At 70.5% G+C, this 55980-nt stretch carries 56 protein-coding genes (2 of these 56 cut by a window edge); 35 read left to right on the plus strand and 21 right to left on the minus strand.

Annotation, left to right across the window (positions count from 1 at the left end; genetic code table 11):
* Positions 1–395, minus strand: partial view of an alpha/beta hydrolase-fold protein gene (locus tag ADK57_RS14070; RefSeq protein ID WP_053749764.1) — the beginning only. 1003 nt of this gene lie to the left of the window's left edge; 395 of the gene's 1398 nt are visible here — the first part of the coding sequence; it begins with the start codon at positions 393–395; the stop codon falls past the left edge of the window.
* A 374-nt stretch (positions 396–769) separates the two neighbouring features.
* Between ADK57_RS14070 and ADK57_RS14075 the strand changes: the two genes are divergently transcribed.
* The 15 genes from ADK57_RS14075 (at position 770) to ADK57_RS14145 (ending at position 16327) form a co-directional block, all read left to right on the plus strand.
* Positions 770–1570: an ABC transporter ATP-binding protein gene (locus tag ADK57_RS14075; protein WP_053749765.1), complete on the plus strand. Its 801-nt coding sequence runs from the start codon at positions 770–772 to the stop codon at positions 1568–1570.
* 26 nt (positions 1571–1596) lie between these two features.
* Positions 1597–2217: an SRPBCC domain-containing protein gene (locus tag ADK57_RS14080; protein ID WP_063785948.1), complete on the plus strand. Its 621-nt coding sequence runs from the start codon at positions 1597–1599 to the stop codon at positions 2215–2217.
* Positions 2195–3064, plus strand: a complete 870-nt coding sequence (locus ADK57_RS14085) for an HpcH/HpaI aldolase family protein (RefSeq protein ID WP_053749766.1) — start codon at positions 2195–2197, stop codon at positions 3062–3064. The genes ADK57_RS14080 and ADK57_RS14085 overlap by 23 nt, the downstream gene beginning before the upstream one ends.
* Positions 3065–3119: 55 nt before the next feature.
* A complete protein-coding gene (locus tag ADK57_RS14090) occupies positions 3120–4184 on the plus strand; it encodes an amidohydrolase family protein (RefSeq protein ID WP_053749767.1) in 1065 nt (354 codons plus the stop codon).
* Positions 4181–5842 (plus strand): thiamine pyrophosphate-binding protein, encoded by a 1662-nt coding sequence (locus ADK57_RS14095; RefSeq protein WP_053749768.1) that lies wholly within the window; start codon positions 4181–4183, stop codon positions 5840–5842. Before ADK57_RS14090 ends, ADK57_RS14095 begins: the two co-directional genes overlap by 4 nt.
* Positions 5842–6747 carry an ABC transporter substrate-binding protein gene (locus ADK57_RS14100; RefSeq protein ID WP_053749769.1) on the plus strand — a complete coding sequence of 302 codons (906 nt, stop codon included), beginning with the start codon at positions 5842–5844 and terminating at the stop codon, positions 6745–6747. Before ADK57_RS14095 ends, ADK57_RS14100 begins: the two co-directional genes overlap by 1 nt.
* Positions 6748–6778: 31 nt before the next feature.
* Entirely contained in the window at positions 6779–7972 is a 1194-nt protein-coding gene (locus ADK57_RS14105) for a DUF3500 domain-containing protein (protein ID WP_053749770.1), read from the plus strand.
* A complete protein-coding gene (locus ADK57_RS14110; RefSeq protein ID WP_053749771.1) occupies positions 7969–8829 on the plus strand; it encodes a hypothetical protein in 861 nt (286 codons plus the stop codon). The genes ADK57_RS14105 and ADK57_RS14110 overlap by 4 nt, the downstream gene beginning before the upstream one ends.
* Before the next feature lie 53 nt (positions 8830–8882).
* Positions 8883–9866: an ABC transporter substrate-binding protein gene (locus ADK57_RS14115; RefSeq protein WP_053749772.1), complete on the plus strand. Its 984-nt coding sequence runs from the start codon at positions 8883–8885 to the stop codon at positions 9864–9866.
* Positions 9867–9880: 14 nt separating this feature from the next.
* Positions 9881–10741 (plus strand): amidohydrolase family protein, encoded by an 861-nt coding sequence (locus ADK57_RS14120; RefSeq protein ID WP_053749773.1) that lies wholly within the window; start codon positions 9881–9883, stop codon positions 10739–10741.
* Between the two features lie 62 nt (positions 10742–10803).
* A complete protein-coding gene (locus ADK57_RS14125) occupies positions 10804–11505 on the plus strand; it encodes a GntR family transcriptional regulator (protein ID WP_234390171.1) in 702 nt (233 codons plus the stop codon).
* Positions 11506–11531: 26 nt separating this feature from the next.
* The gene (locus tag ADK57_RS14130; protein ID WP_053749774.1) at positions 11532–13130 is read left to right on the plus strand and encodes a carboxylesterase/lipase family protein; all 1599 of its coding nucleotides are present in this window, start codon (positions 11532–11534) and stop codon (positions 13128–13130) included.
* A 14-nt stretch (positions 13131–13144) separates the two neighbouring features.
* Complete coding sequence (locus ADK57_RS14135; RefSeq protein ID WP_053749775.1) at positions 13145–14173, plus strand: ABC transporter substrate-binding protein; 1029 nt, start codon at positions 13145–13147, stop codon at positions 14171–14173.
* Positions 14174–14205: 32 nt separating this feature from the next.
* Positions 14206–15072 carry an ABC transporter permease gene (locus ADK57_RS14140; RefSeq protein WP_053749776.1) on the plus strand — a complete coding sequence of 289 codons (867 nt, stop codon included), beginning with the start codon at positions 14206–14208 and terminating at the stop codon, positions 15070–15072.
* 49 nt (positions 15073–15121) lie between these two features.
* Positions 15122–16327 carry a lactonase family protein gene (locus ADK57_RS14145; protein ID WP_078973110.1) on the plus strand — a complete coding sequence of 402 codons (1206 nt, stop codon included), beginning with the start codon at positions 15122–15124 and terminating at the stop codon, positions 16325–16327.
* On the opposite strand, the gene ADK57_RS14150 is transcribed toward ADK57_RS14145, so the two are convergent.
* Together ADK57_RS14150 and ADK57_RS14155 are read right to left on the minus strand one after the other, a co-directional pair.
* A complete protein-coding gene (locus ADK57_RS14150; RefSeq protein ID WP_053749777.1) occupies positions 16308–17711 on the minus strand; it encodes an alpha/beta hydrolase-fold protein in 1404 nt (467 codons plus the stop codon). The two genes, ADK57_RS14145 and ADK57_RS14150, sit on opposite strands and share 20 nt — an antisense overlap.
* An 81-nt stretch (positions 17712–17792) precedes the next feature.
* On the minus strand, positions 17793–19127 hold the full coding sequence (locus tag ADK57_RS14155) for a hypothetical protein (protein ID WP_107091543.1): 1335 nt from the start codon (positions 19125–19127) through the stop codon (positions 17793–17795).
* Positions 19128–19429: 302 nt separating this feature from the next.
* Here ADK57_RS14155 and ADK57_RS14160 point away from each other — a divergent pair, with 302 nt between their 5' ends.
* Together ADK57_RS14160 and ADK57_RS14165 are read left to right on the plus strand one after the other, a co-directional pair.
* On the plus strand, positions 19430–20671 hold the full coding sequence (locus ADK57_RS14160; RefSeq protein WP_053749778.1) for a cytochrome P450: 1242 nt from the start codon (positions 19430–19432) through the stop codon (positions 20669–20671).
* Between the two features lie 14 nt (positions 20672–20685).
* Complete coding sequence (locus ADK57_RS14165; RefSeq protein WP_053749779.1) at positions 20686–21729, plus strand: zinc-dependent alcohol dehydrogenase; 1044 nt, start codon at positions 20686–20688, stop codon at positions 21727–21729.
* A gap of 598 nt (positions 21730–22327) precedes the next feature.
* Here ADK57_RS14165 and ADK57_RS14175 read toward each other — a convergent pair.
* From ADK57_RS14175 to ADK57_RS14185, 3 genes are all read right to left on the minus strand, one after another.
* Entirely contained in the window at positions 22328–22627 is a 300-nt protein-coding gene (locus ADK57_RS14175; protein WP_053749781.1) for a hypothetical protein, read from the minus strand.
* 116 nt (positions 22628–22743) lie between these two features.
* A complete protein-coding gene (locus tag ADK57_RS14180; RefSeq protein ID WP_053749782.1) occupies positions 22744–24117 on the minus strand; it encodes a cryptochrome/photolyase family protein in 1374 nt (457 codons plus the stop codon).
* Positions 24118–24190: 73 nt separating this feature from the next.
* Positions 24191–25756 (minus strand): SDR family oxidoreductase, encoded by a 1566-nt coding sequence (locus ADK57_RS14185; protein ID WP_053749783.1) that lies wholly within the window; start codon positions 25754–25756, stop codon positions 24191–24193.
* Between the two features lie 120 nt (positions 25757–25876).
* Between ADK57_RS14185 and ADK57_RS14190 the strand changes: the two genes are divergently transcribed.
* Positions 25877–26128 (plus strand): hypothetical protein, encoded by a 252-nt coding sequence (locus ADK57_RS14190; protein WP_053749784.1) that lies wholly within the window; start codon positions 25877–25879, stop codon positions 26126–26128.
* Positions 26129–26155: 27 nt separating this feature from the next.
* On the opposite strand, the gene ADK57_RS14195 is transcribed toward ADK57_RS14190, so the two are convergent.
* Positions 26156–27073: a LysR family transcriptional regulator gene (locus ADK57_RS14195; RefSeq protein ID WP_053749785.1), complete on the minus strand. Its 918-nt coding sequence runs from the start codon at positions 27071–27073 to the stop codon at positions 26156–26158.
* A 368-nt stretch (positions 27074–27441) separates the two neighbouring features.
* Here ADK57_RS14195 and sfnG point away from each other — a divergent pair, with 368 nt between their 5' ends.
* Genes sfnG through ADK57_RS14220 form a run of 5 tightly spaced genes read left to right on the plus strand, consistent with a single transcriptional unit; the run spans position 27442 to position 32806 of the window.
* Complete coding sequence (sfnG, locus tag ADK57_RS14200; RefSeq protein ID WP_053749786.1) at positions 27442–28569, plus strand: dimethylsulfone monooxygenase SfnG; 1128 nt, start codon at positions 27442–27444, stop codon at positions 28567–28569.
* 45 nt (positions 28570–28614) lie between these two features.
* A complete protein-coding gene (locus tag ADK57_RS14205) occupies positions 28615–29832 on the plus strand; it encodes an acyl-CoA dehydrogenase family protein (protein ID WP_053749787.1) in 1218 nt (405 codons plus the stop codon).
* Between the two features lie 59 nt (positions 29833–29891).
* Positions 29892–30446: an NADPH-dependent FMN reductase gene (gene ssuE / locus ADK57_RS14210; RefSeq protein WP_053749788.1), complete on the plus strand. Its 555-nt coding sequence runs from the start codon at positions 29892–29894 to the stop codon at positions 30444–30446.
* 4 nt (positions 30447–30450) lie between these two features.
* On the plus strand, positions 30451–31635 hold the full coding sequence (locus tag ADK57_RS14215) for an SfnB family sulfur acquisition oxidoreductase (RefSeq protein WP_053749789.1): 1185 nt from the start codon (positions 30451–30453) through the stop codon (positions 31633–31635).
* 25 nt (positions 31636–31660) lie between these two features.
* Positions 31661–32806, plus strand: a complete 1146-nt coding sequence (locus tag ADK57_RS14220) for an LLM class flavin-dependent oxidoreductase (RefSeq protein ID WP_053749790.1) — start codon at positions 31661–31663, stop codon at positions 32804–32806.
* Positions 32807–32899: 93 nt separating this feature from the next.
* Here the strand turns inward: ADK57_RS14220 and ADK57_RS14225 are convergent, their stop codons facing one another.
* Positions 32900–33946, minus strand: a complete 1047-nt coding sequence (locus ADK57_RS14225) for an acyl-CoA dehydrogenase family protein (protein WP_053749791.1) — start codon at positions 33944–33946, stop codon at positions 32900–32902.
* 120 nt (positions 33947–34066) lie between these two features.
* Between ADK57_RS14225 and ADK57_RS14230 the strand changes: the two genes are divergently transcribed.
* Positions 34067–34420, plus strand: a complete 354-nt coding sequence (locus tag ADK57_RS14230; RefSeq protein ID WP_053749792.1) for a YciI family protein — start codon at positions 34067–34069, stop codon at positions 34418–34420.
* Positions 34420–35610, plus strand: a complete 1191-nt coding sequence (locus ADK57_RS14235) for an RNA polymerase sigma factor (RefSeq protein ID WP_053749793.1) — start codon at positions 34420–34422, stop codon at positions 35608–35610. Before ADK57_RS14230 ends, ADK57_RS14235 begins: the two co-directional genes overlap by 1 nt.
* 226 nt (positions 35611–35836) lie before the next feature.
* Here the strand turns inward: ADK57_RS14235 and urtE are convergent, their stop codons facing one another.
* The 6 genes from urtE to ADK57_RS14265 all read right to left on the minus strand — a co-directional run bounded on the left by urtE (position 35837) and on the right by ADK57_RS14265 (position 42065).
* Positions 35837–36529 (minus strand): urea ABC transporter ATP-binding subunit UrtE, encoded by a 693-nt coding sequence (urtE, locus tag ADK57_RS14240; protein WP_053749794.1) that lies wholly within the window; start codon positions 36527–36529, stop codon positions 35837–35839.
* A complete protein-coding gene (gene urtD, locus ADK57_RS14245) occupies positions 36529–37326 on the minus strand; it encodes an urea ABC transporter ATP-binding protein UrtD (protein ID WP_053749795.1) in 798 nt (265 codons plus the stop codon). Before urtD ends, urtE begins: the two co-directional genes overlap by 1 nt.
* Positions 37323–38417, minus strand: coding sequence for an urea ABC transporter permease subunit UrtC (gene urtC / locus ADK57_RS14250; protein ID WP_053749796.1), 1095 nt, complete (start codon positions 38415–38417; stop codon positions 37323–37325). The genes urtD and urtC overlap by 4 nt, the downstream gene beginning before the upstream one ends.
* Complete coding sequence (gene urtB, locus ADK57_RS14255) at positions 38414–39310, minus strand: urea ABC transporter permease subunit UrtB (RefSeq protein ID WP_053749797.1); 897 nt, start codon at positions 39308–39310, stop codon at positions 38414–38416. Before urtB ends, urtC begins: the two co-directional genes overlap by 4 nt.
* Before the next feature lie 70 nt (positions 39311–39380).
* Positions 39381–40637, minus strand: coding sequence for an urea ABC transporter substrate-binding protein (gene urtA / locus ADK57_RS14260; RefSeq protein ID WP_234390173.1), 1257 nt, complete (start codon positions 40635–40637; stop codon positions 39381–39383).
* 315 nt (positions 40638–40952) lie between these two features.
* On the minus strand, positions 40953–42065 hold the full coding sequence (locus ADK57_RS14265; protein ID WP_053749799.1) for a substrate-binding domain-containing protein: 1113 nt from the start codon (positions 42063–42065) through the stop codon (positions 40953–40955).
* Positions 42066–42223: 158 nt separating this feature from the next.
* On the opposite strand from ADK57_RS14265, the gene ADK57_RS14270 reads away from it, so the two are divergent.
* Positions 42224–42670 carry a MarR family winged helix-turn-helix transcriptional regulator gene (locus ADK57_RS14270; RefSeq protein WP_053749800.1) on the plus strand — a complete coding sequence of 149 codons (447 nt, stop codon included), beginning with the start codon at positions 42224–42226 and terminating at the stop codon, positions 42668–42670.
* Between the two features lie 71 nt (positions 42671–42741).
* Positions 42742–44109, plus strand: a complete 1368-nt coding sequence (locus ADK57_RS14275; protein WP_078973112.1) for an aldehyde dehydrogenase family protein — start codon at positions 42742–42744, stop codon at positions 44107–44109.
* Here the strand turns inward: ADK57_RS14275 and ADK57_RS14280 are convergent.
* On the minus strand, positions 44102–44944 hold the full coding sequence (locus ADK57_RS14280) for a class I SAM-dependent methyltransferase (protein WP_053749802.1): 843 nt from the start codon (positions 44942–44944) through the stop codon (positions 44102–44104). The genes ADK57_RS14275 and ADK57_RS14280 overlap by 8 nt on opposite strands.
* A gap of 227 nt (positions 44945–45171) precedes the next feature.
* Here ADK57_RS14280 and ADK57_RS14285 point away from each other — a divergent pair, with 227 nt between their 5' ends.
* Positions 45172–46059 (plus strand): glycoside hydrolase family 19 protein, encoded by an 888-nt coding sequence (locus tag ADK57_RS14285; protein ID WP_053749803.1) that lies wholly within the window; start codon positions 45172–45174, stop codon positions 46057–46059.
* A gap of 64 nt (positions 46060–46123) precedes the next feature.
* The gene (locus ADK57_RS14290) at positions 46124–47029 is read left to right on the plus strand and encodes an aldo/keto reductase (protein WP_053749917.1); all 906 of its coding nucleotides are present in this window, start codon (positions 46124–46126) and stop codon (positions 47027–47029) included.
* Positions 47030–47041: 12 nt separating this feature from the next.
* Here the strand turns inward: ADK57_RS14290 and ADK57_RS14295 are convergent, their stop codons facing one another.
* Positions 47042–47500, minus strand: a complete 459-nt coding sequence (locus tag ADK57_RS14295) for a pyridoxamine 5'-phosphate oxidase family protein (RefSeq protein ID WP_053749804.1) — start codon at positions 47498–47500, stop codon at positions 47042–47044.
* A 78-nt stretch (positions 47501–47578) separates the two neighbouring features.
* Here ADK57_RS14295 and ADK57_RS14300 point away from each other — a divergent pair, with 78 nt between their 5' ends.
* A complete protein-coding gene (locus ADK57_RS14300) occupies positions 47579–48229 on the plus strand; it encodes a maltokinase N-terminal cap-like domain-containing protein (protein ID WP_053749805.1) in 651 nt (216 codons plus the stop codon).
* A 7-nt stretch (positions 48230–48236) separates the two neighbouring features.
* On the opposite strand, the gene ADK57_RS14305 is transcribed toward ADK57_RS14300, so the two are convergent.
* Complete coding sequence (locus tag ADK57_RS14305; protein WP_053749806.1) at positions 48237–48944, minus strand: dienelactone hydrolase family protein; 708 nt, start codon at positions 48942–48944, stop codon at positions 48237–48239.
* Between the two features lie 168 nt (positions 48945–49112).
* On the opposite strand from ADK57_RS14305, the gene ADK57_RS14310 reads away from it, so the two are divergent.
* Together ADK57_RS14310 and ADK57_RS14315 are read left to right on the plus strand one after the other, a co-directional pair.
* The gene (locus ADK57_RS14310; RefSeq protein WP_053749807.1) at positions 49113–49550 is read left to right on the plus strand and encodes a VOC family protein; all 438 of its coding nucleotides are present in this window, start codon (positions 49113–49115) and stop codon (positions 49548–49550) included.
* 22 nt (positions 49551–49572) lie between these two features.
* Positions 49573–50643: an adenosine deaminase gene (locus tag ADK57_RS14315; protein ID WP_053749808.1), complete on the plus strand. Its 1071-nt coding sequence runs from the start codon at positions 49573–49575 to the stop codon at positions 50641–50643.
* Here the strand turns inward: ADK57_RS14315 and ADK57_RS14320 are convergent.
* Together ADK57_RS14320 and ADK57_RS14325 are read right to left on the minus strand one after the other, a co-directional pair.
* Positions 50625–51140 (minus strand): mycothiol transferase, encoded by a 516-nt coding sequence (locus ADK57_RS14320; protein WP_053749918.1) that lies wholly within the window; start codon positions 51138–51140, stop codon positions 50625–50627. The genes ADK57_RS14315 and ADK57_RS14320 overlap by 19 nt on opposite strands.
* Before the next feature lie 28 nt (positions 51141–51168).
* The gene (locus tag ADK57_RS14325) at positions 51169–52053 is read right to left on the minus strand and encodes a LysR substrate-binding domain-containing protein (RefSeq protein WP_053749809.1); all 885 of its coding nucleotides are present in this window, start codon (positions 52051–52053) and stop codon (positions 51169–51171) included.
* A 127-nt stretch (positions 52054–52180) separates the two neighbouring features.
* On the opposite strand from ADK57_RS14325, the gene mgrA reads away from it, so the two are divergent.
* The gene (gene mgrA, locus ADK57_RS14330) at positions 52181–53173 is read left to right on the plus strand and encodes an L-glyceraldehyde 3-phosphate reductase (protein WP_053749810.1); all 993 of its coding nucleotides are present in this window, start codon (positions 52181–52183) and stop codon (positions 53171–53173) included.
* Here mgrA and ADK57_RS14335 read toward each other — a convergent pair.
* Complete coding sequence (locus tag ADK57_RS14335; RefSeq protein WP_053749811.1) at positions 53163–53450, minus strand: DUF1905 domain-containing protein; 288 nt, start codon at positions 53448–53450, stop codon at positions 53163–53165. The two genes, mgrA and ADK57_RS14335, sit on opposite strands and share 11 nt — an antisense overlap.
* A gap of 75 nt (positions 53451–53525) precedes the next feature.
* Positions 53526–53909, minus strand: a complete 384-nt coding sequence (locus ADK57_RS14340; protein ID WP_053749812.1) for a nuclear transport factor 2 family protein — start codon at positions 53907–53909, stop codon at positions 53526–53528.
* Positions 53910–54240: 331 nt separating this feature from the next.
* Between ADK57_RS14340 and ADK57_RS14345 the strand changes: the two genes are divergently transcribed.
* Both ADK57_RS14345 and ADK57_RS14350 read left to right on the plus strand, forming a co-directional pair.
* A complete protein-coding gene (locus ADK57_RS14345) occupies positions 54241–54651 on the plus strand; it encodes a hypothetical protein (protein ID WP_053749813.1) in 411 nt (136 codons plus the stop codon).
* A gap of 46 nt (positions 54652–54697) precedes the next feature.
* On the plus strand, positions 54698–55980 hold the 5' portion of the coding sequence (locus ADK57_RS14350; RefSeq protein WP_053749814.1) for an FHA domain-containing protein. It continues 1057 nt past the right edge of the window; 1283 of the gene's 2340 nt are visible here — the first part of the coding sequence; its start codon is at positions 54698–54700; the stop codon falls past the right edge of the window.

Genomic DNA, 55980 nt, shown 5'->3' on the forward strand with positions numbered 1-55980 from the left:
TCCTTGGTCATGGCGGCGACCGGCCAGTTGGCCGCGGAGGAGTTGGGGGAGCCGATGGGTATGTCGCCCGGTTCCCACTGCGCGGGCAGCAGCCCGGGTGTCTCGATGGTGGTGTCCTTGTCGCCGGTCAGGGCGGAGAGCTCGTACGGGTTGGCGAAGTACCACTCACCTTTGATCTTGACGCTGGTGGCGTCGGGGTCCTTGTAGCGGAAAGTGACCTGGTACCCGGTGGGGCCGGTGCCGGTGTGGACGACTCGCGGGGCGAGGCCGTGCCCGGTGTCGGATCTCTTGCCGGCTTGTGCGGAGCTGCCGCCCGCTGTGAGGACGAACGCGGCGGCCAGGACCGCGAGGGTGCGGAGTGCCGCTGCTGCGCGGCGCGTGACGAAGGAGGGCATGGCGGGGGGACCCCCGGAGGTAGGGAGGGAGTGGGGAGGCCGGGCTCGCTCGGAAGGCGAGGTCGCCCTCGGCGGCGATCGGGGACAACAGCCCGGGCCGGGGACGTGTGCCACGAGAGCCGTGTGCCGTCTGGGCGTGCTGGTGTCTACGAGAACGTAGCTGCCCGGCAATATTGTGAGCAATATGCGTGACGAGATTTCCTACAGTCCCAGACCCGCAAACATTGTCCAACAATCCTGCGTGGCACGGCTCTTGCCTTCCTGAGAATCACATCTTCTTCCTGCGGACATCTTGCGAGCGTCCGTCAGCGGCGTTACGTTCCCTGCGGTTGTTGTCGGACAATCTATGTGCCGACCCGTCGAGGAGACGATGGATGTCGACCAAGCAGCGCGCCCACCAGACAGAAGCCCTCCGCTTCGACAACGTCACCCTGGAGTTCCCGGGCAGCCACCGACCGGCGATCGAGGACGTGTCGTTCCAGATCGACCGCGGCAAGTTCGTCGCCGTGATCGGACCAAGTGGCTGTGGAAAGAGCACCCTTCTCAACCTGGCCGCCGGCCTCCTCGCCCCGACAGCCGGCCAGGTCTTCTTCGGCGGCGAACGCGTCACCGGCGTCAACTCCGAAGCGGCCTACGTGACTCAGCAGACCAACCTGCTTCCCTGGCTGAGCGTCAGGGCCAACATCGGGCTGGCACTGAAGTTCCGGAAGGTCCCGAGACCGGAGCGGGAGGAACGCATCGCCCGCTGGATCCGGCTCGTGGGCCTCACCGGCTTCGAGGACCACTACCCCCGCGAACTGTCAGGCGGCATGCGCAAACGCTGTGCCATCGCGCGGGCGCTGATCTACGACCCCTCCATCGTGCTGATGGACGAACCCTTCGGCCCGCTGGACGCCATCACCCGGCTCAAGCTCCAGCAGGAACTCCTCAATCTGTGGGAGGAGCACAACGGCACGCTCGTCTTCGTCACCCACGACCTCAACGAGGCGATCTACCTGGCCGACGAGGTCGTCGTGATGTCCGAGGGGCCGGGCACCATCCGTCGTGTTCTCCCCGTCCCCTTCGGACGTCCCCGCACCATCGGCTCCCTCATCGAGTCCCCCGAGTTCGCCGAGCTCTACAACGACCTCTGGAGCCTGTTCACGTCTGACCGCCAACAGCCTGACGCCGCCTAGCAGTTCGAAAAGCGAGGTGCACACCGTTGATAACGATCGCGGAAGAGATCGCGGTCCCGAGCGCGCCGAAACGTGTCTGGGAGGTCGTCTCGGATCCCTCCGCCGTGGTGTCCTGCATCGGCGGCGCGGAGTTGGGCCGGTTCCATGACGACGGCTCCTTCGACGCGGCCCTGGTCGTCAGATTCGGCGGCATCCGGGTCAGGTTCGGCGCCCGCATCACCCTGGAGCTGGACGAGGCCGAGCGTGAGGGTCGTATCACCGGACGGGGCCGGGACGGTCAGGGTGCCACCCGATTCACCGGTACCACCGTGTTCCGGGTGACCGACGAGCCGGCCACCGGCGGCTCGAGGGTGACCATGAGCGGCGAGGTGAGACTCTCCGGAAAGCTCGCCTCGCTCATCGAGTCGGGTGCCGGTGCCGTGGTGGCGAGGATGACCCAGGAGTTCTCGGCGGCACTGGTCGAGCGCTGTGTGGGGCCGCCAACTGACCTGACGGACAACAAGAATGACGGTACGTCAGTCCGCCTGAGCCTGTGGCGGCGGCTTCGTGTCCGGTGGAACCGGCTGCTGCGCCGCCGCGGGCAAAGCGCCCCACCGTCCCCCGTGCAGAGCGAGGAGGCTGCCCGTGGCAGCGCAGCGGCCCAATAGGCTCAACAAGGTCATCGCCGGTCTCGCGGCCGGCCGGCACGTCTTCGCGTCCTTCGCCCCCGCCGAACCCGCCGCCGCGATCGAGTCCTCCACCACCGGCTACGACGCCCTCGTCTTCGAGATGGAACACAAGCCGTGGGACGCCACCGCCCTTCGCGACAGCCTCCAGTACCTGCTGAACCGGCGTCAGATCTTCACCTCCGACGACCTGGCCCCCGCCCTCACCCCGCTCGTCCGCATCCCCGCCAACGGTGGTGAGAAGGCGCAGTGGCACGCAAAACAGGTCCTCGACCTCGGCGCGTTCGGTGTCGTGTGGCCGCACATCTCCACGGTGGCGGAGGCGCGCAACGCCGTGGCCGCGTGCCGTTATCCCTCACTGCCCGGCGAACCCCGCCACGACCCCGCCGGCCTGCGCGGCGACAGCCCGGCCGCCGCGGCCCGCTACTGGGGGCTGACGAACCAGGAGTACTACGCCAGGAGCGATGCCTGGCCGCTCGACCCCGACGGAGAGATCCTCGTCGCCCTCATGATCGAGGACCAGCTCGGCGTCGAGAACCTGCCCCGCATCCTCGACGAGGTCCCGGGCGTCGGCCTGGTGATTGTCGGCGAGGGTGACATGAGCCAGGAGCTGGGGATTCCCCGCCAGTACGACCATCCCCGCATGGCCGAGAGCAAGCGCCGTGTCCTCGACGCCTGCCAGGCGCGCGGCGTCGCCGTGGGCCACCCCCACGTCACCGCCGACAACGTCAAGCAGGTGCTCGACGACGGCTACCGCTTCCTGATGTCCGCACCCGTGCGCAGCTACCCGGGCCTGGACCTGGGGCGTTCCCTGACCGGCCGCACCTGAGCCCCGCCGTCCCCCACCATCCCGGCCGCACCTCTCGCGAACCCCGGAGACACCCATGCTCATCGACTGCCACGGCCACTTCACGACGGCCCCTCCCGCGCTCGGCAGATGGCGGGAACGGCAGATAAAGGCATTCCACGACGAAGGGGCGTCGGGCGCGCGCGTCTCACCCGACGAACTCCGCATCGACGACGACGAGATCAGGACCGCGATCGAGCGTGGCCAGCTGAAGCTCCAGGACGAGCGAGGCGTGGACGTGGCGCTGTTCTCCCCGGGCGCCGGCAAGATGGCCCACCACTACGGCGACGAGGTGACCAGCCTGCACTGGTCCCAGGTCAGCAACGACCTGATCGCCCGCGTCTGCGGCCTCTTCCCCGGCCGGTTCGTCGGCGTCTGCCAGCTGCCCCAGTCGCCAGGCGACGCCCTCGCGTCCTCCGTCCGCAACAGCGCCGCCGAACTGGAGCGCTGCGTCACCGAGTCGGGCTTCGTCGGCTGTCTGCTCAACCCCGACCCCTCCGACGGCTACTGGCAGGCCCCACCCCTCACGGACAAGGTCTACTACCCGCTCTACGAGAAGATGGCCGAGCTGGACGTCCCGGCGATGCTGCACGTGGCGATGTCGCGGAACCCGGCACTGCAGGGCACCTGCGCCCACTACCTGGCCGGCGACACCGCCGTGTTCATGCAGATGTGTCTGTCCGACCTGTTCAAGGACTTCCCGACCCTCAAGTTCACCATCCCGCACGGCGGCGGCGCCGTCCCCTACCACTGGGGCCGCTACCGGGGAGTCATGCAGGACCAGGGCCGCCCACCACTCGAAGAACTCGTCCTGGGCAACGTCTACTTCGACACCTGCGTGTACCACAAGCGCGGCATGGAACTGCTGGTGGACGTCATCCCCGCCGAGAACATCCTGTTCGCCTCCGAGATGATCGGCGCCGTTCGCGGCATCGACCCGGAGACCGGCCACCGCTTCGACGACACCAAGCACCTCCTCGACTCCATCGACGCCCTCAGCGACCAGGACCGGCGCCTCATCGAGGGCGGCAACGCGCTGCGCGTGTTCCCGCGCCTGAAGGACATCAAGGGCATCGACCACGAGAAGGCAGGCGGCAAGTGAAGGTCTACGAAGCGCTCGCCGAGGCGTTCGTCCAGGAAGGCACCGAGGACGTCTTCGGCATGATGGGCGATGCCAACATGCACTGGATGAACGCCCTCGCGCAGCGCGGTGTGCGGCTGTACGAAGTGCGCCACGAGGGCTCAGGTCTCGGCATGGCCGACGGCTGGGCGCGCGCCGCGGCCCGGCCCGGCGTCCTGACCACCACCAGCGGGCCGGGCGTCACCCAGCTCGCCACCTCCATGGTCGTCGCGGCCCGCGCCCGCACCCCGCTGGTCGCCTTCTGCGGCGAGACCGCCTGGGGCGACAAGGCCGCCGCCCAGTACCTGGACCAGGGCCGCTTCGCCGCCGCGATCGAGTGCGGGTTCGTCCACCTCTCCCGCGCGGACCATGCGGAGGAGGCGGTCCAGCGGGCCTTCCACCTCGCCCGCACCGAATCCCGCCCGGTGATGCTCAGCGCCCCCATCGACATCCAGCAGCACGATTACCTCGACGGCGCGGACGCGGACCCCTACACCCCCTCCACCGAACTCATCGACCACCAGCGGCCGTTGCCCGACCCGGCGCGCATCGCCCGCGCCGCCGACATCGTGCAGGCGAGCAAACGCGTCGTGATCATCGCGGGGCGCGGGGCACGTCAGGCCGGAGCCGGCGAGCACATCCTCCGCCTCCAGGAACGCACCGGCGCCCTGCTCGCGACCACCCTCCAGGCGAAGAACTGGCTGTGCGACCGCACCGAGCACCACGTCGGCATCTCCGGCCTGTTCGGCAACCGCACCGCCATGGACCTGCTCCAGCAGGCCGACTGCGTGATCGCGGTCGGCGCCAGCCTCAACCACTACACCACCGAGCACGGCTACCTCTTCCCCGAGGCGAAGTACGTGCAGATCGACACCGCCGAGCACCTGGTCATGGGCAACGGCGCCGCCGCCGACTGCTACCTCCGCGCCGACGCGGTCACCGCCCTCACCGCACTGGAGGAGGAGCTGGGCCGGCGGTCCGTCCGGACGGAGGGTTTCCACACCGTCGAAGTACGCCGCCGCCTGGCCGTCCCACCCGTCGCACCCGGCGAGTACGTCAGCGAGCCCGACCGGATCGACCCGCGCGAGGCGATCCGCGTCATCGACGCCGAAATCCCCGGTGAGATCGGACTGGTCCTCGGCAGCGGCCACCAGACCGACTTCGGCACCATGCTCTTCCAGCGCTCCCGCGAGATCGTCTCCAACTACGGCATGTTCGGCGCCATCGGGCAGGCGCCGCTGCTGACCATGGGGAAGATCGTCGCGGACGGCGGGCGGCCGTCGTTCGTGGTCGAGGGCGACGCCAGCTTCCTGATGCACCTGTCCGAGTTCGAGACGGCCTGCCGCTACGGTCTGCCGCTCCTCGTCGTGGTCATGAACGACGAAGGCCTCGGCGCCGAGTACCACAAGTCGGCGGTCAAGGGCCTGGATCCGGAACTCGCCGTGATCCCGACGCCCGAACTGGGCCGGGTCGCCGTGGCACTCGGCGGCTCGGGCGCCACCGTCCGCACCGCCGACGAACTCCGCGCGGCCCTCGCCGCGTACGTCCGCGACCCCGGCCCGACCGTCGTCGACGTCCGTATCACCCGCAGTGTGCTGAGCGTCCCCTACCGCCGCCTCTGGCACGGCGAGGACGTGTGATGACGCGGACGACGAGGCTCTCGGTCCTGCTCGGCGACTACCCGCACACCCGCCCGCTCAAGGACGGCACGATCCCGGTCGACAAGGTCGACTGCCACTTCCCCTCGGCCGCCCCGCTGTACTCGGCCTTTCCCCGGATGGTCCGCGACCTGGAGTTCGACGTCTGCGAGATGCCCGTCGCCACCTATTTCCAGGCCCGCGAGGCGGGCGTACCGGTGACGCTCCTCCCGGTGGTCATGATCGGCGCCACCCACCACGGCTCGCTCACCCGGTTGCCGGACGGCCCCGTCCTCGACCCGGGGCGCCTGGCCGGGCAGCGGATCGGTGTGCGCTCGTACAGCCAGACCACCGGCATGTGGGTGCGAGGGATCCTGCGCGAGGACTACGGCGTCGACGCCTCGGACATCACCTGGATCACCACCGAGGACCCGCATGTCGCGGCGTACCGGGACCCCCCGAACGTCGAGCGGTCGTACGGGTGGAGCGTCGCGGAACTGCTGCGCGAAGGAGTCGTGGCGGCAGCCGTGCTCGGCCCGCGCGCGATCGGCGCCCAGGGCACACTTCTGGTCCCGGTCATCGAGGACGCCGAGGCCGCGGCCCGGGCCTGGACCGAACGGCACGGCACCGTGCCCGCGAACCACCTGCTCGTGGTGCGCGACGACGTACTCAAATCCCAGCCGGACGCGGTCACCGCCCTGTACCGGGCCCTCGCCCGGGGCATCGCCGACACGGCGGGGGAGCGGGACCTGACCACCCCGGCCGGCCGCGCCGTCGCCGCCGGCTGGAGCGACGCCCTGGCCCGGTGCCTGGAGACCGCCGCTCGCTACGCCCGCGAGCAGGAGGTCGTACGTACGCCTGTCGACCTCGCCCGCATCGAGAAGGACGCGGCATCCCTGACCGCCTGAACGACGGAGGACAAGAAAGGAGGAGGCAGAGATGGGACTGCGGAAACGCGGTGCGGCGCCCACGCGCATGCCGTCCGAGTGGACCCCGGAGCTCCTCGCCAAGGTCGAATGGCGCCGCCGGGCGGCCGACGAGCCGTTTCGCGGAGTGGCCGCGTCCGGCGGAGTGCGCCCCGGGTTGTTCCCGCTGACCGGCACCGGCGTCGACACCACCGGCATCCGCCGCGCCGCCGAGGACTACCTGGCCGCACTCTCCACGAAGGAGCTGGCCGAGGGCTGCTTCCCGGTGGACGACGTGTCCTGGCGCCACTGGGCCAACGGGGCCCGCTACTTCCTGCGCCACGGCCTGTGCCTGGAAGACCTCGACGACACCAAGCGACAGCGCGCCCTGGACGTCGTCCGCGCGAGCCTCAGCGAGGCCGGGTACCGGCAGGTCGTCGACCTGATGCACCTCAACCTGACGATCGGCGAACTGCGCGGCGAGACCGAGCTGCTCAACGAATGGCTGTACTGGTTCAGCTTCTACGGCGACCCCGACGGAGACCGCCCCTTCGGCTGGCAGCTCGACGGACACCACGTGAACGTCAACTGCGTACTCGTCGGAGACCACATGGTCCTCACGCCCACCTTCCTCGGTGCCGAACCCGTGGTCGCCGAGTCGGGCAAGTACACCGGAACGGCCGCCTTCCGCCACGAAGAGGCCGTCGGGCAGAAGCTGTTCGCCCATCTGACCTCACGTCAGCGAGCGCGGGCGGTGATCGCCGACGAGCTGCCGCCCGACCTGTTCGTCGGCGCCTTCCGGGACAACTACGAACTGAACTACGAGGGCCTGCCGTTCACCGCGCTGACCGCCGAACAGCGCATCACGGCAAGGCAGTTGATTGCGCTTTACGCGGGACGGGCGAACCCGGGGCACGCCCGGGTCCGGATGGACGAGGTCTTCGCCCACGAGGTCGACACGTACTTCGCGTGGATCGGTGATCCCTCCCCGGACGGCGTCTTCTACTACCGCGTCCACAGCCCGGTGCTCCTCATCGAGTTCGAGCACCAGGCCGGGGTGATGTTCGACAACGACGAGCCCACCCGACGGCACATCCACACCGTGGTCCGCACCCCCAACGGCAACGACTACGGCGTCGACCTGCTGCGACAGCACCACGAGCGCTTCCACTCCGGAAACTCCAGGAACTCCAGCAACTCCAGTAACTTCGGGAGGAGTCAGTCATGAAGGTGGTCCTGGGCCGCGACGACCTCGCGACCGCGGCCGAGGCGGCCGTCAAGGAGACGGGCGAGCCGTTCGAACGGCTCGGCGTCCGGCCGGTCCACAAGGCCTCACGCGGCTTCGTCAACGAGCAGGCCGTGGACGTGTGCGAACTCGCGATCGTCACCCTCCTCCAGGCCGTCGCCCACGACCGGCCCGTCGTGCTGCTGCCCATCACCACCCTCGGCCGCCACCAGCACCAGACGCTGGTCACGCTGGGCCGGCTGACCGTGGGCGACGTCGAGGGCCGGAGCGTCGGCGTGCGCTCGTGGAGCCAGACCACCGGGGTGTGGGTGCGCGGCTTCCTCACCGAGCAGTACGGCGTAGACCTGCGTAAGGTCGACTGGCGGACCTACGAGGACGCGCACGTCGACGGCGTCGAGGACCCGGCGTGGGTCACCCGGGCATCCGAGGGTGCGCGCCTCCCGGCCGAATTCCTCGACGGACGGCTCGACTTCGGGATCATGGGCAACGAACTGCCGGCCGACGACCGTATCCGCACCGCCATCGTGGACGCGCGGAAGGTCGCCGCCGCGTGGTCCGCACGCCAGGGCTTCCACCCCGTCAACCACGTCATCGGCGTCAACGAGCTGTCCGCCCGCGGGCACTCCGCCGCGATCCTCGCCGCCTACGACGCGATGCGTGCCGCAGCCGGACCGGCCGACGTCGACCCGACAGGCTTCGCGGCACTGCGCGGCCCGGTCACCCGGGCGGCCGCCTATGCGCTGGAGCAGGAAGTCCTGCCCCGCCCGGTCGACTTCGACGACCTGGTCGAACGGTCCTGCGCGGCCCTCGGCGTCCCCCCGGCCCGCCTCGGCGGCTGAGCGAACGGCACGCCCGTTACTCGAAACCGCCGTAACCCACTGAAAGGCAGGAGATGGAGAAACTCTCGCTGGTCGTCGGCGACTACCCGCACGCGCGGGCACTGTGCGACCCCGCCGCCGCCGTGGCCGGTCACCTCGTCGAGGAGGTGGCGGTCAGGCCGGTCATCGGCGCCTACCGCCGGATGATCCGCGACCTCGAATTCGACGTGTGCGAACTGGCGCCGGTGTCCTACCTGATGGCCCGCCAGGCCGGCGTTCCCCTCACCGCGATACCCGTCTTCCTCAACCGCCGCTTCCACCACGGTGACATCCAGTGCGGAGCCGGCTCCGGCATCCGCGTCCCGGCCGACCTGGAGGGCCGCCGGGTGGGCGTCCGTGCCTACTCCGTGAGCACCGGCGTATGGGTGCGGGGCATCCTCGCCGACGAGTACGGCGTGGAACTCGACAAGATCACCTGGGTGGTGGACGACGACGACCACGTCGAGGGCCGCGTCCCGGCCAACGTCGAGCGCGTCACCGACGGCCGCTCCCTCGGCGAGCTGCTGCGTGCCGGGGAGATCGACGCCGCGTTCACCGGCAACGCCGGCACCGGCCGGGCGGGCGCGCCCCGCACCGGCTGGACGGCGACGGCCGAACCCGCGGCGGGCCACGGAGACAGCCCCTACCCGCTGTTCCCCGAGGCGGACGTCCTCGCCTCCGACTGGTATCTGCGCACCGGCATCTACCCGCTCCACTCCCTCATCGCTCTGCGCACCGACCTCGTCGCCCGCGACCCCGGTCTGCCGACCGCGCTGTACGCCGCTTTCGCCGAGGCCAAACGGCGGCGGCTGGCCGCCGACCCGGACTGGACGGCACTGCCACGGTTCGCCCGGCAGGCCGAGCAGACCGGCGCCGACCCCGTCCCCTACGGCCTCGCCGCGAACGAGCGCAGCCTCACCGCCCTGGTCCGCCACTCCCGTGAACAGGGCCTGCTCGACGCGGACTTCCCCGGTGAACCGGGCGCGCTGTTCGCCGACGGCGACTACCCGGACGCCTGACAGGAGCGGAAGCCATGGACATCATCGACACCCACTGCCACATCATCTCCGAGGACCGGGACACGTACCCGTGGTCGCCGATCGGCGGCAAGGCGTCGGCCTGGGCGACCTCCCGCCCGGCCACCGCCGAGGGCATGACCGCCCGCATGGACGAGGCGGGCATCCGGCAGGCCGTCCTCGTCCAGGCCACCACGGCCTACGGCTACGACAACGCGTACGTCCTCGACAGCCGGGCCGGCCGCCCGGACCGCTTCCTCGCGGTCGGCACCTTCGATCCGCTCGAACCGGAGGCCGCGTCACGTCTCGCCTCCGCCGTCGGAGACAACGGCCTCGCCGGGGTGCGACTGTTCACCAGCGGCAGCACCGTGCCCACCCAGGGCGAGTGGTTCGCGGCGCCCGAGACGGACGAGTTCTGGCGTGCCGCCGGAGAGGCGGACATCACCGTCTGCCTCCAGATGCGGCTCGGCCCGGCGACCCGGCAGCTGGTGGACGTACTGGAACGGTTCCCCACCGTGCGGGTGCTCCTCGACCACATCGGCTACCCCGACATCGCCTCCTCCCCGGCCCGCGCCGGCAAGGAGGTGGCCGAGCTGGCCCGGCACCCGGGCCTGTACCTCAAGCTCACCCACCGCAACCTCGAACCCCTGCATGCCGTGGGCGAGGAGGCCGTCGAGTTCCTCGTCCCCGTGGTCGAGTCCTTCGGAGCCGACCGCATCGCCTGGGGCTCGAACTGCCCGGCCGCCGAGCAGCCGCTGCCGGAACTCGTCGGCCTGGCCCGCACGGTCCTGGAACCGTTGCCCGCCGCGGCGCGCGAGGAGATCTTCGCGAAAACCGCCCGGCGCCTGTATCCCGCGCTCGGCGCATCCGGGGCCTGACGTGCAGTGGGCTAGGGTTCCCGCCGCGGTTCTCATCCTCACGGGACACAGAGGCGGTCAAGGTGGCGCAGAGCTACAGCAGCAGCGACGACGGCATGGCCGGGGCGAAGACGTCGGGCACCCGGTACAGCCAGGCCTACGAGGGGCTTCGGTCCCTGCTGTTGTCGGGGAGCGTCGCCCCCGGCACACGCCTGACCGAAGCGGACCTGACCAGGATGTTCAACGTGTCACGCAGCACCATGCGCTCCGTGCTGGTGCGTCTGACCCAGGAGGGATACGTCACCAGCGAGGTCAATCGCGGGGTGCGGACTCGGAGCTTCTCCGTGGAGGAGGCGGCGGACATCCTGGAGGCCCGCGAGACGCTGGAGTCGGCCCTCGCCGGGAAGGCCGCGGAACGGGCCACCGAGGAGGAGATCGCCGACCTGCGCCGCACGCTCCAGGAGATGGAGGAGGCGCAGTCCCGAGGCGACCAGGACGCCTACTCGCGGGGCAACCGGCGCTTCCACCAGCAGATCAAGCAGGCCTCGCACCAGCAGACCCTGGCCCGTGCGTACGACACGCTGCTCTACCCGCTGGTGATGCGCCAGTACCGCAACCTCTCCGCGCCGCACCCGAGGACCGGCTCCCTGGAGGAGCACCAGGCGATCTTCCTCGCCATCCTCACCCGCAACCCCGATTCGGCCGTCGCCGCGATGCGCCACCACGTCGGCTCCGCCCGCCGGGCGCTGCTGCTGGACAAGCCCCCGGGGCCGTCGGTCACCTGACGGCCCGCCGGGGCGGGAAGGACCCCATGCGTCAGGCCGTGGACACCGAGTCGGGACCCGTCGAGGGCATACCTGGCCGAGACCGCTCCCTCACCGTCTTCCGCGGTGTCCCGTACGCCGCCCCGCCGGTCGGCGACCTGCGCTGGCGCCCGCCCCGCCCGCCGCTGCGCTGGGAGGGGGTACGCCGGGCCGACCGGTTCGGCCCCATGTGCCCGCAGGCCCCGACCGACGCGGCCGCGACCGGCGTCGACGTCCCGATGAGCGAGGACTGCCTCAACCTGAACATCTGGACGGGCGCGGCCGCTTCTGACGAGCGCCGGCCGGTCCTCGTCTGGATCTACGGCGGCGGATTCCGCGAGGGCACCGGAGCACACCCTCGCTACGACGGCGAGAACCTTGCCCGCAAGGGACTCGTCGTCGTCACCTTCAACTACCGCCTCGGTGCCTTCGGATTCCTCGCCACGCCGGAGCTGAGCCGCGAGTCGGGGACCGATGCGAGCACGGCCTCCGGCAACTACGGGCTGCTCGACTGCGTCGCCGCCCTGCGCTGGGTGCGAGACAACATCGAGAACTTCGGCGGCGACCCCGGCCGGGTGACCATCGCCGGGCAGTCGGCGGGCGCCGGCGCGGTCAACTTCCTCGCCATGTCCCCTCTCGCGAAAGGACTGTTCAACCGGGCCGTCGCCCAGAGCCACGCCCGGTACGCACGCGACCCCGAACTCCGTTATCTGGCGACCTCCTACCGTCTTCCGGCCGCGGCCGAGAGCGCCGGCGACCGGTACGCGCGGGAGCACGGCGCGCGCACCACCGAGGAACTCCGGGCGCTGCCCTGGCGGAAACTGGTCGACGGCCACCATCCCCTCGACGAGGCCGTCCAGACCGGCAGCACGGCCGGACCGCCGCTGTTCCGGCCCGTCGTGGACGGCTGGGTGATCCCCGCCGGCTACGACGAGACCTACGCCAAGGGCCTGCAGAACGACGTCGACTACCTCACCGGGAACAACCTGGACGAGAGCGGCGCCGTCCCCGGGACCATGTTCGCCGCACTGCGCTCCGGGCGACGGGCGGCCCGGCCGGGAGCCCCGCCGGTGCACGTGACCCTCGACGAGCATGTCGCCGCCGCCCGACAGAAGTTCGGGGCGATGGCCGAGGAGTTCCTACGGCTCTACCCGGCCGCCACGGACGACGAGGCCGCGTGGGCGAGCAGCCAGGCCGTGCGCGACAACTCCCGCATCTCGACGTGTCTGTGGGGCACCGACTGGACCCGGCACACCACCCGCCCCCTCCGCACGTACTTCTGGACCCATCGCGCTCCGGCACAAGGGCCCGGCCCGCGCCGTGCCTCCCACGGCTCCGAGATCGACTACGTCTTCGGCAACCCCGCTCCGGGTACCGCAGCGTGGAGCGACGAGGACCACGAGATCGCCCGGACCGTCTCCTCGTACTGGACCAACTTCGCCGCCACCGGCGACCCCAACGGCTCCGGCCTGCCCCACTGGCCCGTCTTCTCGCCGGACGCGTCCACCGTCATGGAGATCGGCGCGCACTTCCGTCCCGTCCCCGTCGCGGACGAGGCCCGCACCGACTTCTGGACCCGCTTCTTCCGCACCCAACAGGCTTGGTGAACAAGGGAGTTCCCATGCGACACCACACCGGCGCCCGGACTCTCGCGCTGACCTCCGCCGCGCTCCTCGGCGCCGCCCTGCTGACCGGCTGCGCCGACAACTCGACCTCGGTCGGCGCGGACGGCAAGACCACCGTCTCGGTGGGCGTGAGCGGCAACATCTTCGACCTGTCCATCCGTGTGGCCGAGGAGAACGGCTACTTCGACCAGCACAACATCAAGGTCAAGTACGTGACCCTGACGGCCGCGACGGGCACCTCGGCCCTGGAGTCGGGCTCCGTGCAGTTCCTCAACGACAGCCCGACGAACTTCCTCGCCGCCCTCTCCAAGGGCCTTCCGGAACTCGCGATCGGCACCAACGGCGGCGGCAACCCGCTCGGCCTGGTCGTCAGCGACGCGTTCGCCAAGCAGCACCAGCTGACCGCCGGCACCCCGGCCGACCAGGTCGCCAAGGCCCTGGCCGACTCGACGGCCGGCGCCAGCTCCGCCAACACCAAGGCCGAGGCGGGCCTCTACCTCAAGGCCCACGGCGTCGACCCGGCCAAGCTGAAGTGGGTGTCGCTGCCCAGCCCGGCCGCCGACAAGGCCTCCCTCGTCAAGGGCGAGATCGACTGGTTCATCACCTCCGAGCCGATACCCCTGCAGGTCCAGCACGACGGCGACGGCGTCGTGGTCGCCGATCCGCTGAAGGTCCCCCAGTGGGCCTACGAGGACGCCGGATACGGCCAGTTCGTGGTGGTGAAGAAGAGCTACGCGACCGCGAACCCCGAGGTGACGAAGGGGTTCGCCACCGCCGTTCAGCAGGCGACCGCCTACATCGACACCCACCTCAAGGACGACACGGTGCTGAAGGTGGCGCAGAAGACGCTGCCCGGTGTGCCCGACGACGTATTGACGAGCAGCGTGGCCCAGGTCGACTGGCCGAAGAGCGGGGAGCTGACCGAGGCCGGCCTGAACAGGACGGTGGCGTTCGTGAAGAGCATCGGAGCCGTTCCGGACGCGAAGGTCTCGTCCGACGACTGGACCAACAAGTACCTGCCGTGACACGGCCGGCCCCCGACCGGAAGGAACACACCATGGCGACCGCCACGGGCAACGCCGTGACCGAGCCCGCCCCCGACACCGCGCCCCGGCCCAAGGGGCCGAAGAACGACCGCTGGCGGTCCGCCGCCACCGTGGTGCTGCTGCGACTCGCCGTGATCGTGGTCGCCCTCGTCCTGTGGCAGGTGCTGAGCGGGCCCGTCGTCCCCGAGTACGCGGTCAGCAAGCCCACCGACGTGGCCGACGCCCTGACCCGGATGCTCGGCTCCGCGTCGGGGTGGACGGACATCAAGGTGACCGCCGTGGAGGTGCTGGCCGGCTTCGGTCTGGGCGTCGCCGCCGGGACCGTGATGGGCCTGCTACTGGGCTCCTTCCCGCTCGCGGGCCGGGTCCTGGAACCCCTGGTCGCGGCCCTCAACGGCATACCGAAGATCGCCCTCGCCCCGCTCTTTCTGCTGTTCTTCGGCATCGGCCCCTGGTCGAAGATCACCATCGCCATGACCGGCGTCGCCTTCGTCGTCTTCTACAACGTCTACCTGGGCCTCCGGCTGCGGGAACGCGAACTCGTCGAGGTCGTCCAGGTGATGGGCGGGCGCAGGCACCACGTCCTCGGCTACGTGACGATCCCGACGCTCGCCGCCCCGTTCTTCGCCGCGCTCAAGACGGGCGGCCCGCTGGCCATCCTCGGCGTCATCGGCGGCGAGTTCATCGCCTCCTCCGAGGGCGTGGGCCACCAGCTGTTCACCTCGGCCCAGAACCTCGACGCGGCGAGCGAGTTCGCCGGTCTGATCATCCTCGTCGCCATGACACTTGTCCTCAACGGCGTGCTCACCGCCCTCGACACCTACGCCCTGAAGCGCCTCGGCCTCGCGGCCCGCCGTCCCACACCCCGCCGGGGCTGAGCCGCGGACACCCTCCGGCTCCGGTCAACGAGAAAGGACTCGTCCCTCGATGAACGACCACCCGCATGTCCGTGGGGCCCGGCCCCACGGGCCGTCCCGCAGAACCGTGCTCGGCGCCCTCACGGCGTCCGTACCGCTGCTCGCCGCCGCTCCGGCCCAGGCGGCACCCACCCGGACCGGGGACTTGCTGTACATCGGCACCTGGGGACGGGGCCAGGTGCACGCGGTCCGCTTCGACCCCGTCCACGGGACCATGACGTCCCTCGGATCCGTCGCGCAGGTCAGCTCGAACTGGGTGGCCGCACACCCGACCCGCCCGGTCCTGTACGTCGCCGGCAGCGAACAGGGCGGATACATCCGCGTGTTCCGCGTCGCCGACGACTCCGGAGCCCTGCAGCAGATCGGCGAGATCGAGACGGAGAGCGTGCCGGCCGGCAGCGGCGGACTGTCGTACATCGGCGTGGACCGCCGCTCGGACACTCTGCTGGTCGCCGACTTCGCCGCCGGTACGGCGGCCACCGTGCCGATCGGCGGAGACGGGGGACTGGGCGCCGTGGCCTCCCGCGTGCAGGAGACCGGCTCCGGTCCCCACCCACGGCAGCAGGGCCCGCACCCGCACCACGTGGTCATCGACCCGAGCCGGAGGTTCGCGCTGGTCGCGGACTTCGGCGCCGACCGGGTCTTCGTCCACCGCTACGACCCGGCCACGCGCGCCCTGTCCGCGGCCGGTACACCCGACGGCCCCGGCTCCTACGCGACGGCGCCGGGGTCGGGGCCCCGGCGCCTCGCTTTCCACCCGAACGGCCGCACCGTCTACTTGCTCAACGAGCTGACCGCGGACATCCAGACCCTGGAATGGGACGCCCGGCAGGGCCTGCTGGCACACCGTCAGAGTCTGACGACCAACGCCCCTGACCACACCGGGACCACGAGCGCCGCCGAACTGGCCATAAGCCGCGACGGCCGCTTCGTCTACGTCTCCAACCGTGGTGAGAACACCCTGGTCGTCTTCTCGGCGGACCGAAGGACCGGCCTGCTCGCTGAGGTGCAGCGCATCCCGTGCGCGGGGGTCACGCCGTGGAGCTTCACTCTCCATCCCGGCGGAAGGTGGCTCTTCGTCGCGAACGAGGTGAGCAGCATGGTGAACCTCTTCCGCGTCGACCCGGGGTCCGGACAACTGACGGACACCGGTACGTCCGTACCCGTGCCGAACCCCGACTGCGTCGCCGTCCGCGTCACAGTGACTGGCTCATGATCCAGTCCCGGATGCCCGGAATGGTGTAGGCGATGCGCCAAGTGGCCAAGTGTCCGCTCACGTTGGAGCCCGCCGGTACGACCGTGCCTGCCTGGAAGGAGGCGTAGTTCACCGGTGCCTTCTGGGCCTTGAGGTGGCGTACGTCGGCTGCGAACTGCGCCGCGGTGGACTGCCCGTCCCAGACCGCGGTGGCGACCTTCGTGCCCGCGTCCTCGATGACCTGCATGATGGCGTTCTCGCCGGGGTACGCCTTGTCGTCGTCCTGGGCGACGACGACCCACAGCTTCTTGTCCGCCAGCGGCGCGGTCTGCTCCTGGGGCCACTGGCCCGCGACGACGAAGGAGGCGGCGAACAGGTCGGGGTGCTTGATGTTCATGCCCAGCGTCATCATCGCGCCCATCGACTGCCCGGTCGCGTACAGCCGCTTGGGGTCGATGGGGTACTTCTTCGTCAGCGACCGCACGAGGTTGACGGTGGCGTCGAACAGGGTCGAGGGCTCGTAGTCGTCGTCGATCACGACGGAGCCGTATTCCGGGGCCAGGACGAAGGACTCGTGCCGGGCCTGGTCCTCCGGGCTCGCCCAGCACACGGCGCCGAGCCCCTGCACCAGCGGACCCTGCGTGGCGACGTTGACCACGGTCGAGTCGTGCATGAACAGCACCAGCGGGTAGCTGTTGCCGGGGTCGTGGTTCTTCGGGACGAAGAGGTTGTACTTCAGGCTCTGGCCGGTCGCCGGGTCGTCGAAGGTGAACTGCTGGAAGTCGTCGACGATGGGATTCACCACGGAACCGGTGGCCAGCGTGGTGTCGATCGCCGGGTAGCGGGCGCCGCGGGTGGTGGTGACCGTGCCCTTCTGGGTCAGCGTCGCCTTCGCCGCCTGGATGGTCCCGCCCGGGGTGGTGTCGCCGACCTGCGGCCCGCCCCCACCGGGAGCGCCGCCGGAGCCACCGGAACTGCTCGGACTGGGACTGGCCGTGGCCGCGGGGGCGCTGGGCGTCCCCGTCGGGGAGCCGCCGGAACCGATCCCCCACAGGGCCGCCGCCGTGTCGTCGGGCGAGAGCTCGACGATGACGTAGCGGCCGTCCCTGCCCCGCTCGGCGAGAGCGGCCGTCCGGTTCGCGTAGACCTTGGTGACCGTCCGGTCGGTGACCGCGAACGTCGACGTCGACAGCGTCGAGGTGTCGATGTCCTGGTCGTACTCGACCGCTACCGCAATGAGCTTCTGACCCTCGCCGAACACCTTCGTGATCGCGGTGGCGCTCTGGACGTGACCGGCATTGGAAGCCGTGACGTCAGGGTCGGCGGTCGCGGCGTAGGCCACGCTGCCCACGGCGGCGAGTGAACCGGCCGTCGCGGCTCCGGCGATGAACGTGCGCCTTTTCATGGAACGGACTCCTCAGAATGGGGGAATGGGGGAAATGAGGGAATGGGGGAGCGGGGGTGAGTTGACAGAATTGGCCCCGGCTCAGCCGCGCAGCGCGTCGAGCATGTCGCCGATCTTCGCCGCGACCGTCTCGGCCGCGCCCTGGGCGTAGGAGGAGTCCATCGCCTCGTACGTGATCCGGGCGTAACCGCGGGCCTCGGCCATGTTCTTCGAGCCGCCCTCCAGCATCGACAGGACGGCGGTGTGCGGGAACGGCGAGTGCTTCTTGATGCTCAGCGCGGTGTCGGTGGACAGCTCCGGCTCCACACCGGCGAACACGCCGTCACCGACCTGGAGGACCCAGATCGGCACGTCCGCGGTGCCGGTGGGAGTGAAGTCGTACGTCTTCGTCGGCCCTGTCGGATGCCCCCCGGCCGTCGTGCCGACCGTGACGGTGTCGGTCACCAGACGCAGGGGTGAACTCGCGCCGGCGCCCGCGGTCTTGATGGTCTCGCTGACCCTGACCACCTCGGTGCCCAGCCGCTCGCCCTGCACCGTGAGCAGCAGCCAGCCCGCGTCCTGGGCGTCGACCTGGGACCACTTCTTGTCCTTGTCGATGGTGTATCGCTTCGAGCGGAACGCCGGTGCCTGGTCCCCGCAGGAGCCGACCAGGAAGAACCCGACGGTGTCACCGCCGTACTGCTTCTCGACGTGCTGGACCGCCGCGCCGGCGAGGTCGGCCGTGATCGGCAGGTCGCCGCTCGCCATGACGGACTCCATCATGACCGAGGACTGGACGCTGTAGTTCATGAGGACGGCGATCGGGTTGCCGTCCTCATCGTCGAAGCGGGTGACGCCCACGCTCTTGTCGGAGGTGCCGGCCTCCCCGGTGCCCAGCCACCACCCGTCGGCGGTGAGGACGTCCCGGTTGACGTTGACGTCGCACCTGCCGGTGCCGTAGCCGACGCGCGCCGCTTTGAGGCCCTTGACGGCGACGGCGACGGCGGTCGAGGCGGCCTGCTTGATCTGCTCGACGTACTGGGCCGTTCCCGTGCCGGTGCTGGTCGAATTCACGTGCGGGGCGGAGAACGTGTGCGTCACGGTCACCACGATGTCGGCCGTCGCCACGCCGGCGGCCTTCGTGATGACCGCCCTGATCGCGCTGATCGCCTCCGCGCTGATCGACGTCAGGTCCAGCACGGTGAGGGCGACGCGGCGCGACCCGCTTTCCAGCAGAAGGATCCGCACGTAGAGGTCGTCGTGGACGGTGGTGAAGTTGTCGAGCGGCAGGAGGGACGACGGAATGCCGATCGCCGCCCGCCCGGCGCCCACCTTCAGCCCGGTTCCGCCCGACGCCCGGGCCTCGGCAGCGGTCGACAGGGATGCGGCCGTCACCGCCGTTGCCACGGAGCTGCTCAGAAATGACCGCCGATGCATCTAATTCTCCTTCGAATTCTTTATCGACTCCATCGTGGGGATCGTTGCATCGCGATATTCGGAGGGTCAATGAGCAGGGTGAGGAACATAAGATTGCATGCGGCGAATGAACGCGCGTGACCAGGAATTATCTGAATAGCCTGTGCAAATCTCGCCTTTTTCTTGGGGAGTTCACAGGTGGGTATCTGGCCGGACGCTGGACGCGGCTGGAAGTGGACCAAGCGGTACGATGGCACTCGTCATTGATTGTACCGGTCGGTCGAAGTAGGCTGCTGCGTGAAGCAACACGAGGAGAGGTGACCATGACCGAGACAGTGTCCGGTACCGGCACGCCCCAGGAATTCCCTGAGTTCCCGTCGCCCCGTGCGAGCGAGTGCCCCTTCGCCCCGCCGCCGGGTCTGCTCGAACTGCACGAGACGGGGAGGGCCGTCGTCCGCGCCAGGACGTGGGACGGCAGCACACCGTGGGTCGCCACGTCCCACGAGGGCCTGCGCCAGATCCTCTCGGACCCCCGGGTGAGCGCGAACATCGGCGCACCCGGCTACCCGTACACGACCGAGTCCATGAAGGCGCATGCCGCCGACATCCAGCCGTCCATCAACAACACCGACGGAGCCGAGCACGCCCGGTGGCGCCGGATGCTGACCGGCTCCTTCACCCGTCACCGGATGGAGAAACTCCGGCCGGCCATCCAGCAGATCACCGACGACCTCATCGACAAGCTGCTGGAGGGGCCCCGTCCGACCGACCTGAACGAGGCTCTGTCGCTCCCGCTTCCGTCGCTGATGATCTGTGAACTGCTCGGCGTGCCCTACGAGGACCACGAGTTCTTCCAGGAACACGCGGGTGTCACCAACTCGCGGTTCAAGACCCCGGAGGAGGCCGAGGCGACCAGGCAGGCGCTGCGCAGCTACATCTCCGGGCTCATCGAGGCCAAGATGGACGACCCTGCCGAGGACGTCCTCTCGGACCTGGGGGAACGCGTCAAGGCGGGCGACCTCACCCTGGAGGAGGCCGCCCCGCTCGGCCACATCCTGCTCGTCGCCGGCCACGACACCAGCGCCAACATGATCACGCTCGGCACCGCGCTGTTGCTGCAGAACCCCGATCAGCTCGACGCTCTGCGCGAGCACCACGACGACCCCAAGTTCGTCGCGAACGCCGTCGAGGAACTGCTGCGCTATCTGACGATCCCGCACCTGCTGGCGCGCCGGGCGATCGTCGAGGACATCGAGATCGACGGCGAGATCCTCCGGGCCGGCGAGGGTGTCATCGCGTCCCTGCCCGCGGCGAACTGGGACCCCAAGACGTACCCCGAGCCCGGGAAACTCGACCTCACGCGCCCCGCCGCGAACCACCTGGCCTTCAGCTGGGGGCCGCACCAGTGCATCGGGCAGCAGCTCGCCCGGATCGAGCTGCACGTCGTGTTCAGCACGCTGTTCCGCCGTATCCCGACTCTTCGACTCGCCGTCGACGTCTCGGAGTTGAAGTTCAAGGAGGACTCACAGGCATACGGCATCTACGACCTTCCGGTCACCTGGTGAGGAGAGCGAACCCGATGGCCACGATGAAGTCTGTCCAGACCGGTGCGAAGAACGAGATCGCGGTGGTGGAGATCGAGCGACCCGTGCCCGGGCCGCAGGACGTGCTCGTACGGATCCGCGCCTGCGGCATCTGCGGCACGGACACGTTCTTCGTCCAGGTGGGTGGCACCCCCTACACCCCGGACGGCGAAGTGGTCCCCCTGCCGCTCGGTCACGAGCCGGCCGGCGAGGTCGTCGAGGTGGGCGCCGAGGTCACCGACCTGAAGGTCGGCGACCGCGTGGTCGTCAACCCGCAGGGCGTGCCCTCCGGGATCATCGGCTGCGGTGGCGAACACGGAGCCATGAGCGAGTACCTGCTCATCGAGAACGCCGAGATCGGCACGAGCGTCGCCGTCTTCCCGGACGACGTTCCCTTCGATGTCGCCGCCCTCAACGAGCCGATGGCGGTCGCCCGGCACTGCGTCAACCGTTCCGAGGCGGGGCCGGCCGACAAGGTCGTGGTGTTCGGTGCCGGCCCCATCGGCCTGGGCACCACGATCTGGCTGAAGCTGCGCGGAGTGGAGCACGTGGTGGTCGTCGACATCATCCCCGAGCGCCTGGAGACCGCGCTGGCGGTAGGCGCCGACGCGGTCGTCAACTCGGCGAAGGAGGACGTGACGGAGCGCCTGGCCGAACTGCACGGCCAGGCCGCCAACGCGCTCGGGCAGCCCCGTGCCGGCACCGACATCTACATCGACGCCGCCGGCGCCCCGGCCGTGTTCCAGGCCGCCGTGGACTCGGCGAAGTGGAAGGCCAAGATGGTCATGGTCGCCGTACAGAAGAAGTCCGACGCCATCGACCTGGGAGGCATGCTCCGCAGCGAACTGACCCTCATAGCGTCCCAGGGCTACCCCACCGAGATCTTCGAGGTCACCCCCGAACTCGCCGAGCACCAGGAACGGTTCGCCCGGCTGATCAGCCACCGCGTGCCGTTCTCCGAGGTCGACCGGGCCTTCGAGCTCGCGTTGACCCCCGGGGCCGCCGAGAAGGTCGTCGTGACCTTCGACGATCAGACCTAGGGCCGGTCCGGCTCACAGTGTCCGCAGCAGATCTGTGACTCCCTCGGCGACTCTTTCGGCGGCACCCCTGGCGTGCCGGGGCGTACCGGGAGTTCATGGCCTCGTAGGTGATGCGGTCGTAACTCCCGGCGTCCGCCAGGTACTTGGCGGCGCCGTTGGTCATGGTGACGACGCAGGTGGCGGGGAACGGGGAAGCGGTCTTGATGTCCAGGCCGGTTCGGGCGTTCAACTCCACCTGCGTGCAGGCGAGGACGGTGTCGCCGATGCGGGCCACCGCGATCGGGGCTTCTGCCTCGCCGTCCGGGGTGAAGTCGTAGTCCGTCGTCGGGCGGAGGGCGTGCCGGCCCGCGGGGGGTACCTGGGCAGGGACCTTCACTCGGTCGTGGAGTATCCGCAGCGGTGCCGTGGGGGCGGCGGTGCGGATCTGTTCGGTGACCCGCACGGCCCCGGCGGCGAGCCGTTCGCCGAGCAGTTCCACCAGCGCGACCCGTCGTTATGGACATCGGTGCGGAGTAGCTCGCCCTCCCCGGTGACCGTGGTGCCCTGGTCGGCGCGGCCGGCGCAGTGAGTTCCTCTGCCGCTCGGCCTCGGGCGTGCGCTAGGGCGGCAGGACGTGCGGGGCGGAGAACGTGTGGCCCGCCACGATCAGGCAGTGGTCCGGCTCCACCGCACACGTCCGCCGGAGGATGTACCGGGTCCGGGCGATCTGGTCCTCGAAGAGGGACGTCTGCTCGATCACGGTGACCGCGAGCCGAGTGGTCCCGTCGTCCAGGACGAGGACCCGTACGCGCAGGGGGTCGTGGAGCGAGGTGAACCCGTCGACCGGGAAGAGGGAGTCCGGCAGTTCGACGACCGCCCTGCCCGCGCCGGCGGTGAGAGCCGAGCCAGGCCCGGTCATGAGCTTGCGAGACGTCCGTCATCCCGACCACGCCCCCGAGTCATCCGGCGGGCGCTCGCCGGCGGGTGTGCAGGGCGCCGCGAGGCAAGGCCCTGGACTGCAGGTGTGCCGCCTCCTCAGTCGCGTCCACGGGCCCGCTTGAAGCGGTCCAGCCCGTCGGCCAGGTCGATGATCGGGTCCGGGTAGTCGATGGCCGCCCGGTCCAGGCTTCCGAGCTTCCAGGGCTCGTGCACCGATGGGCCGTCGAGGCCCGCGAGTTCGGGCACCCAGCGTCGTACGTATGCCCCGTCGGGGTCGTGGCGCCTTGCCTGGGCGGTCGGGTTGAGGACCCGGTTCGGGCGGGTGTCCGTGCCGGTCCCGGCCACCCACTGCCAGTTGAGCTGGTTGTTGGCGACGTCGCCGTCGACCAGCAGGTCGAGGAAGTGCCGGGCGCCGACCCGCCAGTCGACGTAGAGCGTCTTCGCGAGGAAGGAAGCGGTCAGCAGGCGTGCGCGGTTGTGCATCCAGCCCTCGTGGCGCAGCTGGCGCATCGCCGCGTCGATCACCGGATAGCCGGTGCGGCCTTCCTTCCAGGCCGCCACGTCCTCGCGGGCCGCGCGTTCGGACCGCCAACGGTCGTGTCTGGTGCGGTAGTCGGCGGTGGCGGCGCCCGGCCGCGCCGCGAGTACCTGCCGGTGGAAGTCGCGCCAGGCCAGTTGCCGTACGAAGGCCTCCGCGCCGGGGCCGCCCGTCCGGCGCGCCCGGTGGACCAGCTCGACGGGGGAGAGGGTGCCGAAGTGCAGGTGCGGCGACAGGCGCGAGGTGGCGTCACCGGCGAGATCGTCGTGCCGGTCCTCGTACGCGGCGACACCACCACGCAGCCATGCCGACAGGCGTTTCCTGCCTTCCCGCTCACCACCCCGGGCCAGTCCTTGCGACACTCCGGCGAGGCCGCCGCGGGCGGGGAGCTCCTCGGAGCCGATGCCGTCCGGCACCCGTACGGCACGCGGTGCGGCGAGAGTGTCGCGCAGGTGCTGACCGGACCACCGGCGGAAGTACGGGGTGAAGACGGCGAAGTGGTCGGAGGACGCCGGGGTGACCGCACCCGGCGCGACGGCGGTGTTCACCGTGTCGTGGACGTGCAGCCGGCGCCCCTCCGCCTCCAGGGCGAGACGCAGGCGTTCCTCGCGGCGGCGCGCGTAACCGCTGACGTCGGCCGCCAGGTGCACCTCTTCGGCGTCCCCCTCGGCGGCCACCTTGCACACCTGGTCGACCACGTCACCGCAACGCACGACGAGCCGGCCGCCCCGCTCGCGCAGACCGGCGTCCAGCTCCCGCAGGCAGTCGGCCAGGAAGGCCAGCCGGTTGGCGGCGGCGAAGCCGGCGCGGTCCACGGCCCGGTCGCGCACGAACAGCGGCACCACCTGGCGGCCCCCGTCGCCGGCCGCCCGAAGCGGCGGGTGGTCGTGCAGCCGCAGGTCGGAGGTGAACAGGACGACTGAGACGTTCATGACGGGTGCTCCGGGGACGGGGGGAGGTGACGGTGATCTGCTTCCATGGCGGCCGACTTGGCGGATGCGGGCGTCAGCGAGCGGGCGCCCGGTCCCTCGTGGGGGTGAGCGGTGCCCGGGCCGCGGCCTTTGCGATGTTGCGGGCCATGCCGCCGAACACCAGGGCGTGGAAGGGCGAGACGCTCCACCAATAGGCGTGGCCCAGCAGCCCGTGGGGATGGAAGAGAGCGCGCTGGCGGTAGCGCGTGCGGCTCCCGTGCCCGGTCTCGCCGCCCCCCTCGCGGGCTGCCTCGTCCTCCGTCTCGACATACATCTCCAGCCAGGCCAGACCGGGCAGCCGCATCTCCGCCCGCAGCCGCAGGAGCCGCCCCGGCTCGATCTCCTCGACACGCCAGAAGTCCAGCGAGTCGCCCGCTCGCAGCCGGGCCGCGTCCCTGCGCCCGCGGCGCAGACCGACCCCGCCGACCAGCCGGTCCAGCCAGCCCCGCACCGCCCAGGCGAGGGGGAACGAGTACCAGCCGTTGTCCCCGCCGATCCCCTCGATCACCCGCCACAGTGCTTCGGGGGAGGCGTCCACCGGCAGCTCCCGGTGGTCCGTGTACAGGCTGCCCCCGGCCCAGTCGGGGTCGGTGGGCAGTGGGTCGCTGGGGGCGCCGGGAACGGAGGCGGACGACCAGCGGGTGTCGACCCGGGCGTCCCGGACGCGCTGCAGCGCCAGCCGGACGGCCTCGTCGAAGCCGACGGGATGCCCGGGCGGATCGGGGACGTACCGCGCGATGTCGTGTTCGTGGCACACCACCTCGTGACGCAGCGACTCGGTGAGCGGCCGTGCGATCGCCGCCGGAACGGGGGTCACCAGCCCGACCCAGTGGCTGGAGAGACCGGGGGTGAGCACGGGGACGGGGACGATGACGCGGCGCGGAAGCCCGGCCACGGCGGCGTACCTGCGCATCATGTCCCGGTAGGTCAGGATGTCCGGCCCGCCGATGTCGAAGGCCCGGTTCACGTCGTCCGGCATCCGGGCACTGCCGACGAGCGCGCGCAGCACGTCCCGCACGGCCACGGGCTGGATCCGGGTGCGCACCCAGCTCGGGGTGACCATCACCGGCAGGCGCTCGGTGAGGTAGCGCAGCATCTCGAAGGAGGCCGAGCCGGAGCCGATGACCACCGCGGCCCGCAGCACGGTCGTCGGCACGCCCGAGCCGAGCAGGACGCGGCCCACCTCGGCGCGGGAACGCAGATGCGGCGACAGCTCCTTCTCGGGCACGCCCGCGGGAGTGAGACCACCGAGGTAGACGATGCGCCGGACCCCGGTGGCGCGGGCCTGCTCACCGAAGATCCGGGCCGCCTCGCGGTCGGTCTCCTCGAAACGGCTGCCGGTGCCCAGGGCGTGCACCAGGTAGTAGGCGACGTCGATGTCCCGCAGGGCCCCGGCGACGGACTCGACGTCGGTGACGTCCCCGCGCACCACCTCCACGTCGCCCGCCCACGGATGATCGCGCAGCTTTCCGGGGGAGCGGGCCAGACAGCGCACCCGATGCCCCTCGGCGAGCAGTTCCGGAACAAGCCGGCCGCCGATGTACCCCGTGGCGCCGGTCACCAGGCAGCGCAGTCCCGGTCCGGAGTCGTCCTCGCTCATCACGCCTCGCTCCCTCGGTGTAGGTGTCCCCGTTATCCCTTCCACAGAACGGACCGGAGCGGACGCGGTGATTTGCATGGATTTCGAAGGGTGTGTCCAGTGGGTTGCGCAGAGCGACACATGCCCGGGCCGATCGCGGGCAAGCGCATCGTACGGAAGTGGTCGTTCTCGGAGTCGAAAGTCGAGCTGGAGGTGGCTGCCGCTATGGGCGCGAAGGTGTTGGAGCGGTTTCCTGCGGGAGCTCCGCGCGGATCGTGGCCGGCGGAGGAGTACGCGGCGGCGCGCCGCGCCGAGGGGAAACCGGCGAGGGTGGTCATGGACCTGAAGTCGGACGCATTCCTCGTGGTGGTCCCGGCGCACGACGAGGACTAGGGCCATCCCTTCACCGGAACGGCGGGCTCAGCGGTCGCTCAGTGTCCCGCCCAGCTCCCGGGCCCTGCGTACGAACACCTCGTACAGGTCCTGCGCCGCCCGCGGCACCGACTCGGCCTTGCGGCGTTGCAGCATCAGCAGCACCCGGGTCGCATCGCCCTCGATCGGCCGGTAGGTGATCGTGCCGAGCCGCTCCAGCGGATCTCCGGCCACGCTGAAGTCCGGCAGGACCGTCGCGCCGAGCCCTTCGGCGACCATCAGCTTGCCCATCTCGGCGCCGTCGGTGGAGTACGAGAAGGACGGGGCGCGGCCGTCCAGGAGCCGGTGGACATAGCGGTGCATGACGTATCCGGAGCGCATCGCGATCAGGGGCTCGGCGAGCAGCTCGTCCACCGTCACCGCGGGCCGCGACGCGAGCGGGCTGTCGGGGCGCACGCACACCACGGGCCGGCCGCACAGCAATCGGGTGGACTCGAAGCCGGCGGGCACGTCGTCGCCGTCCAGGTGGTTCACCAGACCCAGGTCGAACCCGCCCTCGGACAGGGCGCGGTGGATCTCCGTCTGCTGTGCGCCGACCACCTCGACCTGAGTGACCGGATGCGCCGCACGGAATTCCCGCACCGTCGGGACGAGCAGCGGCACGGTCGCCGCGTTCACCGTGCCGACGCGCACCATCCGGCTGATGCGGTGCTGTTCACCGGCCGCCTCTCGCAGCCGGTCCACCGCCTCCAGCACATGGACGATGTACGGCAGCAGCTCCCGGCCCTCCGCGCTCATCGTCGCCCCGGACCGTTTGCGCTCCAGGAGGTCGACTCCCAGCTCCCGCTCCAGATTTCTCACGGTCTCGCTCAACGCGGGCTGCGACAGGCGTAGTTCCTCCGCCGCGCGGCGCAGGGAACCGAGCCGTGTCACCGCCGCTATGTATTCCAGCTGTTCGGTCCGCATGCCGGAAGAATGCGGGTGATTTCGCGGGGCGTTCAAGGGTTTCCCTGTCACACGTTCGTGAAATTCAATGGTCCGCGATACGAGACCGGTCGGGTTTTCCTTGACGGCCGTCGCGGCCGACTGCAACCATCGACGGCATGAAGATGCGACTGGACCTCACGCGGCGACGCCACGTCGACCTCGCGCGCGTCTCCAGCGCCTCCTGTTGCTGCGCGGCCTGATCCCTCCGATCCGCCGCCGTCTCCCTTCCACGCCGCACCCGTCGCCGGACAGCCGTGTGCCGCGTTTTCCCTTCACCGCCTGAATTCGGCGATCACGCACACCTTTCGGATTCGGCGTGAGAACAAATTCCGCAACAGGAGTTCCGCATGCCCGCAGCGCCCCTGAAATTCGCCTACTGGGTCCCCAACGTCAGCGGTGGCCTCGTCACCAGCAAGATCGAGCAGCGCACCGACTGGGGATACGACTACAACCGCGAACTCGCCGTCCTCGCCGAGAACAACGGTTTCGACTACGCCCTCAGCCAGGTCCGCTACATGGCCAGCTACGGCGCCGAGTACCAGCACGAGTCGACCAGCTTCAGCCTCGCCCTGCTGCTCGCCACCGAGCGCCTGAAGGTCATCGCCGCCGTCCACCCAGGCCTGTGGCACCCCGGCGTCCTCGCCAAGCTCGGCGCCACCGCCGACCATCTGTCGAAGGGCCGCTTCGCCGTCAACGTCGTCTCCGGCTGGTTCAAGGGAGAGTTCACCGCCCTCGGCGAGCCCTGGCTGGAGCACGACGAACGCTACCGCCGCTCCGAGGAGTTCATCCAGGCCCTGCGCCGGATCTGGACCGAGGACCACACCGAACTCGCCGGTGACTTCTACCGGTTGCGCGACTTCTCCCTCAAGCCCAAGCCGCTCAACACCGCCGAGCGCCCGCACCCGGAGATCTTCCAGGGCGGCAACTCCACCGCCGCCCGCGCCATGGCCGGCCGGGTCTCCGACTGGTACTTCTCCAACGGCAAGGACTTCGACGGGGTCGTCGAGCAGATCGAGGACGTACGCAAGTCCGCCGCCGAAGTCGGCCGCAGGGCACCGAAGTTCGGCCTCAACGGGTTCCTCATCGCCCGTGACACCGAGGCCGAGGCCCGCGAGACCCTCCGGGAGATCGTCGCGCAGGCCGACACCGAGGCCGTCGAGGGCTTCGGCGCGGCCGTCAAGCAGGCGGGCCAGTCCACCGCCGACCACAAGGGCATGTGGCAGGACTCCGGCTTCGAGGACCTGGTCCAGTACAACGACGGCTTCCGTACCGGCCTCATCGGTACCCCGGAGCAGATCGCCGAGCGCATCGTCGCCTACAAGAAGCTCGGCGTCGACCTCTTCCTCCTCGGCTTCCTGCACTACCACGAGGAGGTCGAGTACTTCGGCCGCCGGGTGCTGCCTCTCGTCCGCGAGCTGGAGGCGCAACTCCCGGACGACGAGCCCGAGTCCGTCCACGCCCACGCCCACGCCTGACCCCCCACAGCTTCCGCACCGCACTGCGAAAGAGGTCACCCCAGCATGAGCACCGTCACGTCCACCGACTGGCAGCAGGTCCCCGCCCCGCAGACCGCCGAGGGCTGGACCGCCCGCGCCGCCGAGGTCGCCGCCGTCCTCGCCACCGACGCCGCCGCACGCGACCGCGCCGGTGCCACCCCGTACGCCGAGGTCCAGCTCCTCAAGGACTCCGGCCTGGTCACCCTGCTCGGGCCCACGGAGCACGGCGGCGCGGGACAGGACTGGCCGACGGCCTACCGGGTGGTCCGCGAGGTGGCCAAGGCCGACGGCTCCATCGGCCAACTCCTCGGCTACCACTACCTGTGGAACTGGGCCGCCCGTCTGGTCGGCACCCGGGAACAGTGGGAGCACGTGGAGGCCGAGGCCGCCAGGAACCGCTGGTTCTTCGGCGGGGCCGTCAACCCCCGCGACAAGGACGTGGTCGTCACCGAGGACGGCGACGACCTGGTCTTCACCGGCCGCAAGTCCTTCTCCACCGGCAGCAGGGTCTCCGACGTCACCGTCCTCGAAGGCGTCCTGGAGGGCACCGACAGCCACGTCTTCGCGATCGTGCCCTCCGACTCCGAGGGCCTGACCTTCCACGACGACTGGGACAACATCGGCCAGCGCCTCACCGAGAGCGGCAGCGTCACGCTCGACGGCGTACGCACACCCTGGTCCTCGGCGGCCGGTTACGTCGACAAGGTGTTCCAGCCGCGCACCTACAACACCCTCAACGTGCCCACCATCCAGCTGGTCTTCGTCAACTTCTACCTCGGCATCGCCGGCGGCGCGCTGGAGACGGCCGCCACCTACACCCGCGAGAAGGCACGCTCCTGGCTGCACGGCGGCCACGAGCGCGCGGTCGACGAGCCGTACGTCATCGACATCTACGGCGACCTCACCGCGAAGCTCTGGGCGGTCGAGGCCCTCGCCGACGCCGTCGCGGCCGAGGGGCAGAAGCTGCACGACGACCCCGACGCGGTCACCGAGCAGACCCGCGGCGACTTCGAGGTACGGGTGGCCGCCGTGAAGGCCCGCGCCACCGACGTCTCCCTGGAGATCGCGAGCCGCGTCTTCGAGGTGACCGGCGCCCGCTCCACGGCCGGCGCCGAGGGCCTCGACCGGTTCTGGCGCAACGTCCGCACGCACACCCTCCACGACCCGGTCGCCTACAAGCGGCGCGAGGTCGGCCGCTGGGTCCTCGAAGGCGAACTGCCCGAACCCACCTGGTACTCCTGACCGCTCCCCAGGGGCGCCTCCCGTCACCGGAGGCGCCCCTCCTCCCCGAAAGAGGACCCATGGCCACCGTCCTGTCCGTCTCCGGCTCTCCCTCCGTCTCCTCCCGCACCGCGAAGCTGCTGCGCCACCTCGACGGCCGCCTCGCCGCCCAGGGCCACGAGGTGATCCCTCTCGACGTCCGCACGATCCCGGCCGAGGCCCTGCTCGGTGCCGACTTCCGGCACCCCGCGATCCTCGAAGCGACCGAGCTGTTCGAGCGAGCCGACGGCGTCGTCATCGGCACCCCGGTCTACAAGGCGGCCTACTCCGGTGTCCTCAAGGCACTCCTCGACCTGCTCCCGCAGTACGCACTGGCCGGCAAGACCGTCCTGCCGCTGGCCACGGGCGGTTCGACCGCCCACGTGCTGGCCATCGACTACGCCCTGCGCCCGGTGCTCAGCTCCATGGGGGCGGGCCACATCGTGCAGGGCTGGTTCACCCTCGACAAGGACATCACCGCTCACGAGGACGGCTCCCTGACCGTCGCCCCCACCGCGAGCGAGGCCCTCACCCAGGTGCTCGACCAGTTCTCCACGGCGCTGGGCCGTACACCCCTGCTGGCCGCGGCGGGCTGACCCCATGACCGCGAAAGTCATCGCCGACGACGTCGAGGCTCTGACCGTGGCCCGCTCCCTCGCCGACGAGTTCCGCGCCGGCGCCTCGCAGCGGGACGCCGAACGCCGTCTGCCGCGCCAGGAGTTGGACCGGATCACGGCCTCCGGACTGCTGGCGGTCACCGTGCCGGCCGAGCACGGGGGAGCGGACGTACGCCAGGAGACCCTCGCCGAGATCTTCCGGCTGCTCGCCTCGGCCGACGCGAGCCTCGCCCAGATCCCACAGAGCCACTTCGTGTATGTCAATGTGATCCACCGTCAGGGGACACCGGAGCAACAGGAGTTCTTCTTCGGCGAGGTCCTCGCCGGGCGCCGCTTCGGCAACGCCCAGTCGGAGGCGGGCACGAAACACGTCCAGGACATCCGCACCCGCCTGGCACCCCGCCCCGACGGCTCGTACACGCTGACCGGCGTCAAGCACTACTCCACCGGCGCCCTCTTCGCCGACTGGATCCCGGTGCTCGCCCGTGCCGAGGACGACAACCTGCACGTGGCGTATGTGCCCAGGGGCGCCCCGGGGCTCACGGTGATCGACGACTGGGACGGCATGGGCCAGCGTACGACCGCCAGCGGCACCGTAAGACTGGAGGAGGTGCCGGTACCCGCCGACCGCGTGCTGCCGCACCACCTCACCTTTCGGGGACCCCAACTCCACGGGGCGGTCGCCCAGTTGCTGCACGCCGCCATCGACGCGGGCATCGCCGGGGGAGCGCTGGCCGCGGCCGCCGAGTTCGTCCGCACCAAGAGCCGTCCCTGGTTCGAGAGCGGAGCCGAGACGGCCGCCGAGGACCCGCTGCTGATCCAGCGGTTCGGTGAACTCGCCATCCAGGTACGGGCGTCCGAGGCGCTCCTGCGCGACGCGGCCCGTGCCGTGGACGGAGCCCGCGCCGACCTCACGGACGACTCGGCGGCCGAGGCGTCCATCGCGGTCGCCGCGGCCAAGGCGCACGCCGCGCAGACCGCCGTGGAGGTCGGGAGTGCCCTGTTCGAGGTGTCCGGCACCCGTTCCGCGCTCGACTCCCTCAATCTGCACCGGCACTGGCGCGACGCCCGCACCCACACCCTGCACGACCCCGCCCGCTGGAAGGTCCAGCACATCGGCAGGTACGTGCTGAACGGCACGCGGCCACCGCGCCACGGCCTGCTTTAGAAGATCTTCCAGAACGGAGACCCCCGTGTCCCTCACCTTCCACTGGTTCCTCCCCACCAACGGCGACAGCCGCCATGTCGTCGGCGGCGGCCACGGCACACCGGCCACCGCCTCCGGACGGGACCGGCCTCCGACGGTCGCCTACCTGAGCCAGATCGCCCGTGCCGCCGAGGACCTGGGCTTCGAGGGTGCCCTCACCCCCACCGGAGCCTGGTGCGAGGACGCGTGGCTGACCACCGCGATGGTCGCCCAGCAGAGCGAACGCCTGAAGTTCCTGGTCGCCTTCCGGCCCGGCTTCGTCTCGCCGACGCTCGCCGCGCAGATGGCCTCCACGTTTCAGCGGCAGACCGGCGGACGGCTCCTGCTGAACGTCGTCACCGGCGGTGAGAGCCACGAGCAGCGGGCCTACGGCGACTTCCTCGACAAGGACGCGCGGTATCGCCGTACCGGTGAATTCCTCGAAATCGTCCGGGGATTGTGGGAGGGCAAGACCGTCGATCTGCACGGCGAGCACCTCCAGGTCGAGGACGCGAAGCTGGCACGTGTGCCGGACCCGGTTCCCGAGGTGTACTTCGGAGGGTCCTCGCCGACCGCCGGTGAGGTCGCCGCCAAGTACGTCGACGTGTACCTCACCTGGGGCGAGCCGCCGGCCCAGGTCGCCGAGAAGATCGCCTGGATCAGGGGCCTCGCGGCGAATCAGGGGCGCACCCTGCGGTTCGGCATCCGGCTGCACGTCATCACCCGCGACACCTCCGAACAGGCCTGGGCCGAGGCGCATCGCCTGCTGGCTGGCTTCGACGCGGAGACCGTGAAATCCGTACAGGCCGGGCTCGCCCGCAGCGAGTCCGAGGGGCAGCAGCGGATGCTCGCGCTGCACGGCGGCGGCAACCGGGACGGGCTGGAGATCCATCCCAACCTGTGGGCCGGGATCGGGCTGGTGCGCGGGGGAGCCGGGACCGCGCTGGTCGGCAGCCACGAGGAGGTGGCCGAGCGGATCAAGGAGTACCACGCCCTGGGGATAGAGGAGTTCGTGCTGTCCGGGTATCCGCATCTGGAGGAGGCGTACTGGTTCGGGGAGGGCGTGCTGCCGCGGTTGGCCGCGGAGGGGCTGTGGCGTCATCCGAACGGTGACCAGGCTGTGCCGTCGGCACAGGTGCCGTTCGCCAACTGATGGGGGGTGCTTTCCATCGTCCGGCGAGTGCGGGTTGGTTGTGGCTGGTCGCGCCCACACGGCGGAGCCGCATAGGTCACAGCCCCGCGCCCCTCAAGCGGCGTTACCCGCCAGCGCGTTCAAGTGATCCCTGCGTGACTCCGCCGTCTGGCCCTGGACCAGGAGGAACAGGGCCTCCCTGGCCAGGCGTTGGGCCTTGCTGGTGAGGGCCATCGATCTGCCGCCGCCGGCCACCACCGCCGCGGTGGTGGCCGCGCACATCAGTTCGTAGGCCCGGGTACGCAGGGTGAGTCGCTCCGCGTGGTGCTCCTTGGGGGCGGGGTGGTCGGCCAGCGCGTAGGCCCGCTCGCGAACCTCGGCGAGCCGGGAACGGAGAGGGACGGACGTGGACGCGTCCAGCAGGGCGAGTGCCGCCTCCGCGACGCCGAAGACCGCGGGGGAGGCGTTCACCGTTTTCGTACGGTCCGTCGCCGCCCATTGCCCGTACGGCTGCCGCAGCGCCACCGCCTCCTCGGGGACCCGGAAGCCGTCCAGTTCCAGCGACACCGTGCGGGACGCGGTCAGGGCCGCCAGGCGCATCGGCTCCGACGCGGTCAGGCCCGGCTGCTCGCGGGCCTCGGTGAAGGCGAAGAGCGCCTCGCCGGTGTCCGTCACCCCGGCCAGCAGCATCACGTCGTTGAGGCCCCAGCCCGTGTACCAGGGCACGGTGCCGTCGAAGCGCCAGCCGTCCCCTTGCCGTGTGATCCGTACGGGGGTCCGGGGGTACGCCCGCAGGTGGGCGTAGGCCACCCCGGCCAGCAGCTCGCCGCGTGCCAGCGGGCCCAGCAGCCGCTCCCGCACCGGCCCCTCGCTCTTCGCCAGTGTCATCACGGGTGTGTGGTGCTGCGTCTGAACGAACCAGGTCGAGCAGCACGCCCCGGCCAGGATCTCCGCGACCTCCCTGGCCACCGGAGCGGGTACCGCCGCGCCGCCGTACTCCCCGGGCGCGCTCAGTCCCAGCAGGCCCGACCGCCGGATCGCCTCGATGTGGGTGGCGGGCACGCCCTCCTGGTCGACGCGTTCGGCGTTCGGCGCGAGCAGGTCGTCCGCGAGGCGGCGGGCGCGGGCGACCAGGGGGTGCGGGTGCGGGGCGATGGTCATGGAGGAAATTCTCCCGATGTCGTCGTGCGCGGTGTCGATCCGGGGGTCTGCCGTTCGTGTAGGAGGTGAGAGAACGCCCGGAGACGGGCACGGACACACCGCAGTGCCAAGGAGGCCGTCATGAAGTACTACCTGCTCAGCGTGATGCAGCCCGTGGGTGACCCGCCCCCGCCGGAGGTCCTCGCGGAGATCGGCAAGAAGCTCGACGTCTTCCATCGGGAGCTGCGCGAGGCGGGCGCCTGGGTCTTCGCCGGGGGACTGCACGGCCCGGAATCCTCCACCGTGCTGCGGCCGCGCGACGGCGACGTCCTCGTCACCGACGGTCCGTACGCGGAGGGCAAGGAGATCCTCGGCGGCATCTGTCTCGTCCAGGCGCCCGACCTGGACGCGGCCCTCGAATGGGGTCGCAAGGCCGCCCTCGCGACCACGCTGCCGATCGAGGTGCGGCCGTTCATGGGCGACGCGGAAGCCTGATGACCGCAGACGTCGAGGCCGTCTTCCGTGCGGAGTACGGCCGCGCGGTCTCCGTCCTGGTCCGCTACCTCGGCGACATCGACCTCGCGGAGGAAGCGGCCCAGGACGCCTTCACCACGGCCGTGCAGCGCTGGCCGGAGACCGGTGTGCCGCCGAGCCCGGCCGGGTGGATCATCACCACCGCACGCAACCGGGCGATCGACCGGCTGCGCCGGGAGGCGTCGCGCGACGCACGCCACGCCGAGGCCGTCCTGCTGCACGCCTCCGACGCGCCGCCCGAGGAGGGTCCCGTGCGCGACGACCGGCTCCGGCTCATCTTCACCTGCTGCCACCCCGCCCTCGCGCCCCGGGCACAGGTCGCCCTCACCCTGCGGCTGCTCGGCGGGCTCAGCACGGCACGTATCGCCCGCGCCTTCCTGGTGCCCGAGCCGACGATGGCCCAGCGGCTCGTGCGGGCCAAGGCGAAGATCCGCGACGCGCGGATCCCGTACCGCGTGCCCCGAGACGCGGATCTCCCGGACCGCCTCAAGGGGGTCCTCGCCGTCGTCTACCTGATCTTCAACGAGGGGTACGACGGCTCGGCCGAGCTGTGCGCGGAAGCCGTACGCCTCGGACGCCTCCTGAGCGAACTCATGCCGGACGAGCCCGAGGTCACCGGGCTCCTCGCGCTGATGCTCCTCGTCGAGTCGCGGCGGCCGGCGCGGCAGGACGGCGACGGGGTGCTGGTGCCGTTGCCCGAGCAGGAGCGCGGGCGATGGGACCGCGAGCTGATCGCCGAAGGGCAGTCGCTCGTGCGTCGCTGTCTGCGCCGGAACCGGCCCGGGCCCTATCAGATCCAGGCCGCGATCCAGGCCGTCCACAGCGACGCGCCGACCGCCGACGCGACCGACTGGGGGCAGATCGTTCAGCTGTACGACCAGCTCATGGCGATGGCGCCCGGTCCCGTGGTGGCCCTCAACCGGGCGGTCGCGGTCGCCGAGGTGCAGGGGCCGGGGCCGGCCCTGGGTCTGGTGGACGCCCTCGACCTGGAGCGTTACCACGTCTTCCATGCCGTACGGGCCGACCTGCTGCGGCGCCTCGGCCGCGTCGCCGAGGCCGCCGACGCGTACGAGGCCGCCGTCGCGCTGAGCGAGAACCCTGCCGAACGCGCCTACCTCGAACGCGTCCGGCGGACCCTGGACCGCGCCTAGTCCAGGCTGCTCGCAGGGGGTTTCCGCCCCGCCTCTTCCCGACCTTGGGGGCTCCGCCCCCAAACCCCCGCTCCGCAAACGCCGGAGGGGCTGATTTCAGCCCGTCCGGCGTTTGCGGACGAGGCCCTTCGGGCCGAAGCGAGGGTCTGGGGGCGGCAGCCCCCAGGGACGGGAACGGGAAGGGGCGGCGGGGGCGAGGATCCCGCCACACGGGACCGTCACCCCGTCACACGCTCAACGCCTCCCGCACGGACCGCTCGGCATCCTGTCCGCCCTCGCCGGAGGAGGTGACCCGGCCGGCCTCCAGGACGTAGTACCGCTGCGCCGCCCGCATCGCGAAGCCGACGTGCTGCTCGACCAGCAGCACCGACAGCCCGCCGCGCGCGGCCAGGGCCAGGATCGTCTCCTCGATCTCGGCGACCACCGACGGCTGGATGCCCTCGGTCGGCTCGTCCAGGAGCAGGATCCGGGGCTCCGTCACCAGGGCCCGGGCGATGGCGAGTTGCTGCCGCTGCCCGCCGGACAGCAGGCCCGCCCGCCGGTTGGACAGCGTCCGCAGCGCCGGGAACAGGTCGAGTGCCTCGGCGATCGCCGCCTTGCCGCGTCTCCGGCCGTCCGCGACGAGCTGGAGGTTCTCCGCGGTCGTCAGGTGCCAGAACGCCTGCTGGCCCTGCGGGACGTACGCCATCCCGCGCGCCACCCGCTCGTGCGGCTTGCGGCGGGTGATGTCCTCGCCGTCGAGGCGGACCGTGCCGCTGCTCGGCACGAGCAGCCCGACGGCGGCTCGCAGCAGGGTGCTCTTGCCGGCGCCGTTGTGCCCGAGCACCGCGGCCACGCCGTCCTTCGGCACTTCGACACAGACCCCGTGCAGGACGCTGCTGCGGTGGTAGCCGACCCGGACGTCTTCGATCTGCAGCATCACGCCTCCTGTACGACCGCGGTGTCCGGCGCGCCCTCGTTGGCTGCGGTGGCTGACGAGTCCACCGCGTGCCCGAGGTACACCTCCTGCACCTTCGGATCCGCCTGCACCTTTGCCACCGTGCCCTCGCTGAGCACCTTGCCCGCGTGCAGCACGCTGACGCTGCGCGCGAAGGACCGCATGAAGTCCATGTCGTGCTCGATGACGACCACGGTCCGCTCCTCGCTGATCCGCTGGAGCAGCTCGCCGGTCGCCTGACGCTCGTCGTGGCTCATGCCCGCGACCGGCTCGTCGAGCAGCAGCAGCCGTACGTCCTGCACGAGCAGCATGCCGATCTCCAGCCACTGCTTCTGGCCGTGCGCGAGCGTCCCGGCGGGGGAGCCGGCGTGCTCGGTGAGCCCGACCGTCTCCAGCGCCTTGGCGACCGGCTCCGGAACGTCCTTGCGACGCCGCAGCATGGTCCACATGCTGCGCCCGGCGCCCGCCGCGATGTCCAGGTTCTGAAGGACCGTCAACTCCTCGAAGACGGTGGCCGTCTGGAAGGTACGGCCGATACCGGACCGCGCGATCCTGTGCACGCTCCGCCCGAGCAGCTCGGCGTCGCCGAAGCGCACCGAGCCCGTCGCCCGCACCAGTCCGGTGACCGCGTCGACCAGGGTGGTCTTGCCGGCGCCGTTCGGCCCGATGAGGAAGCGCAGATCGCCCGGGCGGACGTCGAGGTCCACCCCGTCGACGGCGGTGAATCCGTCGAAGGACACCCGCAGTTGCCGTATCTCGAGACCCGAGAGCTCACTCATGCCGCTTCTCCCACCGGTACGACGGGCGCCGTCTGCTCGGGCGCCTTCGGGGCCCTGCGCCGCCGTACGAACACCGCCAGCGAGGCGAGGCCGCCGGGCAGGAACGCCAGGGCGACGATGAACAGCAGGCCCTGGAAGTACGTCCAGGCCGCCGGGAACTCCTCCGACAGGGCCGTCTTGGCCCAGGCGACCGCGACCGCGCCGAGCACCGCACCGGCCAGGCTCGCCCGGCCACCCACGGCGGCGCCGATGACGAACTCGATGGACGGCACTATGCCGATCAGCGCGGGCGAGATGATGCCGACCGCCGGTACGAACAGCGCGCCCGCCAGGCCCGCCATGCCGGCCGCGACGACGTACGCGACGAGCTTGACGTTGGCCGGGTCGTAGCCGAGGAAGCGCACCCGCTCCTCCGAGTCCCTTACGGCTACCAGGAGTTCGCCGTAACGGCTCTGGATGAGCTGACGCGCCAGGGCGATCAGGAGCAGCAGGACGGCGGCGATGACGAAGTACACCATGCGCTGGTTGACCGGGTCGTCGAGGGAGTACCCGAAGAAGCCCTGGATGTCGGTGAGTCCGTTGGTGCCGCCGGTCGTGGCCTGCTGGCCGATCAGCCAGATCGCGAACGCCGCGGCGAGCGCCTGGCTGAGGATGGCGAAGTAGGCGCCCTTGACCCGGCGGCGGAAGACGAACAGGCCGAGGAGCGCCGCGACCGTCATCGGCAGCAGCACGGTCGCGGCGATCGCGAACAGGGGGTTCGCGAACGGCTGCCACCACCAGGGGAGTTCGGTGGCGGTGCCGTACAGCTGCATGAAGTCGGGCAGGTTGCCGGGCCCGGCGTCGGTGATCTTCAGGTGCATCGCCATGGCGTAACCGCCGAGCCCGAAGAACACGCCCTGACCGAGCGTCAGGAGGCCGCCGCGGCCCCACGCCAGGCAGATGCCCACGGCGACCATCGCGGTGCACAGGTACTTGGCGAGCAGCCCGAGCCGGAAGTCGGACAGCACGAGCGGGGCGACGGCGAACAGCGCGACGGTGGCTGACGCGAAGCCTGCCGCGGCACGCGCCGAACGGCCTTTCAGCAGGTTCATACGAGACTCCTCGTACGCAGCGTGTACAGCCCCTGGGGCCGCCACTGGAGGAACGCGACGATGGCGACGAGCACCAGGACCTTGGCGACGCTGACGGTGGTGGAGTACTCGAGGACCGACTGCAGCGCGCCCAGCACGAAGGCGACGATGACCGTCCCCTTGAGCTGTCCGATGCCGCCGACCACGATCACCAGGAAGGCGTCGATGATGACGTTGGTGCCCATCGTCGGCCCGATCGGACCGACCAGCGTCAGCGCCACCCCGGCGACGCCCGCGAGGCCGGACCCGATGAAGAAGGCCGTGCGGTCGACGCGGCTCGTGGAGATGCCCGACACCTCGGCGAGGTCCCGGTTCTGCACCACTGCCCGCACCCGGCGGCCCAACGGCGTCAGCCGCAGCGTCAGCGACAGCGCGACCACCGCAGCGACCGCCAGCCCCAGGATGAACAGCCGGCTGTTGGCGAAGGTGAGCGGGTCGTCGCCGCCGATCACGGTGATGTTCCCGGTGAGCCAGTCGGGCGCGCGGGTCTGCACGTTCGGCGCACCGAAAATGTCCCGGGCGAGTTGCTGGAGCATCAGCGAGACGCCCCAAGTGACGAGAAGGGTGTCAAGTGGCCGCAGATACAGCCGTCTGATGAGAAGCCATTCGAGGAGCGCGCCCAGGGTGCCCGAGACGAGAAAGGCGACGGGAAGCGCGACGAGAAGCGAGAATCCCGCGCTGGAAATGGACTTCTGCAGCACGTACGTCGTGTAGGCGCCGGCCATGATGAACTCACCGTGGGCCATGTTGATGACATTCATCTGGCCGAAGGTGAGCGAGAGGCCGAGCGCGATGAGCAGCAGGACGGCACCGATACTGATGCCGGTGAAGGTCTGACCGAGGATCACGGTCATACGGCGGCTCCCGGGGAGGGGTGCGGGCGGGCGCGGGGCCCCGGCGTGCGAGGCCCCGCGCGACGAGCGGTCAGGACAGGCCGGAGGCCCAGGAGTAGCCCTTGAGGAACGGGTCCGGCTTGATGGGCTTGCCGGAGTCCCACACCTGCTCGATCAGACCGTCGCTGCCGACCTTGCCGATCCGGGCGGTCTTGTAGATGTGCTGCGAGGCACCGTCCACGGTGACCTTGCCCTCGGGCGCGTCGAAGGTGATGCCGTCGGAGGCGGCCTTCACCTTCTCCGGGTCGAAGGACTTCGCCTTCTCGACCATCGCCTTCCACAGGTAGACCGAGGTGTAGGCGGCCTCCATCGGGTCACTGGTCGGCTTGTCCGCGCCGTACTTGGCCTTGTACGCCTTCACGAACGTGGTGTTCGCCGCGCCGGGAGTGGTCTGGTAGTAGTTCCAGGCCGTCAACTGGCCTTCCAGGTACTGCGTTCCGATCGACTTGACCTCCTCCTCGGCGATCGACACCGAGACGACCGGCATGGTCTTGGCGGTCAGGCCTGCGGACTTGTACTCCTTGAAGAAGGCCACGTTCGAGTCGCCGTTGAGGGTGTTGAAGACGGCGTCCGCCTTCGACGCCTTCACCTTGTTGGCGATCGTGCTGAACTCCGTGGAGCCCAGCGGCGCGTAGTCCTCGCCGAGGATCGTCATGCCGTTGGCCTTCGCGTACGCCTTGATCTCCTTGTTGGCGGTGCGCGGGAAGACGTAGTCGCTGCCGACCAGGTAGAGCTTCTTCTTGCCCTGGCTCTTGAGGTAGTCGAGGGCGGGGATGATCTGCTGGTTCGTCGTGGCGCCCGTGTAGAAGATGTACGGCGACTCCTCCAGGCCCTCGTACTGCACGGGGTAGAAGAGCAGCGACTTGTTCTTCTCGAAGACCGGCTTGACGGCCTTGCGGCTGGCGGAGGTCCAGCAGCCGAAGGTGGCCGCGACGCCGTCCTCCTTGATCAGCTTGGTGGCCTTCTCGGCGAAGGTCGGCCAGTCGGAGGCGCCGTCCTCGCTGATCGGCTTGATCTTCTTGCCGAGGACACCGCCCTTGGCGTTGATCTCCGAGATGGCGAGCTGCAGCGAGTTGCGTACGGTCACCTCGCTGATCGCCATGGTGCCGGAGAGCGAGTTGAGCAGGCCCACCTTGACGGTGTCGCCGCTGGTGTCGATCTTCGCGGCCTTGTCGGACGAGCCTGCCGCGTCGGTCTTCGCGCCGCACGCGGAGAGTGCGACGACGGCCGCGAGCGCCGCGGTACCGGCCAGGAGCCGACGCCGATGAATGCTGGGAACGCTGGACAAAAGAACCTCCATGTCCCGGGGAGGACACCTGAAAGGGAAGGAATCAGCAGCCCTTCAGGCGCGGGGGTGGCGCGAGTTTCCAGCTTTCCCCTGTTGGTGTACCGGCTGGTTCCCTGAAGTGCGGTCCACAGCCTCAAGTCAGGCTGTTTCGAGTGCGTTTCGCGATACTTACCCGGCTGTATCTTCCGGCTCTCCGCGGGAAACGAAACGGGACACAAAAAAACCTCGGACCGAATTCCTCACCGGAATTCACACGTCGCCCGAGGCATTGTAATTACTTCCTATGTGAAGTATCTCGGTGGGGTGAGGTACATGTCAAGGGCGGGCGGGGTCGAGGTCCAGCTGGGTGAGCACGTCGAAGTCCACCCCGTCCGCCCGGGCGAGGTAGATCCGCTGTCTCACATGGCTGCCCCGCAGCCGCAGCAGCCCGCGCGGCCCCTCGTACGACACGGAGTCGGCGGTCGCGCCGATCGCCGCCACGTCCAGGGTCCGGGCGCGGGCGACGAGCGCGGCGAGCAACAGCACGCCCTCGTAACAGGATTCGCCGAGACTGCCCGCCGCCGGGGCCTCGACTCCGAACCGCCCGGCGTACCGGCCGTGGAAGTCGAGAGTGTCCTGGTTCGCCAGCGAGGCGAAGAACCCGGCGGTGCTGTAGAGGTCCGCCGTGGCCGTGGGGCCGCTGGCCATCAGCATGTTCTCGTCCATGAGCGTGCTCAGCCGCAGACACTGCTGGTCGAGCCCGGCGGCGGCGAACGCCCGGTTGAAGCGGACCGCGTCACTGCCCACCAGGAGCATCAGGACGGCATCCGCCTCCGACTCCTCGATGCGGCGCAGCACCGGGTCGAACTCGTGGGTGCCCAGCGGGAGATAGGCCTGGCCGCAGATACCGCCCCCGGACTCCTGTGCGTAGGCGCGGGCGGCCCGGGCGGTGCGGCGCGGCCACACGTAGTCGTTGCCGACCACGAACCAGCGGCGCACCTTGCGCTCACCCGCCAACAGGCGTATCGCCGGGCGGAGTTGGGAGTCGGGTGTCTCGCTGGTCAGGAAGACTCCCGTGGTGTGCTCGCCGCCCTCGTACAGCGCGGTGTAGACGTACGGGACGCGGTGCGCGATGCGCGGGGCCAGCGCCTGGCGTACCGAAGAGATGTGCCAGCCGGTGACGCCCTGGACGACACCCAGCGCCACCAGCGCCTCGACGCGGTCGGCGATCTCCCGCGGTTCGGCGCCGCCGTCGACCGGCAGCAGCCGCAGCTCCTTGCCGAGCACCCCGCCCGCGCGGTTGACCTCCTCCGCGGCCAGCCGTGCGCACAGCTCGCAGGCCGGCCCGAAGATCCCCGCCGCTCCCTGCATGGGGAACACCAGCGCCACGCTGATCGCGGAGTCGTCGACTGTGAACCAGTCGAGCGGGTGGGGGTCGAGCTCGGACATGCGGTCATGATTCCGGGTCCGCCCGGTGAACTCCAGTGCGTCTCGTGGACCGGTCGGCGGGGAGGCGGCGGGGGAGTGGAGGAGCAGTGTGAGAAGGGGTCCACCCTTGGGGGAAGCGGCACTTGTACGATGTCTGCACCCCGGGACCGAGGAGAAGGATGCCCACCCCACCTCCGCGCCAGCCCCAGGATCTGATGCAGTTGTTGACGCGGGCCGAACGACTGGCCGCGCGGAGGCTCCAGACCGTCCTCGACGAGGACGGCTGCTCGCTCGATTCCTGGCGGGTGCTGGCCCTGCTCGCCGACGGCGAGGGCCACTACATGACGGCGGTGGCCGAAGCGGTGTTCCTGCCGCCGCCGACGCTCACCAAGCTGGTCGACCACCTCGTCGACCAGAACCTCGTCTACCGGCGGGTGGACCCCCTGGACCGCCGCCGCATCCTCGCCCACCTCACCCCGCGCGGCCAGAGCTACTGGCGGCGGATCAACCGTGAGGTCCGTGAGCGCTGGCCGGTACTGAGCAACGGCGACGACGAACTGCTGCGCGGCCTGCTGGAGCGGCTCGTGGACACGCTCGAAGGGGTGTCGGCGGAGTCCGCCCGCTGATCACCGGCTGTCACCCGGTGACGACGTACGGCAGTTTTGGTGCGCCCGGAATCATTTCCGCACCAGAATGGTTGGCGTATACACCTGATACGCCCACGTCCCACCAGCGAGGCACCGTGAACCAGCACACCCCCGAGCAGCCCGCCGACGTCGTGGCCCGCCTGCGCGCCACCTTCCGCACCGGGCGCACCAAGCCCGTCGAGTGGCGTACGGCCCAGCTGCACCGCCTGCGCGAGATGCTCACGGAGAACGGTGCCGACCTGGCCGCCGCCCTTCACGCAGACCTGGGCAAGAGCTCCACCGAGGCGCACCGCACCGAGATCGACTTCACCGTCCGCGAGATCGACCACACCCTGGAGCACCTCGCCGACTGGCTGCGCCCCGAGCCGGCCCCGGTCCCGGCACACCTCGGCGCCGACGCCACGGCCTGGACGCAGTACGACCCCCTCGGCGTCGTCCTCGTCATCGCCCCCTGGAACTATCCGGCCCAGCTCCTGCTCGCCCCCGTGGTCGGCGCCCTCGCCTCCGGCAACGCGGTGGTCGCCAAGCCGAGCGAGATGGCCCCCGCCACCTCCGCCGCCCTGGCCCGGCTGCTGCCCGCCTACCTCGACACCGACGCGGTCGCCGTGGTCGAGGGCGGCATCCCGGAGACCACGGCCCTGCTGGCCGAGCGTTTCGACCACGTCTTCTACACCGGCAATGGCACGGTCGGCCGCGTCGTGATGCGCGCCGCCGCCGAGCACCTCACCCCGGTCACCCTCGAACTCGGCGGCAAGTCACCGGCGTTCGTCGACCGCGACACCGACCTCGACGTCGTCGCCGACCGCCTCGCCCGCGGCAAGTTCCTCAACGCCGGCCAGACCTGCGTGGCCCCCGACTACGTGCTGACCGACCCGGCCACCGCCACCGCCCTGGAGCCGGCGCTCACCCGGGCCGTCGAGGCGCTGTACGGCACGGACCCGGCGGATTCCGGCGAGTACGGCCGGATCGTCAACGAACGCCACTTCGACCGCCTGTCGGGCCTGCTCGACTCGGGCCGCGTGGTCGTCGGCGGCGTGGGCGACCGTGCGACGAAGTACCTCGCCCCGACCGTCCTCGCCGACGTCGACCCCAAGTCGCCCGTCATGCAGGAGGAGATCTTCGGCCCGATCCTGCCGATCGTCACGGTCTCCGGCCTCGACGAGGCGATCGACTTCATCGGCGACCGCGACAAGCCCCTTGCGCTGTACGTCTTCTCGGAGTCCGACGAGACGCGGCGCCGGATCGCCGACGAGACCTCGTCCGGCGGTCTCGGTCACGGCCTGCCGCTGGCCCATCTCACCGTCTCCGACCTGCCGTTCGGCGGTGTGGGCGAGAGCGGCACGGGCAGCTACCACGGCCGCTACTCGATCGAGACGTTCAGCCACCGCAAGGCGGTGCTGAGCAAGCCGCTCAGCTGAGACGGTGAGGGACCGGGCCCGCTGCCGCGCTGCCGGCGGCGGGCCTGCGACCCCGGACCGCCCATGCGCGGGCCTCCAGCTCGATCGTCCCGTCCGCACCGGTCGGCACCGCCTCGCGCAGGGTCTCCCGCAACCGCGCTCGCACGGCCGGTGACAGCGCCGCCGCATAACCGGGAGCCGGGCCCTGGCCCGCCAGGAACGGCTCCCACAGATCGGTGAAGCCGGCGAAGCGGGTCGGGGCCTCGATCGGGACGACAGCCGTCTCGACCAGCCCTGCCCCGGTCCACAGCGCCCGCAGCGGCTCCGGGGCGCACAGCGGGAACCGGCCGCCCTCGTCCCGCGCCGCCGCCGAGGGATCCACCGTGATCGCGGCGTCCCAGAAACGGCGCAGGAATCCCATGCCTTCCGCGTAGTCCCACACATACGCGGCGACCAGCCCGCCCGGCCGCACCGCCCGGACCGCCTCGGCCACCGCGGCGCCCGGCTCGGGCAGGAAGTTCAGAACGAGCCCGCTGACGGCCACGTCGAAAACGGCGTCGGGGACGGGCAGCGCCTGCGCGTCGGCCAGGGCGAAGGATGCCGGTGCGGAGACGGAAGCACGGGCCGTGGCCACGAACCCGGGGGACCGCTCCAGCCCCAGCAGCGTCCGGGGGCGGCAGCGGGCGGCCACCGCCTGGGTCAACGCCCCCGAACCGCAGCCCACGTCCAGCCAGCGCAGACCGTCCTCGCATTCGAGCCAGGACACGAAACCGGCCGCGACCAGCCGGCTCCACCGGCCCATGTACCGCTCGTAGGCATCGCCGGCGGCCCACACGTCGACATGCTGCTCCGTCACCTGCCCACCTTCCCCGACCGGCTCCCCACCCGCAATTCGCTGTCACCCGCAGGGGTTGACTGGTCTACACCCTTGACTGGTACAGACCAAAGGAGTTGAGTGTGCTGCCACACCCCCCACCACGGCCGCGCCCACGCCGTGCCGGGCCGACCGGCACGTGTGCACAAGGCCCGGCTCCGCCCTGCCCTTGTCCGGGTGCGGCCGTGCTCCGCAAAGGAGTTGATCCTGTGTCGAGACGCCGTATCTCCGCCGTGGTCACCGCTCTCGTCCTCGGCGGCACCGTGCCGGTCCTGCTGCCGGCCTCGCCCGCGTCCGCCGCCGCCTGTTCGAGCTATCCGAACTGGGTGGCGGGAAAGTCGTACGTCACCGGCAACATCGTGCGGTACACCGACGGCAAGGCCTACATCGCCGAACACGACAACCCGGGCTACGACCCGACCGTCAGCACCTGGTACTGGGAGCCCTATGCCTGCGACGGCGGCTCCACGCCCGTCGGGACCTTCGTGGTGAGCGAGGCGCAGTTCAACCAGATGTTCCCGGGCCGGAACTCCTTCTACACCTACAGCGGTCTCACCGCCGCGCTCAGTGCCTACCCCGGTTTCGCCAACACCGGCAGCGACACGGTGAAGAAGCAGGAGGCCGCCGCATTCCTCGCCAACGTCGGTCACGAGACCGGCGGACTGGTGCACGTGGTCGAGCAGAACACCGCCAACTACCCGCACTACTGCGACTGGAGCCAGCCGTACGGCTGTCCGGCCGGGCAGGCCGCGTACTACGGACGCGGCCCCATCCAGCTCAGCTGGAACTTCAACTACAAAGCCGCCGGGGACGCGCTCGGCATCGACCTGCTGAACAACCCCTGGCTGGTGCAGAACGACGCGGCCGTCGCCTGGAAGACGGCCCTGTGGTACTGGAACACCCAGAGCGGCCCCGGCACCATGACCCCGCACAACGCCATGGTGAACGGCGCCGGCTTCGGCCAGACGATCCGCAGCATCAACGGATCCCTGGAGTGCGACGGCAAGAACCCCGCACAGGTGCAGAGCCGCGTGACCAACTACCAGCAGTTCGCCCAGATCCTCGGGGTGTCGCCGGGCGGCAATCTGTACTGCTGAGGCGCTGTACAGGAGTTCGCCAAGTGCATACGGCGCCGAATCGTCCGTGTGCCAGACTCCGCCGATGACCTCCGAAACGATCACCGCGGACGCCGCGGGCACCTGGAAACTCGGCGACCTCACCGTCAACCGCATCGGTTTCGGCTCGATGCGGTTGACGGGCAGCGCCGCCTTCCACCACGGGACGCCCAGCGAGCGGGGACGCTCGATCGCCGTGCTGCGCAAGGCGGTCGAGCTCGGTGTGAACCACATCGACACGGCCGCCTTCTACTTCTCCGCCCTGCGCTCCGCCAACGAACTCATCAACAGCGCGCTGTCGCCGTACGCCGACGACCTGGTCGTCGTCACCAAGGTCGGCCCGTACCGCGACTGTTCGGGGGAGTGGGGCACACCGGCCCGCCCCGACGAGCTGCGTGGGCACGTCGAGGAGAACCTGCGCCAGCTCGGCCGTGACCATCTCGACGTCGTCAACTTCCGCCGGTCGCGCCAGGACTCGATCGCCGAGCACTTCGGTGCCCTCGCCGAACTGCGCGAGGCGGGGCTGGTCCGGCACCTCGGCATCTCCGGCGTCGAGCCGCGCCACCTCGCCGAGGCGCAGGCCATCGCGCCGGTGGTGTGCGTGCAGAACCGGTTCGGGCTCGACTTCCACGACCCCGCCACCGACGAAGTCCTGCGCCTGTGCGGCGAACAGGGCATCGCCTTCGTGCCGTTCTTCGCCGTCGCGGGCGACGCAGGCTCCCGGGGGGCGACCACTGCTCACGACGACGAGGTGCTCGCCATTGCTCGGGCCCACGAGGTGACCCCTGTCCGGATCAGGATCGCCTGGACCCTGCATCAGGGCCCGCACGTCCTGGCCATCCCGGGCACCGGCAACCCGGACCACCTCGCCGAGAACGTCGCCGCGGGTGCCGTCCGCCTCACCAGGAAGGAGCTGGCGACGCTCAACGCGCTTCATCAGAGGGCAAGTTGAGAGAGGCTCCGCTCAGACCGCCCACTCGCCCTCGCGCATCAGATGCCGCCCGCGCAGCTCGTGCTCCCCGTGCCACGCCTGCACGGCGTGCGGCCGGACCTGGAAGAATGCGTACGACGCGCTGTCCCGGCGGGGATCCCAGCCCGTCTTCGCCACGAACGCGCCGACCGCCGAGTCCGGCACGGTCCGCCCCTCGAACGTCTGGACGTCCCCGTCGAGGAGCACGACGTCCTGGGTGTCCCCGAACGCCAGCCGCACCCGGCCGCCGTCGCGCAGATTACGGCCCGTGGGATTGGTCAGCCGAGTGGCCATCCACAAGGAGCCCTCGTCCCACACGAACCACAGGGCGACCAGACACGGCAGCCCGTCGGCGTCGGCCGTGGCCACCCAGACGTCCAACTCCCGCTCCAGACGGGCCAGTACGTCACGCTTGCGCTGCTCGGCGGTACGGGGCGGCTCGGTGATCTTCATAAAGGGGAGGCTACCCGCCCGGCGCCGGTGCGAAAGTGTGAAGGCCCGCATCCGATCAACGGAAAGAGAACCTTCGGTATGGCCGTCATCCACCACACCACCCTCAAGCCGACCAAGCTCGAACTGCTCACCGCCTGGCTGCCCACCCGCCCCTGGTACGGCGGCGGTCCCGGCGAACCGAAGCTGACCAAGGCCGGCGGCTTCCGGCTGGACGACCCGGAGGGCGAGGTCGGTATCGAGTTCATGGTGGCCACCGACACCTCGGGCGCCGAACCGGCCGCCTACCTGGTGCCGCTCACCTATCGAGGCGCTCCGCTCGCCGGGGCGGAGCACGCCCTCGTCGGCACCATGGAGCACGGCGTGCTGGGACCCCGCTGGGCCTACGACGGCTCCCACGACCCGGTGCTGGTGGCCCAGTTGCTCGCAATGATCGAGGGGCGTGCGCAGGCACAGGCCCAGAGCGTCAACGACACCCCGGACCACGACGTCATCCGCTCCTGCACGGGTGACGTCCCTGCCCCTTCCGCCGTTCTCGCGGTCGCCGACGACGAAGAGGGAACCGAACTGTCCTTCCCGCAGGGCGCGACGCTCCGCCTGCAGCGGGTCCTGCGTCCCGCCCAGGACGGCGTGTCCCTCCTGCCGCCGGGTGCGATCGGCCATGTCGCCGCTCCCTGGAACACGCCGGACGGCGCACGCGCACAGGGGCTGCTGGCCGTCCTGCGCCCGTAGGAGCGGTTCAGCCCAGCTGTTCGTGCAGGAAGGGCACGGTGCTCTGCCAGGCGCGGGCGGCCGACTCCGCGTGGTAGACCGGGCGGCCGTCGTTGAAGAAGGCGTGGTCGGCCGGGTAGCGGCGGAAGTCCGGGGTGATCCCCGACTGCTGCCGGATGGCCTCGGCCAACCCGTCGACGGTCTGAGCCGGGATGCTCCGGTCGAGTTCGCCGAAATGCCCCAGGACCTGTGCCTCGAGCCTCGTGAAGTCGGGCAACTCGCCCTGGATGACGCCGTAGAACGGCACGGCTGCGCTGACCCGGGGGTCGGCCGCCGCCAGGTACAGCACGAAGCCGCCGCCCATGCAGAAGCCGACCGCGCCGACCGTGTCCGAGGTGACCTCGGGCAGCGACAGCAGATGGTCGACGGCGCCGGACAGCAGCTCGACGCCGCGCGCGACCGGGAGGGCCTGCATCATCCGCAGGGCCTCCTGGCTCTCGTGCGCCACGTTGCCGCCGTACAGGTCGGGGGCGAGGGCGACGAAACCCTCCCGTGCGAGCCGGTCGGCGATGTCGGCGATGTGGTCGGTCAGGCCCCACCACTCCTGGATGACGATGACGCCCGGTCCGCGGCCGGACGGCGGCAGGGCCAGATAGCCGTGCGCGGTGGTCCCGCCACTCGGGAAGGTGACGTTCTGGTGGGCCGGGGCACCGGTCGACTTCGGCAGTTCGGTCATGGCACTCGACTCCTGTGCGGCAGTACCTGGTGGGGCGCAGCCCCCGGACGTGATCTCCAGCCTGTCACGCACGGAGCGGCCGCATCCACGTACCCCTCCGGGCTGACTGGCGCACGCGAAGTTTTACGTATAACCTCTCCCGTCAATCACCCCTCCCGAAAGGCCCCGATGAGACGCATCGCCCTGGTCACCCTCGTCGTCGACGACTATGACGAGGCGATCCGCTTCTACACCGAGGCCCTCGGTTTCCGGCTCGTCGAGGACACCCCGCGCCCCGACGGCTCCCGCTGGGTCGTCGTACGGCCGGGCGCGCAGGAGGCCGGCGCCGACCTGTTGCTGGCCCGGGCCAAGGGCGAGTCGCAGCAGGGCCGGGTGGGCGACCAGACCGGCGGGCGTGTCGGTTTCTTCCTGCACACCGACGACTTCGCCCGCGACCACGCCCGCATGCTCGCCGCGGGCGTCACCTTCCTGGAGGCGCCGCGCCACGAGCCGTACGGCTCGGTCGCCGTCTTCCAGGACCTGTACGGAAACCGCTGGGACCTGCTCCAGCCCGCGGTCGCGGCGTCCGGCACGCACTCTCGCCGTGCCGGACGCCGCGCCACCTGACCCACTGCCGAGGAACACGCACATGACCGCGCCCCGCATCGACACCGACACCATCCGCCGGCTGCCCAAGGCCGTGCTCCACGATCACCTCGACGGCGGCCTGCGCCCCGCGACCGTGGTGGAGCTCGCGGACGCGGTCGGCCACACCCTGCCGACCACCGACCCGGACGCCCTCGCCGCCTGGTACTTCGAGGCAGCCAACTCCGGTGACCTGGTCCGCTACATAGCCACCTTCGAGCACACCCTCGCCGTGATGCAGTCCCGCGAGGGCCTGCTGCGCACCGCCGAGGAGTACGTCCTCGACCTGGCCGAGGACGGCGTGGTCTACGGCGAGGTGCGTTACGCGCCCGAGCTGATGGTGAACGGCGGGCTGACCCTTCCCGAGGTCGTCGAGGCCGTCCAGGAGGGACTGGCGGCGGGCATGGCGAAGGCGGCGGCCGCGGGCACCCCGGTGCGGGTCGGGACCCTGCTGTGCGGCATGCGGATGTTCGACCGCGTCCGGGAGGCCGCCGACCTGGCCGTCGCCTTCCGTGACGCGGGCGTCGTCGGCTTCGACATCGCGGGCGCCGAGGACGGCTTCCCGCCCGCGGACCACCTCGCCGCCTTCGAGCATCTGCGCCGGGAGAGCGTCCCGTTCACCATCCACGCCGGCGAGGCGCACGGCCTGCCCAGCATCCATCAGGCCCTCCAGGTGTGTGGCGCCCAGCGCGTCGGCCACGGCGTCCGCATCACCGACGACATCGTGGACGGCAAGCTCGGCCGGCTGGCCGACTGGGTGCGCGACCGCCGTATCGCCCTGGAGATGTGCCCGACGTCCAACCTCCAGACCGGCGCGGCCACCTCCATCGCCGAGCACCCGATCACCGAGCTGAAGAACCTCGGCTTCCGGGTCACCCTCAACACCGACAACCGTCTGGTGTCGGGCACGACGATGACCCGCGAGATGTCCCTGCTGGTCGACGAGGCAGGCTGGAGCGTCGAGGACCTGCGCACGGTCACGGTGAACGCCCTCAAGAGCGCGTTCATCCCGTTCGATGAGCGCAATGCCCTCATCGAGGACGTCGTCCTGCCGGGCTACGAGGCCGCGCTCTGAAGCAGCCCCCGGACATAGGCGGCCTGTCCGACGTGCTGGAGATCGTCGGACAGGACGCTGACCAGCCGTACGCCGAGGGTGACCGGCGGATGCCAGCGCTCGTCCACGATCCGCTCGAAGTCCTTGGCGGCCAGCCCGCGCACGTACTCAAGGGTCTGGTCGTGCACGGCGTCGTAGTACCCGGTCAGCAGGTCGCCGGAGTCGACCCGCACCTTGGCGACCTTGGCCGGGCTGTGTCCGTAGCCGGTGTCCCGGCGCGGGAGGTCGAGTCCGAAGCGCTTCTCCCAGCCCTGTGACAACCAGACCTGGTCGATCCCGCCGGCGTCGGCCAGGTGGTCGTCCTGGACCCGGGTGAGGTGCCAGACCAGCCAGGCGACGGAGTTGGCGTCGGCTGCGGGACGGGCGTGGAGTTCGTCGGGGCCGAGGCCCTCGACGGTGGCATGGACTTCTTCCTGGATGCGGCTGTACGCGTCGATGAGGATGTCCTTTGCATGCATACGGTCCACCATCGCGCATTCGCGTCCGTCATGCGTCCTCTGTCTCCAGAAGCGTCATCAGGGCCCGCGCCGCCGGGCTGGCCGCCTCCGGGGGAGGCAGCAGCGCGACCGTCTCGTACACCGCCTCGTCGGTGCCCTTCAGCGGGAGCGCGGTGAGTGCCTGCCGCTTGTGCCGGAAGTGCCGCGGTACGACGGCTATGCCCAGGTTCTCGTCCACCAGGTCGAGGAGACTGTGCACGTCGTTCACCTCCAGCGCGACCGTCCGCCGTACGCCCGCCGCGGCGAACGCGGCGTCGGTGATCCGGCGCGGCCCCCAGTCCGGGTGGAAGTCGACGAAGACCTCGCCGCCGATCTCCTCCGGCGTCACCGCCGCCCCGGCGGTCGCGAGCCGGTGGCTGGGGTGGCACAGCACGGTCATCGGCTCACTGGTCAGCGGGACGGAACGCAGCTGGTCGGAGTCCGCCTGCGTACGGACCGCGAACGCGAGGTCGAGCCGGCCGGCGGCGACCTCCTCGGCCAGCGCCCCAGCCCCCGCCTGCCGCAGCCGGATCTCGACGTCCGGATGCAGCCGTCGGAACGCGGCCAGCAGCCTCGCCACGTGCACGCCCGCGATGCACTGCTCGGTGCCCAGCGCCAGGGTGCCGCGCAGCACGCCCTGCACGGCGGCGACGGCCTCGTGCGCCGACCGCACCTGCGCCAGGATCCGCTCGGCTTCACCCAGCAGCGCCCGCCCGGCCTCCGTGAGCGTCACCCGACGGGTCGTCCGGACGAACAGCGGGGTCTGCAGCTCCCGCTCCAGCGCGCGAATGGAGGCCGACAGGCCGGACTGGGACACCATCAGCCGTTCGGCCGCCCGGGTGAAGTGCTGGTCCTCGGCGACCGCGACGAAGTGCTGGAGATGGCGCAGTTCCATGATTGAGAAGCTTATCCGCTGAATTCCATCGGATTCTTCTGTTGGACCACTGGCCCCAGGTCGCGAAAGAGTGGGACCCGGTTCTCAGGGAACCTGGTTTTACCGTGCCAACCCCTCTGGAGTCGCGTTGTACACCGCACACCCCGACCGCTACGCCGACATGCCCTACCGGCGCACCGGACGCAGCGGCCTGAAGCTTCCCGCGCTGTCGCTCGGCCTGTGGCACAACTTCGGTCCGGAGCGCCCGGTCGAGACGCAGCGCGCCATCCTGCGCCGCGCCTTCGACCTCGGCGTCACCCACTTCGACCTGGCCAACAACTACGGCCCGCCGCCCGGCGCCGCCGAGTCCGCGTTCGGGGAGGCGCTGAAGGCCGACTTCGCGCCGTACCGGGACGAGCTGGTCATCTCGACCAAGGCCGGCTACCTGATGTGGCCCGGCCCGTACGGCGAATGGGGTTCGCGCAAGTACGTGCTGTCCTCGCTCGACCAGAGCCTGAAGCGGATGGGTCTCGACTACGTCGACATCTTCTATTCGCACCGCCCGGACCCGGAGACTCCCCTGGAGGAGACGATGGGCGCCCTGCACTCGGCGGTCCAGCAGGGCAAGGCGCTCTACGTCGGCATCTCCAACTACTCCGCGGAGCAGACCCGGGAGGCCGCCCGCATCCTGGGCGAGCTGGGCACCCCGCTCCTCATCCACCAGCCGCGCTACTCGATGCTCGACCGCCGCCCGGAGGACGAGGGTCTGCTGGACGCGCTGGACGAGCTCCAGGTCGGCTCGATCGTCTTCTCCCCGCTGGAGCAGGGACTGCTGACCGGCCGCTACCTCGACGGCATCCCCGAGGACTCGCGGGCGGCGAGCGACAGCCCGTTCCTGAACTCGGACGCGGTCACCGAGGACCTGGTGCGGAAGCTGCGCGAACTGAACGACATCGCCAAGTCCCGCGGCCAGACCCTCGCCCAGCTGGCGCTGGCCTGGGTGCTGCGCGGCGGCCGGGTGACCTCCGCGCTGGTCGGCGCGAGCAGTCCGCAGCAGCTGGAGGACAGCGTCGGAGCCCTCGGCAACCTGGACTTCGACGCGGACGAGCTGGCCCGGATCGACGCGGTGATCAAGCCGTAATCCGCTCCTGGAGTCGCACGGTCACGGTGTCGCCCTCCTCCTTCCCGATCGCCTTGCGCACCTCGGCTTTCACCGGCAGCTTGTGGGTGCCGTCGCCCAGGGCCATGAAGGAACTGCGGAAGGGGTGGCCGTCGATCGTGCCACGCACCTTGACCAGCCCTCGGGTGCCGAAGAACGCGACGGAGTCGGGCCAGACGAGATAGGTCCAGCCGCCCTCCTGCGGGCTCTTGCGCAGCACGGCGATGAATTCCGCGTCCAGATTTCCGGTCGTACCCATGATGTTCTCCGCTCCCGGTGGGCCTCTCCTTCAAGAGACCACCGGGAGCGCGAAAACTCATCGCTGACCGGTCCGTCACGCCCCGGCGGGCACCCGGTCCAGGAAGCCGAGCACGGCCCTGATCCTGCCGTCCGCGTCCAGCGTGATCACGTCGGACCCGGCCACGGGCGCCGAGCCGTCGCTCTCGCTCACCAGCTCCCAGGAGAACCGCGCCGTGTCGTGGTGCCCGTCCACCGCGCCGGTGAGCCGGAAGGCGAAGCCCGGGAACTGTTCGTGGGCCCCCGCGATGACGGCCGCGATCTGTTCGTGGCCGCCGACATCGCTCAGCGGGTCGGTGTAGCCGCCGTCCGCGGCCCAGGCGGCGGCCACCGCTTTGGCCCGCGCCTCGGTCTCCCGGGCGTTCCAGGCCTCGAAATGGCGGGCGACGGCACTCTCGTAACGGTCGGTGTTCGCGGGCATGGCGATCAGCCTCCATCGAGGACGTATCTGCTGGTCGGAACCCGGATCCGCGTGTGGCGGCCCGGTACCGGAACCATGCCCGCATCGCCCTCGACGGTCGATTACCCCACAGGTAATGCCGACAGCGGCATGCACTCGTCAATTTTCGGCCATGGCGGGCGGTGAATATGCCAGGAGACTGGCCAAAAAGTCGTGGTGACAGTGTTTCAGTAGTGAACATACTCGACTGGTAGGACTTCACATCCAGCGAAGATCCAGTCACGCACAGCACATGAGCCGCATGGAAAGCGAGGCCCGACCGGCAGCTGGAGCAGCAGCGGGGGAGTGGATCGTGCACGACGAATTCCTGTGCCATGTCACGGGGTACGGCACTTGCGGCGGTCGGCGCATCGGCGTGCCCCTCGGAACCTACCGGGCTCCCACCCTCGCCCTCGCCCTGTGGTGGCTGCGCGACCGCGCCTCCTGGATCGCCGAGCGCCTCGACCCCCAGCCGGAGACCGAGCACTTACCGGCGGGTGCGCTGGTGCCGGTCGGGGACACGGTGCCCGACGTGCCTGCCGTGCTCCGCTCCTGGTGCGGGGATCCGGCCCAACAGGAGCTGGTCGCCGACGAGTTGGCCGCCGGGCGGCTGGTGCGGATCGCCGCCAGCGACGACACCACCGAGTACGAGCTGCTGGCGGAGTCCGTGGACGCCCTGCGCATGCAGCGGACCGCGTCGATGCTGTTCACGCCCGTGGCCTGAATGGCGACGCCGGGCGCAGATCGGTACTAATCGGTAGAATTCCGGTATGGCGGAGCGGCCGGTGGCACCCACGGCGCCCGAACTCGTTGTGGAGACCGAGACCGGCTCCACGGTGATGAGTCCGGGCCACGACTACCACGTCGGCCGCGATCCGTTGTGCGACATCGTCATCGACGATGCCCGGGTCTCCTGGCACCACGCGGTGCTGCGACACGAGGCCGACCACTGGACCCTCGAGGACGAGAACAGCACCAACGGCACCTACGCCGACGGTCGCCGTGTCCACGAGTGGGGCGTCGGCCCCGGCAGCGTCATCCGCTTCGGCAGCCCGGCCGACGGCCCGTGCGCCGTCCTCGCCGGCCTCCCGCCCCCGGTACCGGAACGCCCGTCCGCGGTCTCGATGCCCGCCCTGACCGGCACCTTCCGGCAGCCCACCACGGTACGGCCGCTGCCCACCCGCACCGTCCGCATCGGCCGCGCAGAGGACAACGACCTGGTCATCGACGACCTGGGCGTCTCCCGCCGGCACGCCGAGTTGCGCGCCCTGCCGGACGGGACGTACGAGATCGTCGACCTGGGCAGCCACAACGGCACGTTCCTCAACGGCCTGTCGGTCACCCGCGCCCTCATCGGCCCCGGTGACATCGTCGGCATCGGTCACTCGGCGTTCAGCCTGGTCGGCGACCAGTTGCAGGAGTACGTCGACACCGGAGAGGTCTCCCTCGACGTGCAGGACCTCACCGTCGCCGTCGACCACGGCCGCAAGACACTGCTGGACCACGTGTCGTTCCCGGTGGGGGAGAAGTGCCTGCTTGCGGTGGTCGGCCCGAGCGGCGCCGGCAAGTCCACGCTTCTCAACGCCCTGACCGGCCAGCGTCCCGCCGACCACGGCACCGTCCTCTACGACGGCCGTGACCTCTACCGCGACTACGCCGAGCTGCGCCAGCGCATCGGCCTCGTCCCGCAGGACGACATCCTGCACGCCCAGCTGACGGTCCGCAGCGCCCTGTCCTACGCCGCCGAACTGCGCTTTCCGCAGGACACCGCCAAGGCGGAGCGCCGGGACAGGGTCGACGAGGTCATCCGGGAACTCGGGCTGCAGGAGCGGGCAGGCCAGCCGGTGCACAGCCTGTCGGGCGGCCAGCGCAAGCGGGTCAGCGTGGCCCTGGAGTTGCTCACCAAGCCGTCCCTGCTCTTCCTCGACGAGCCGACCTCTGGCCTGGATCCCGGCATGGACCGCTCGGTGATGCACATGCTGCGCGGCCTCGCCGACGACGGCCGGACCGTCATCGTGGTCACGCACAGCGTCCTCAGCCTCGACGTCTGCGA

Source organism: Streptomyces sp. MMG1533, from assembly GCF_001279775.1.
Lineage (GTDB): Bacteria > Actinomycetota > Actinomycetes > Streptomycetales > Streptomycetaceae > Streptomyces.

Coding starts and splice junctions, on each gene's coding strand:
- ADK57_RS14325 (WP_053749809.1), bottom strand. CDS start 52,053: ATGGAACTGCGCCATCTCCAGCACTTCGTCGCGGTCGCCGAGGACCAG.
- ADK57_RS14310 (WP_053749807.1), top strand. CDS start 49,113: ATGAGACGCATCGCCCTGGTCACCCTCGTCGTCGACGACTATGACGAG.
- ADK57_RS14195 (WP_053749785.1), bottom strand. CDS start 27,073: ATGCGGACCGAACAGCTGGAATACATAGCGGCGGTGACACGGCTCGGT.
- ADK57_RS14305 (WP_053749806.1), bottom strand. CDS start 48,944: ATGACCGAACTGCCGAAGTCGACCGGTGCCCCGGCCCACCAGAACGTC.
- ADK57_RS14235 (WP_053749793.1), top strand. CDS start 34,420: ATGACCGCAGACGTCGAGGCCGTCTTCCGTGCGGAGTACGGCCGCGCG.
- ADK57_RS14160 (WP_053749778.1), top strand. CDS start 19,430: ATGACCGAGACAGTGTCCGGTACCGGCACGCCCCAGGAATTCCCTGAG.
- urtD (WP_053749795.1), bottom strand. CDS start 37,326: ATGAGTGAGCTCTCGGGTCTCGAGATACGGCAACTGCGGGTGTCCTTC.
- ADK57_RS14225 (WP_053749791.1), bottom strand. CDS start 33,946: ATGACCATCGCCCCGCACCCGCACCCCCTGGTCGCCCGCGCCCGCCGC.
- ADK57_RS14205 (WP_053749787.1), top strand. CDS start 28,615: ATGAGCACCGTCACGTCCACCGACTGGCAGCAGGTCCCCGCCCCGCAG.
- ADK57_RS14315 (WP_053749808.1), top strand. CDS start 49,573: ATGACCGCGCCCCGCATCGACACCGACACCATCCGCCGGCTGCCCAAG.
- ADK57_RS14130 (WP_053749774.1), top strand. CDS start 11,532: ATGCGTCAGGCCGTGGACACCGAGTCGGGACCCGTCGAGGGCATACCT.
- ADK57_RS14270 (WP_053749800.1), top strand. CDS start 42,224: ATGCCCACCCCACCTCCGCGCCAGCCCCAGGATCTGATGCAGTTGTTG.
- urtB (WP_053749797.1), bottom strand. CDS start 39,310: ATGACCGTGATCCTCGGTCAGACCTTCACCGGCATCAGTATCGGTGCC.
- ADK57_RS14105 (WP_053749770.1), top strand. CDS start 6,779: ATGGGACTGCGGAAACGCGGTGCGGCGCCCACGCGCATGCCGTCCGAG.
- ADK57_RS14185 (WP_053749783.1), bottom strand. CDS start 25,756: ATGAGCGAGGACGACTCCGGACCGGGACTGCGCTGCCTGGTGACCGGC.
- ADK57_RS14340 (WP_053749812.1), bottom strand. CDS start 53,909: ATGCCCGCGAACACCGACCGTTACGAGAGTGCCGTCGCCCGCCATTTC.
- ADK57_RS14335 (WP_053749811.1), bottom strand. CDS start 53,450: ATGGGTACGACCGGAAATCTGGACGCGGAATTCATCGCCGTGCTGCGC.
- ADK57_RS14100 (WP_053749769.1), top strand. CDS start 5,842: ATGACGCGGACGACGAGGCTCTCGGTCCTGCTCGGCGACTACCCGCAC.
- ADK57_RS14175 (WP_053749781.1), bottom strand. CDS start 22,627: ATGACCGGGCCTGGCTCGGCTCTCACCGCCGGCGCGGGCAGGGCGGTC.
- ADK57_RS14190 (WP_053749784.1), top strand. CDS start 25,877: ATGCCCGGGCCGATCGCGGGCAAGCGCATCGTACGGAAGTGGTCGTTC.
- ADK57_RS14230 (WP_053749792.1), top strand. CDS start 34,067: ATGAAGTACTACCTGCTCAGCGTGATGCAGCCCGTGGGTGACCCGCCC.
- ADK57_RS14215 (WP_053749789.1), top strand. CDS start 30,451: ATGACCGCGAAAGTCATCGCCGACGACGTCGAGGCTCTGACCGTGGCC.
- ADK57_RS14155 (WP_107091543.1), bottom strand. CDS start 19,127: ATGCATCGGCGGTCATTTCTGAGCAGCTCCGTGGCAACGGCGGTGACG.
- ADK57_RS14110 (WP_053749771.1), top strand. CDS start 7,969: ATGAAGGTGGTCCTGGGCCGCGACGACCTCGCGACCGCGGCCGAGGCG.
- ADK57_RS14320 (WP_053749918.1), bottom strand. CDS start 51,140: ATGCATGCAAAGGACATCCTCATCGACGCGTACAGCCGCATCCAGGAA.
- ADK57_RS14290 (WP_053749917.1), top strand. CDS start 46,124: ATGACCTCCGAAACGATCACCGCGGACGCCGCGGGCACCTGGAAACTC.
- ADK57_RS14180 (WP_053749782.1), bottom strand. CDS start 24,117: ATGAACGTCTCAGTCGTCCTGTTCACCTCCGACCTGCGGCTGCACGAC.
- urtC (WP_053749796.1), bottom strand. CDS start 38,417: ATGAACCTGCTGAAAGGCCGTTCGGCGCGTGCCGCGGCAGGCTTCGCG.
- ADK57_RS14145 (WP_078973110.1), top strand. CDS start 15,122: ATGAACGACCACCCGCATGTCCGTGGGGCCCGGCCCCACGGGCCGTCC.
- ADK57_RS14090 (WP_053749767.1), top strand. CDS start 3,120: ATGCTCATCGACTGCCACGGCCACTTCACGACGGCCCCTCCCGCGCTC.
- ADK57_RS14295 (WP_053749804.1), bottom strand. CDS start 47,500: ATGAAGATCACCGAGCCGCCCCGTACCGCCGAGCAGCGCAAGCGTGAC.
- ADK57_RS14265 (WP_053749799.1), bottom strand. CDS start 42,065: ATGTCCGAGCTCGACCCCCACCCGCTCGACTGGTTCACAGTCGACGAC.
- ADK57_RS14165 (WP_053749779.1), top strand. CDS start 20,686: ATGGCCACGATGAAGTCTGTCCAGACCGGTGCGAAGAACGAGATCGCG.
- sfnG (WP_053749786.1), top strand. CDS start 27,442: ATGCCCGCAGCGCCCCTGAAATTCGCCTACTGGGTCCCCAACGTCAGC.
- ssuE (WP_053749788.1), top strand. CDS start 29,892: ATGGCCACCGTCCTGTCCGTCTCCGGCTCTCCCTCCGTCTCCTCCCGC.
- ADK57_RS14150 (WP_053749777.1), bottom strand. CDS start 17,711: ATGAAAAGGCGCACGTTCATCGCCGGAGCCGCGACGGCCGGTTCACTC.
- ADK57_RS14075 (WP_053749765.1), top strand. CDS start 770: ATGTCGACCAAGCAGCGCGCCCACCAGACAGAAGCCCTCCGCTTCGAC.
- ADK57_RS14300 (WP_053749805.1), top strand. CDS start 47,579: ATGGCCGTCATCCACCACACCACCCTCAAGCCGACCAAGCTCGAACTG.
- ADK57_RS14135 (WP_053749775.1), top strand. CDS start 13,145: ATGCGACACCACACCGGCGCCCGGACTCTCGCGCTGACCTCCGCCGCG.
- ADK57_RS14140 (WP_053749776.1), top strand. CDS start 14,206: ATGGCGACCGCCACGGGCAACGCCGTGACCGAGCCCGCCCCCGACACC.
- ADK57_RS14120 (WP_053749773.1), top strand. CDS start 9,881: ATGGACATCATCGACACCCACTGCCACATCATCTCCGAGGACCGGGAC.
- urtE (WP_053749794.1), bottom strand. CDS start 36,529: ATGCTGCAGATCGAAGACGTCCGGGTCGGCTACCACCGCAGCAGCGTC.
- ADK57_RS14115 (WP_053749772.1), top strand. CDS start 8,883: ATGGAGAAACTCTCGCTGGTCGTCGGCGACTACCCGCACGCGCGGGCA.